Annotated in this window: 42 protein-coding genes and 1 pseudogene; 21 read left to right on the top strand and 22 right to left on the bottom strand. The window is 66.2% G+C overall.

Annotated features, from left to right (window positions below):
* The first annotated feature begins 188 nt into the window (after nucleotides 1–188).
* On the top strand, nucleotides 189–416 hold the full coding sequence (locus CXY81_RS02115) for an antibiotic biosynthesis monooxygenase (protein WP_104193816.1): 228 nt from the start codon (nucleotides 189–191) through the stop codon (nucleotides 414–416).
* A 208-nt stretch (nucleotides 417–624) separates the two neighbouring features.
* Here the strand turns inward: CXY81_RS02115 and arcC are convergent, their stop codons facing one another.
* The 6 genes from arcC to CXY81_RS15960 all read right to left on the bottom strand — a co-directional run bounded on the left by arcC (nucleotide 625) and on the right by CXY81_RS15960 (nucleotide 5818).
* Nucleotides 625–1557 carry a carbamate kinase gene (arcC, locus tag CXY81_RS02110; protein WP_104171448.1) on the bottom strand — a complete coding sequence of 311 codons (933 nt, stop codon included), beginning with the start codon at nucleotides 1555–1557 and terminating at the stop codon, nucleotides 625–627.
* A complete protein-coding gene (gene argF, locus CXY81_RS02105; protein ID WP_104193815.1) occupies nucleotides 1557–2558 on the bottom strand; it encodes an ornithine carbamoyltransferase in 1002 nt (333 codons plus the stop codon). Before argF ends, arcC begins: the two co-directional genes overlap by 1 nt.
* A complete protein-coding gene (locus CXY81_RS02100) occupies nucleotides 2555–3784 on the bottom strand; it encodes an arginine deiminase (RefSeq protein ID WP_104171450.1) in 1230 nt (409 codons plus the stop codon). Before CXY81_RS02100 ends, argF begins: the two co-directional genes overlap by 4 nt.
* A 33-nt stretch (nucleotides 3785–3817) precedes the next feature.
* A complete protein-coding gene (locus CXY81_RS02095) occupies nucleotides 3818–5236 on the bottom strand; it encodes an amino acid permease (protein WP_104171451.1) in 1419 nt (472 codons plus the stop codon).
* A gap of 252 nt (nucleotides 5237–5488) precedes the next feature.
* Nucleotides 5489–5626 carry a hypothetical protein gene (locus tag CXY81_RS16255; protein WP_158251977.1) on the bottom strand — a complete coding sequence of 46 codons (138 nt, stop codon included), beginning with the start codon at nucleotides 5624–5626 and terminating at the stop codon, nucleotides 5489–5491.
* 45 nt (nucleotides 5627–5671) lie between these two features.
* Nucleotides 5672–5818: a hypothetical protein gene (locus CXY81_RS15960; RefSeq protein WP_134544171.1), complete on the bottom strand. Its 147-nt coding sequence runs from the start codon at nucleotides 5816–5818 to the stop codon at nucleotides 5672–5674.
* A 138-nt stretch (nucleotides 5819–5956) separates the two neighbouring features.
* Between CXY81_RS15960 and CXY81_RS02090 the strand changes: the two genes are divergently transcribed.
* Nucleotides 5957–6388 carry an Lrp/AsnC family transcriptional regulator gene (locus CXY81_RS02090; RefSeq protein ID WP_104171452.1) on the top strand — a complete coding sequence of 144 codons (432 nt, stop codon included), beginning with the start codon at nucleotides 5957–5959 and terminating at the stop codon, nucleotides 6386–6388.
* 144 nt (nucleotides 6389–6532) lie between these two features.
* Here the strand turns inward: CXY81_RS02090 and CXY81_RS02085 are convergent.
* Nucleotides 6533–7927: pseudogene (locus CXY81_RS02085) on the bottom strand (IS1380 family transposase).
* Between the two features lie 181 nt (nucleotides 7928–8108).
* On the opposite strand from CXY81_RS02085, the gene CXY81_RS02080 reads away from it, so the two are divergent.
* Together CXY81_RS02080 and deoC (CXY81_RS02075) are read left to right on the top strand one after the other, a co-directional pair.
* Nucleotides 8109–8705 (top strand): hypothetical protein, encoded by a 597-nt coding sequence (locus CXY81_RS02080; RefSeq protein ID WP_146067586.1) that lies wholly within the window; start codon nucleotides 8109–8111, stop codon nucleotides 8703–8705.
* Between the two features lie 310 nt (nucleotides 8706–9015).
* Nucleotides 9016–9555 carry a deoxyribose-phosphate aldolase gene (gene deoC / locus CXY81_RS02075; protein ID WP_104193821.1) on the top strand — a complete coding sequence of 180 codons (540 nt, stop codon included), beginning with the start codon at nucleotides 9016–9018 and terminating at the stop codon, nucleotides 9553–9555.
* Nucleotides 9556–9719: 164 nt separating this feature from the next.
* On the opposite strand, the gene CXY81_RS02070 is transcribed toward deoC (CXY81_RS02075), so the two are convergent.
* Nucleotides 9720–10511 carry a GntR family transcriptional regulator gene (locus CXY81_RS02070; protein WP_104193813.1) on the bottom strand — a complete coding sequence of 264 codons (792 nt, stop codon included), beginning with the start codon at nucleotides 10509–10511 and terminating at the stop codon, nucleotides 9720–9722.
* A gap of 86 nt (nucleotides 10512–10597) precedes the next feature.
* Here CXY81_RS02070 and deoD point away from each other — a divergent pair, with 86 nt between their 5' ends.
* Genes deoD through deoC (CXY81_RS02055) form a run of 3 tightly spaced genes read left to right on the top strand, consistent with a single transcriptional unit; the run spans nucleotide 10598 to nucleotide 13482 of the window.
* The gene (deoD, locus tag CXY81_RS02065; RefSeq protein WP_369828327.1) at nucleotides 10598–11362 is read left to right on the top strand and encodes a purine-nucleoside phosphorylase; all 765 of its coding nucleotides are present in this window, start codon (nucleotides 10598–10600) and stop codon (nucleotides 11360–11362) included.
* Nucleotides 11362–12768 carry an MFS transporter gene (locus tag CXY81_RS02060; protein ID WP_104193811.1) on the top strand — a complete coding sequence of 469 codons (1407 nt, stop codon included), beginning with the start codon at nucleotides 11362–11364 and terminating at the stop codon, nucleotides 12766–12768. The genes deoD and CXY81_RS02060 overlap by 1 nt, the downstream gene beginning before the upstream one ends.
* A gap of 9 nt (nucleotides 12769–12777) precedes the next feature.
* Entirely contained in the window at nucleotides 12778–13482 is a 705-nt protein-coding gene (deoC, locus tag CXY81_RS02055; RefSeq protein WP_104193810.1) for a deoxyribose-phosphate aldolase, read from the top strand.
* Nucleotides 13483–13534: 52 nt separating this feature from the next.
* Here deoC (CXY81_RS02055) and CXY81_RS02050 read toward each other — a convergent pair whose 3' ends face one another.
* Nucleotides 13535–14569 carry an NADPH:quinone reductase gene (locus CXY81_RS02050; RefSeq protein WP_104193809.1) on the bottom strand — a complete coding sequence of 345 codons (1035 nt, stop codon included), beginning with the start codon at nucleotides 14567–14569 and terminating at the stop codon, nucleotides 13535–13537.
* A 177-nt stretch (nucleotides 14570–14746) separates the two neighbouring features.
* Nucleotides 14747–15634, bottom strand: a complete 888-nt coding sequence (locus CXY81_RS02045; protein WP_146067585.1) for a hypothetical protein — start codon at nucleotides 15632–15634, stop codon at nucleotides 14747–14749.
* Nucleotides 15635–15971: 337 nt separating this feature from the next.
* Here CXY81_RS02045 and CXY81_RS02040 point away from each other — a divergent pair, with 337 nt between their 5' ends.
* From CXY81_RS02040 to CXY81_RS02030, 3 genes are all read left to right on the top strand, one after another.
* Nucleotides 15972–17216 (top strand): IS256 family transposase, encoded by a 1245-nt coding sequence (locus CXY81_RS02040; RefSeq protein ID WP_104193807.1) that lies wholly within the window; start codon nucleotides 15972–15974, stop codon nucleotides 17214–17216.
* A 688-nt stretch (nucleotides 17217–17904) separates the two neighbouring features.
* Nucleotides 17905–18819 carry a YDG/SRA domain-containing protein gene (locus CXY81_RS02035; protein WP_104193806.1) on the top strand — a complete coding sequence of 305 codons (915 nt, stop codon included), beginning with the start codon at nucleotides 17905–17907 and terminating at the stop codon, nucleotides 18817–18819.
* Between the two features lie 77 nt (nucleotides 18820–18896).
* The gene (locus tag CXY81_RS02030) at nucleotides 18897–19787 is read left to right on the top strand and encodes a hypothetical protein (RefSeq protein WP_104193805.1); all 891 of its coding nucleotides are present in this window, start codon (nucleotides 18897–18899) and stop codon (nucleotides 19785–19787) included.
* Between the two features lie 191 nt (nucleotides 19788–19978).
* Here the strand turns inward: CXY81_RS02030 and CXY81_RS02025 are convergent, their stop codons facing one another.
* Nucleotides 19979–20797 (bottom strand): nuclease-related domain-containing protein, encoded by an 819-nt coding sequence (locus CXY81_RS02025; protein ID WP_104193804.1) that lies wholly within the window; start codon nucleotides 20795–20797, stop codon nucleotides 19979–19981.
* Between the two features lie 175 nt (nucleotides 20798–20972).
* Between CXY81_RS02025 and CXY81_RS02020 the strand changes: the two genes are divergently transcribed.
* Nucleotides 20973–21764 carry an N-formylglutamate amidohydrolase gene (locus CXY81_RS02020; protein WP_104193803.1) on the top strand — a complete coding sequence of 264 codons (792 nt, stop codon included), beginning with the start codon at nucleotides 20973–20975 and terminating at the stop codon, nucleotides 21762–21764.
* Nucleotides 21765–21960: 196 nt separating this feature from the next.
* Here the strand turns inward: CXY81_RS02020 and CXY81_RS02015 are convergent, their stop codons facing one another.
* The gene (locus tag CXY81_RS02015; protein WP_158251976.1) at nucleotides 21961–23262 is read right to left on the bottom strand and encodes an HNH endonuclease signature motif containing protein; all 1302 of its coding nucleotides are present in this window, start codon (nucleotides 23260–23262) and stop codon (nucleotides 21961–21963) included.
* A gap of 249 nt (nucleotides 23263–23511) precedes the next feature.
* Between CXY81_RS02015 and CXY81_RS02010 the strand changes: the two genes are divergently transcribed.
* Nucleotides 23512–24525: an NYN domain-containing protein gene (locus CXY81_RS02010; protein ID WP_104193801.1), complete on the top strand. Its 1014-nt coding sequence runs from the start codon at nucleotides 23512–23514 to the stop codon at nucleotides 24523–24525.
* Between the two features lie 79 nt (nucleotides 24526–24604).
* Here CXY81_RS02010 and CXY81_RS02005 read toward each other — a convergent pair whose 3' ends face one another.
* From CXY81_RS02005 to CXY81_RS17280, 5 genes are all read right to left on the bottom strand, one after another.
* The gene (locus CXY81_RS02005) at nucleotides 24605–24868 is read right to left on the bottom strand and encodes a hypothetical protein (RefSeq protein WP_104193800.1); all 264 of its coding nucleotides are present in this window, start codon (nucleotides 24866–24868) and stop codon (nucleotides 24605–24607) included.
* A 142-nt stretch (nucleotides 24869–25010) separates the two neighbouring features.
* Nucleotides 25011–26165, bottom strand: a complete 1155-nt coding sequence (gene nagA, locus CXY81_RS02000) for an N-acetylglucosamine-6-phosphate deacetylase (RefSeq protein ID WP_233193926.1) — start codon at nucleotides 26163–26165, stop codon at nucleotides 25011–25013.
* 66 nt (nucleotides 26166–26231) lie between these two features.
* Entirely contained in the window at nucleotides 26232–27017 is a 786-nt protein-coding gene (locus CXY81_RS01995) for a glucosamine-6-phosphate deaminase (protein WP_104171483.1), read from the bottom strand.
* A 31-nt stretch (nucleotides 27018–27048) separates the two neighbouring features.
* Nucleotides 27049–28293, bottom strand: coding sequence for a PTS transporter subunit EIIC (locus tag CXY81_RS01990; protein WP_104171484.1), 1245 nt, complete (start codon nucleotides 28291–28293; stop codon nucleotides 27049–27051).
* Nucleotides 28294–28350: 57 nt separating this feature from the next.
* A complete protein-coding gene (locus CXY81_RS17280; protein WP_104193819.1) occupies nucleotides 28351–29100 on the bottom strand; it encodes a GntR family transcriptional regulator in 750 nt (249 codons plus the stop codon).
* A gap of 171 nt (nucleotides 29101–29271) precedes the next feature.
* Here CXY81_RS17280 and CXY81_RS01980 point away from each other — a divergent pair, with 171 nt between their 5' ends.
* Nucleotides 29272–29544 (top strand): glucose PTS transporter subunit EIIB, encoded by a 273-nt coding sequence (locus tag CXY81_RS01980; RefSeq protein ID WP_255408595.1) that lies wholly within the window; start codon nucleotides 29272–29274, stop codon nucleotides 29542–29544.
* Nucleotides 29541–30041, top strand: a complete 501-nt coding sequence (locus CXY81_RS01975) for a PTS glucose transporter subunit IIA (RefSeq protein ID WP_104171486.1) — start codon at nucleotides 29541–29543, stop codon at nucleotides 30039–30041. The genes CXY81_RS01980 and CXY81_RS01975 overlap by 4 nt, the downstream gene beginning before the upstream one ends.
* A 188-nt stretch (nucleotides 30042–30229) precedes the next feature.
* Here CXY81_RS01975 and CXY81_RS01970 read toward each other — a convergent pair whose 3' ends face one another.
* Entirely contained in the window at nucleotides 30230–30880 is a 651-nt protein-coding gene (locus tag CXY81_RS01970) for a cob(I)yrinic acid a,c-diamide adenosyltransferase (protein ID WP_104171487.1), read from the bottom strand.
* A gap of 137 nt (nucleotides 30881–31017) precedes the next feature.
* On the opposite strand from CXY81_RS01970, the gene CXY81_RS01965 reads away from it, so the two are divergent.
* Complete coding sequence (locus tag CXY81_RS01965; protein WP_104193799.1) at nucleotides 31018–32727, top strand: BCCT family transporter; 1710 nt, start codon at nucleotides 31018–31020, stop codon at nucleotides 32725–32727.
* A 28-nt stretch (nucleotides 32728–32755) separates the two neighbouring features.
* Here the strand turns inward: CXY81_RS01965 and CXY81_RS16550 are convergent, their stop codons facing one another.
* Together CXY81_RS16550 and CXY81_RS01950 are read right to left on the bottom strand one after the other, a co-directional pair.
* Nucleotides 32756–34372, bottom strand: coding sequence for an ADP-ribosylglycohydrolase family protein (locus tag CXY81_RS16550; protein WP_199182909.1), 1617 nt, complete (start codon nucleotides 34370–34372; stop codon nucleotides 32756–32758).
* A 349-nt stretch (nucleotides 34373–34721) separates the two neighbouring features.
* Entirely contained in the window at nucleotides 34722–36254 is a 1533-nt protein-coding gene (locus CXY81_RS01950; protein WP_104193798.1) for a GGDEF domain-containing protein, read from the bottom strand.
* Nucleotides 36255–36616: 362 nt separating this feature from the next.
* On the opposite strand from CXY81_RS01950, the gene CXY81_RS01945 reads away from it, so the two are divergent.
* Nucleotides 36617–36901 carry a glutaredoxin family protein gene (locus CXY81_RS01945; protein WP_104193797.1) on the top strand — a complete coding sequence of 95 codons (285 nt, stop codon included), beginning with the start codon at nucleotides 36617–36619 and terminating at the stop codon, nucleotides 36899–36901.
* Nucleotides 36902–36963: 62 nt separating this feature from the next.
* Here the strand turns inward: CXY81_RS01945 and CXY81_RS01940 are convergent, their stop codons facing one another.
* Nucleotides 36964–37827, bottom strand: coding sequence for a hypothetical protein (locus tag CXY81_RS01940; RefSeq protein WP_104193796.1), 864 nt, complete (start codon nucleotides 37825–37827; stop codon nucleotides 36964–36966).
* A 185-nt stretch (nucleotides 37828–38012) separates the two neighbouring features.
* Between CXY81_RS01940 and CXY81_RS01935 the strand changes: the two genes are divergently transcribed.
* From CXY81_RS01935 to CXY81_RS01910, 5 genes are all read left to right on the top strand, one after another.
* A complete protein-coding gene (locus CXY81_RS01935) occupies nucleotides 38013–39059 on the top strand; it encodes a sigma-70 family RNA polymerase sigma factor (protein WP_104193795.1) in 1047 nt (348 codons plus the stop codon).
* Nucleotides 39060–39533: 474 nt separating this feature from the next.
* Entirely contained in the window at nucleotides 39534–40508 is a 975-nt protein-coding gene (locus CXY81_RS01925) for a ring-cleaving dioxygenase (protein ID WP_104099468.1), read from the top strand.
* A gap of 8 nt (nucleotides 40509–40516) precedes the next feature.
* Entirely contained in the window at nucleotides 40517–41221 is a 705-nt protein-coding gene (locus CXY81_RS01920; RefSeq protein WP_104193793.1) for an alpha/beta hydrolase, read from the top strand.
* Nucleotides 41222–41228: 7 nt separating this feature from the next.
* Nucleotides 41229–42515: a maleylacetate reductase gene (locus CXY81_RS01915; RefSeq protein WP_233193925.1), complete on the top strand. Its 1287-nt coding sequence runs from the start codon at nucleotides 41229–41231 to the stop codon at nucleotides 42513–42515.
* Between the two features lie 407 nt (nucleotides 42516–42922).
* Nucleotides 42923–43309: a hypothetical protein gene (locus CXY81_RS01910; RefSeq protein WP_104193792.1), complete on the top strand. Its 387-nt coding sequence runs from the start codon at nucleotides 42923–42925 to the stop codon at nucleotides 43307–43309.
* A gap of 54 nt (nucleotides 43310–43363) precedes the next feature.
* Here the strand turns inward: CXY81_RS01910 and ppsA are convergent, their stop codons facing one another.
* Entirely contained in the window at nucleotides 43364–45754 is a 2391-nt protein-coding gene (ppsA, locus tag CXY81_RS01905) for a phosphoenolpyruvate synthase (protein ID WP_104193791.1), read from the bottom strand.
* Nucleotides 45755–46187: the final 433 nt, after the last annotated feature.

The following is a 46187-nucleotide window of genomic DNA, read 5'->3' as shown; positions in this document are numbered from 1 at the left end:
CACCCGGGTCAACAAACCAACCGACACCAAATCCGACAACCGGCGATCAGAGACCGGCTTTACCCACCCTGTACGCGCCATAGCCACAACGTAACACGAGAACGCTTAACTGAACGGTATTGAGGCTGAGCGGGACCCACTGACCTCCCGCCGATTTGGCTCCGGAGCAGGTCTGAGAGGCCGAGGGCATGATCCTTGAGCATGCATTTTTTCCGGTGCTGGCCGGTTCCAAGGTCGAGTTCGAGGTCGCGTTCAAGCAAGCGCGTCCTCTGATTGGCGGCCAGCCCGGGTTTCGTTCCTTATCCTTGTCAAGATCAATGGGATCGCCGAACTTATATGTTCTTCTTGCGGATTGGGATTCCGTGAAAGCTCACACGCGAGGACTTCAGCGTCGGGCCACGCACGTTGCTGGTTGAGAAAATCGGCGAACTGATTCGCGTTTTGACTCCGATCGCCAACTTTATTGTCGAGGTCGTTCCTCCTGTCATGACCTGGTTGCGAGAGAAGGCCGCGCTGCCCAACCTGCCGTATACGCGCACCTGCCCGGACCGTTGAGTCGGCCCGGGCAGGTTTCTGTCGTCCCCGTCAGCCGCCGTGGACCGGCGTCGTGGGACCGCTGCGGGGTCAGCGGTAGGCCACGCCGTTGGCTGTCACGGAAACCCGGGTACCCGCGGTTCCGTCCAGGAGCGCCGGCAACTCTGTCAGGGATCCGATGAAGGCGTCGCGACCGGTGTTGCGGGCGAAGTCGATCGCCGCCTCAACCTTGGGTCCCATCGAGCCCGCCGGGAAGTCGAAGCCCGCGAGCGTGTCCGGGTGGACGAGCATGATGGCGCGCTGTTCTGGCGTCCCCCAGCCGGTGTAGACGGCGTCCGCGTCGGTGGCGATCACTAGGGAGTCGGCCTTGAGGTCCCGGGCCAGCACCGCGCTGGCCCGGTCCTTGTCGATCACGGCGTCGACGCCGATGAGTTTGCGGGAGCCGGGCTGGTACATGGTGGGTATGCCACCGCCGCCGGCGCAGATCACCACCGTGTCGGCCGCCACCAGCGTTTTGATCGTGCTCAGCTCGAAGATCCGCTGCGGCATGGGCGAGGGCACCACCCGACGCCAGTGGTCGCCGTCGGGTTTGATAACCCACCCCCGCAGCACCGCCAGGCGACGCGCCTCGTCGGCGTCGTACACCGGCCCGACAAACTTCGTCGGGTCCGTGAACGCCGGGTCTGCCGGGTCCACCTCGGTCATTGTCAGGATCGTCGCGATCGACTTTTCGAACGGGAGTCGGTTGCCGAGTTCTTGTTCGATCATGTACCCGATCATTCCCTCGGTCTGGGCGCCCAGGACGTCGAAAGGGTACTCGGACGTGTGGTCGTAGGCGGCCGCCTGGAGCGCGAGCAGCCCGACCTGCGGCCCGTTGCCGTGGGAGATCACCAGCTGATGCTCCTGGGCGATTGGCGCCAGCGCGGCGCACGCCTTGGCGACGTTGGCACGTTGGTTTTGCACCGTCATCGGGGCGCCGCGCTCCTGGAGCGCGTTGCCGCCGAGAGCGACCACGAGGCGCATCAGGAACCCAGGGTGGCGACCATGATCGCCTTGATCGAGTGCATCCGGTTCTCGGCCTGAGCGAACACGATGGAGCTGGACGACTCGAACACCTCGTCCGTGACCTCAAGCTCGCCGAGGCCGGTCTGCTTGAACAACTGTTCCCCGACGGCCGTGTTCCGGTCGTGGAACGCCGGCAGGCAGTGCATGAACTTGACGTCGGGGTTGCTGGTCTTAGTCAAGACGTCCGCGGTGACCTGGTAGGGAAGCAGGGCGGCGATGCGTTCGTCCCAAGTTTCCTTGGGCTCGCCCATGGAGACCCAGATGTCGGTGTAGATGAAGTCGACCCCGGCCACGCCCTCGGCGACGTCCTCAGTGTGGGTCAGCCGCGCGCCCGTGCTCTCGGCGATCGTCTGGGCGGCCGCGATCACATCGTCGGTGTTCCACAGCTGGCGGGGGGCCACGATGCGCACGTCCATGCCCATCAGCGCCCCTGCCACCAGCAGCGAGTTCGCGACGTTGTTGTGCGCGTCTCCGAGGTACGCGAAGGCGATCTCGTGGTCGTTCTTGGTGGAGTGCTCGCGCATCGTGAGCATGTCGCACAGCGCCTGGGTGGGATGCCACTCGTCCGTCAACCCGTTCCACACCGGCACACCCGACGACGCGGCCAGCGTCTCGACGTTGGTCTGCGCCGAGCCGCGATACTCGATGGCGTCGAACATCCCGCCCAGCACCCGCGCGGTGTCCTTAACGGACTCCTTGTGCCCCATCTGTGACCCGCTCGGATCGAGGTAGGTCACGTGGGCGCCCTGGTCGTGCGCGGCGACCTCCATGGCGCAGCGGGTCCGGGTGGAGGTCTTCTCGAAGATGAGGGCGATGTTCTTCCCGGTTAGCCGCGGCAGCTCAGTGCCGGCGTATTTGGCTGCCTTGAGGTCCGCGGCCAGCCCGAGGAGGAACTTCCACTCCTTCGGGGTGAAGTCGACTTCCTTAAGGAAACTCCGGTTGTGCAGGTTAAAGCTCACAGGATCACCGCATCTCTTTCGATTGGACAGGACAGACATCGCGGACCGCCGCGCCCGCGGCCGAGCTCGGATCCCACGACGGGTACGACTTCGATGCCCTCGTCGGCGAGGTATCGATTGGCGGTCGTGTTCCGCTCATAACCCAGCACGACGCCGGGGGAAACGGCGAGGAAGTTGTTCCCATCGTTCCACTGCTCTCGCTGCGCACCCGCGCGATCGATTGGGGTGCGCAGGACCCGGACCTTGTCGACGCCGAGGGCCTCGGCCACGAGAGGAAACAGGTCCGTGTGCTCCGTAATGTCGTAGTCGCCGCCGGACCCCACCGGGGTGAGCATGAACGCGCGCAGCGTCTCGGGCAGGTACGGATAAACGGAGAACGCGTCGCTGTCGACCATTGTCATGGCGGTGTCCAGGTGCATGAACGCCCGCTCCTTCGGCAGCTCGACGACGATCACCTGGCGGACATGGCCGCCTTGGAAGAGCAGTCGGGCAAGTGTCTCGACCCCCTGGGGCGAGGTCCGCTCGCCCATCCCGATCATCAGCACCCCATTACCGATCACGAGCACATCGCCGCCCTCGACGGTAGCGGGCTCGTGGGGCAGGAAATCGTCGCCGTAGACGATCTCCAGCCCGGCGTCGCGGAACATCGGGTGGAACTTGTAGATCAGGCGGGAGTTGATGGTCTCGCGTTTGCGGGCCTGCTTGGCCATCGGGTTGATGCTCAGGGCGCCGTAGATCCAGGACGAGTTATCGCGCTGGAACAGGTGGTTCGGCAGGGGCCGCAGCAGGAAGTCGTCGATGCCGAGGGACTCCATCAGAAGGCTGGGCGTGTGCAGCATCGGCATGACGTCACTCTTGAGCACGCCCCCGATCAGGAGCTCGGAAAGCACCTCCGACGACGTTTGGTCGACGATCCGCTCCAGCGGCTTGTCCAGCGCGGGCCCGAACCGGATGGCCGTGGTCAGACACTTCTGCAGGAACTCCCGGGCACCCGGCGCGTCCAGCGCCGCGGCGAGCAGTTCGCGGAAGTAGTGCACCGTCACGTTGCGCTCTCTGAGCTGGCCGACGAACGCGTCGTGCTCTTCCCTAGCCCGATCGGCCCACATGACGTCGTCGAAGAGCAGGTCGTCGACGTTGTCCGGGGTCAGCCGGCTGAGCTCGAGACCCGGCCGGTGGACGATCACCTGGCGCAGCACTCCTACCTCGGATTCAACACGAAATGGCATGGCTATTCCTTACTATATTGATGGTGTAAATGCTCAGCGGTACTCGGGCACGGGGGCCGGCTTAGTCATCCGGTGCCGCTGCGCAAGGTAGACCGGGATCCCGACGACGAACGCGCCGCCGGCCATCAGGAACGGGCCCCAGACGACGTACCACAAGTCGCTGGTGTTCCTGGAGTAGTAGATGAAGGCGACCGAGAAGATCAGCGCCACGACCGCCACCGACACATCGAAAGCGAACCTCGACGTGTGGACTGGGTGGCTGTCCCGCCAACGCCACTTGATCTGGACCAAGGCGGAGAATGCGTAGGGCACGGCCGCCGTGATCCCGGTCATCAGAACCAGGGTGGTAAACACCGTTGAGCCGCTGGTTCCCAGATAGCTGATCACCACGGCGACCGACGCCAGCGCGGTGGACGCGATGATCCCGAAGGCCGGAACCCGGCGCCGCGACAGGCTCCCGAACCGCGCCGGGAACAGCCCGTCCTTCGCGGCAGCCAACGGCATCTCCGCGCAGATCATTGTCCAGCCGTTCAGCGCGCCGATACCGGAGACGATGACGGCCAACGCCACCAAGTCCCCGGCCCAGGAACCGCCGCCGACGATCGAGTTGGCCGCGACGGAGTAGGACGCCTTGTTCACGTCCATAGCCAACTGCGAGGCGGGCACGATGCCGAACACGGCAACCATCGACAGCAGGTAGACGATGGCGCTAGCGAGCGTGCCGTAGATGGTCGCCTTCGGGACATTCCGTTCGGGATCGCGGACCTTCGCCGCGGCAACGGCCGCGGTCTCGACGCCCAAATAGCTAAACAGTGCGATCGCCATCGCTCCACCGATCGCCGACAGGCTGCTGTCACCGCTGAGGTTCCACGGCGTGAAGTTCCCCGCCTTGATGAAGAACAACCCGACGGTCGACATGATGGCCAGCGGGATGAACTTCAGCACCGTCGTCCAGACTTGGACCGAACCCATCACGCGCACGCCAGTCAGGTTGATCACGGCCGGGATCCACAACCCGACGAGGGCGATCAGGATGGACCAGCCGACCGCGCCGTCCTTGTTTAGGAAGTGCTCGACGTAGTACACCCAGCCGACGACGATCGCCGCATTGCCCGCCCATGCCGTGATCCAGTAGGACCAGGCGTTAACGAACCCGGCCGCGTTGCCGAACCCTGAGCGTGCATAGGCATACGGTCCGCCGGCAGCCGGCAGGCGTCGCGACATCACCGCGAACATCAGCGCAAGCGCGACCGCCCCGACGGTGGCGAGGCCCATGGCGACCAGGCTGATCGGGCCATACGACGCTAATGCGTAGGGCAGCGAGAAGATGCCGACACCGATGATACTGCCCATAATCAGTGCAGTCGACTGAGGCAGGGACAGGGCGCGCTCGGTTGTGCGCCCCTCGGGCTCGGTCGGGACAGACCCGACCTCGGACCTTGGTTGGACCATGATGACCTCCGGCGTTGATACGGATATTTGACATCCGATCGTCAGGTCGAAAGGTTTCCGGGCTTAGCGGCCGAGGGAACTAAGTGGCGAGTTCACGGATGTTCTTGAAACGGATTTTCTTGAAATCTGCCGTGCATTTCGGTGGAGCGTGTCAGAAACCGACGCAGGGCAATGCCTGATCAGGTTTTAAGAAACGCATTGGTTGAACTTAACATTGACGGCACGCCGATCACCGCCCCAAAGAGCCAGCGCTTACGGCCGAGCAGAAATCGAGACAATAACGTCAGCGACCAGACCGAAGAGATTCTTGGGATCGAAGGGACCGGCGATCAGATCGAGTTCGACGAAGAATGAGGCGCCGGCGGCCGAATCGCGCAGGTAGCGCAGCACCGAAAAGTCTTCGATGGCAAAATCGACCGAGTCGAAGATGGCGATCTAGTCGTAGTGCGTGCGCCCCGCCGCCTGGGTCTTATCAGTAGTGAAGGTCGTGATGATGTCGGCGCCCGCCACCGCGTCCCGCACGCTCGCTACCACGACGATGTCGAAGCCGAACGGCCGGGCGGTGATGTTCTTTACGTTCATAAAACGCACCACGACAACCTTCTTTTTGTTTTCTGTAATCAGCCTATGACCGGGCAATGTGCACGCGTAACGAGCAGAACGAGCCAATATGTTCCATTAATCTTTCAAGATGGTTACCCTGGCTGTACAGTGTGAATCATGCATACGCTCGATGACCTCGATCGCCGCCTAATCGGCGCGCTGCGGGCGGACGGGCGAACCCCCGTCACCACGCTCGCCCATGACCTCGGAGTCACGAGGGCAACGGTGAACATCCGGCTGCAGCGGCTGCTGGACACGGGCACCGTCCTCGGATTCTCCGTCCGGGTTCGCGAAGAGCGGGATCCCGACTCGATCCGGGCGATCGCGCTCATCGAGGTCGAGGGGCGCTCAACAGATCGGGCGATCAGCCAACTTCGCGGCTTTCCCGAAGTCCGGGCACTACACACCACGAACGGCGGCTGGGACCTGGTGGCCGAGATCCGGACCGACACGCTGAGCAACTTCGACCGGCTACTCGGCCAGATTCGCTCCGTCGAGGGCGTCGTTAACAGCGAGACGAGTCTGCTGCTCAGTTCGACGCTGTCCTAAGCCTCATTCCACCGACCGGCTGAGGTTGGGAGTCGTTTTCTGATTTGAGTTGCGGCGGCGTGCTGGGGCGTGGTTGTGCGCTGAGCCTCGCTGCTCGCGTTGTTCCACTTGGCTTCCAGGTCGTGCCGGGTCGGGGCGGGCGGGTCAGGTCGGGGTTGGGCTCGGTGGTGCGAAGGCGTGGTCGAAGAGGTGGGCCCAGCCGGTTTCCCAGGGCCAGTTCTCGGGCAGGTTCAGTGTGATGCGCCGGGCTGACGAGGCGATCCTCGCGGGGATGTTGATCAGTTTCCGGCGGATGGTCGCGGTCGTGGCCCGGGCCAGACCGGTGCCGGCGGTCACCGCGGTGGCGCGGGTGAGGTTGAAGGCGATGACGGCCAGGATTAGCCAGGCTGCGTTGGCGGCGAATACACCGGAGGGCATGTGGGCCAGGGCGCAGCTCTTCAGGTCGGAATTCACGAGCTCGATGGCCGCATGGGCGCGGTGGGTTTTATCCGCGGTGACCGTGTCCAGTGTGCTGGTGGTGAAGAACGCGTGGAAGCGGTGCAGGTCGAAGAGCGTGGCCTGGCCGGCGAGTTTGTGCTTGTTCAGCTCCGGGATGCGGCGCACGACGAGGCGGCCGCTGATGTGGTCCGACTTCTTCCGTGAGGTGAATGCAGTGTAGGGAATCTCGGCGACTTCAGCGTCGGAGATCCAGGTTCGGGTGTCCTCGTCAAAGATCGCATGGGTTTACTTGATCGGCGTCCACCCGGTCGCCGGGATGGCCGCGATGCGCTTCCTGACGGCGGAATCGAGGCAGGCAGTGACAGAGACGTCCGCGCCGCCAGCCATAGCGGCGTGGATGGCCACGAAAGTGTAGAACGCGGAATCGGCGCGGAACAGGATCCGGGCGGCGGTCATCCCAGGCAGGCGGCGGAGAGTGGCGAGGGCGTCCCGGATCAGCCGGGTCGCGCCGTGCGGGGACGAGCAGGCACCCCGGCGCAGACGCTGGGCGAGAAGGATCGGCGCGCCGGTGACCGATTTCAGTGTGGCGAGGATCGCGTTGAGCCCGCGGACCCCGGAGTAGCCGAAGCTGGCGCCTTGTTTCTGGTGCCCGTGGACCTCGATGATGGTGTCGTCCACGTCCAGGAACACATAGTCGTCAGGTTCCGGGCTGATCAGCGGGCTCAGGGCAGCGAGGTTGATCAGGAACCGGGACGCGACGGCATCAAGCTGGCGCACATGGCCGAACGTGAACGCGCGCAGGAACGACCCGAGCGTCGACGGTGCGTAGAGGTGGGCGAAGAGCTTGCGCATTCCGCCGTGACGCAACACGGCCATGTCGTCAATGGCATCCGCACCGGCCACCATCCCGGCAACCAGGGACGCGATCTTCAGGCCGGCGTTCGCGCCCTTGTCCGTGGGGACGCTCAACCATTTGTCGGCCAGCCGTCGCAGGCCCGCTCTCTCGGCCAGTTTCATCGCCGGGACCAAACCCGCAGAAGACACGAGGTTGGAGTCATCGAAGACGTGCGACACGGCGCGGGTGGTGTGCAAAACTTGCATCTACGAGATGTCCTTCTGGATCAGTTGAATTGTTCTGTGGTAAGTACAATTTTCCCTGATAAGAAGGGCATTCTCTGTTTAACGCGCCGCTAGATCCCAAGTCCGATCGGTGGATTCAGGCTTAGACGACCCCAACTTCCGAAGCGCATTCGGCGCAGCCGGCATGGTCCACCGGCCAGGTATGGCCAATGACCTTCTTCAGGAGATGGCACCGCTCTTGGCGGAAGATGGCATAGATGTCAATGATCCGTCGAGTTTCGACATGGCTGCCTTGAACGCGGCACTCGCACGCGCGGTTGAGCGAACAAACCTGGAACGATTCACGCCGATCGGCGTGACCAGGTCGAATACGTTGACCGTGCTCCTGTCGGCGTCGGAAGCAATCAGCTCGGGCGACGTGCAGAGTACTGAGGCCGTGATTCGTGGCATCGCCCCGGAGCCGAAGGAGACTGGCGAACCATCGGTCGCTCATGTCATCGGGGTGAGCCTCGGCCTGCTCGATTCGTGGCATCGTGATGCCAGCCTCACCAAGCTGCTTGCTCGTACGCGGATCCCTGACTGGTCGAGCCGTTCCCGTGCCACGGGGACAGACATAGTCGCGCTGGCGCGAAAAGGGCGAGCATTGGAAGCGGTTGCCGCACTGCACGGCCGGTACGACGGATTGACGATCTTGGAGGGCAGCATCCTCGCGATCGCTGGAACGCTCCAGTCCTGGGCCGCCGCGACGGACCAGAGCGTTCATGACCTCGGCGTGGCCGTTCTGAAGGACCAGAAGTAACAAGGACCGGCACCGACCCTTTCCGCGTTGGCGAGGCTCGTCGCGACTCTCGACGTCGTCGAGGTAGAACGGAACCCGACGCGGCACAGCGCGGTTCAGCATCCAGAATCGGCAATCGATAAGTTTGGTGGTCCTATCCTGCCACCGGGCGATCGCAGCTAACACTCGGCTTCCAGCGATCGCGTGGCCGTCGAGGCGGGCCGCGGCATCGACCTCACGCGGTCATCAACGCTGCGCACGCCACCCTCGCCGGCCACCCCGGCACGCCGCCGGGCACCTCCAAACCCCTCACCAACGAAAGATGCACCTCATGACCATTCTCGCCCCCGACGCCAGAAGCGTCGCCCGCCAGATCGACCACACCCTGCTCACGCCCGAGGCCACCGCCAAAGCCGCCGAGGCCGCGCTCGCCATCGAGCAGGGCGCCGACGAGATCGACATGGTCATCGACATCGGTTCGGCCGAGGCCGGCCGCTTCGACGACGTGCAGGCCGACATCGCCGCCGTGCGCGCGAGCATCCCGGCGCCGAAGGTGCTCAAGGTCATCATCGAATCTGCAGCGTTGACGGATGCCGAGATCGTCGCCGTGTGCCAGGCCGCCGTAGCCGTGGGCGCCGACTTCGTGAAGACCTCCACCGGCGTCCACCCCGCCGGCGGGGCGACCGAGCACGCCGTGCGCCTGATGAAGCAGACCGTGGGCGACCGAGCCCAGGTGAAGGCATCGGGCGGCGTGCGCAGCTTCGACGATGCCCGCACCATGATCGCCGCGGGCGCGAGTCGCCTCGGCGTCTCCGGCAGCGCCGCACTGCTCAGCGGCAGCACGCGCGCCGTCCCGACCAGCACCTACTAGGCGTCCGTGCCGGCCTCGCCGAACTCAATTGGGCGGACAGGTCTGCTCGCCTAGAACCGTCGCATCGTTCCGCGCGCGTTCGCACTGCATGCGCTCGACAACGGGCCGACGTGGCCGCCGACCGGGTCGCCCACATTCAGCCTGACCCCAGCCGAAAAGCACCCCTAGTTCGGGTTATGTTGCCTTACCGACAGTGACCCGTGGCCGGGCGCGACGACACATTTTGCGGCGTAGATCGGAACTCCGCCGTGCTCCGCTGTCTGGGTGAGGATGAGGACCGCCGCTGACGGCCCTATGTTCAGCAGTTTCGCTCGCGTGGGGCCAGCGTCGGTTGCGACGATCTGGCACACGCTGTTTGTGAAGACGTGGCCGTTGGCCTGCATGGATGCGAGGAGTGTCCGTGGTTCGGCGGCGATCTCCGAGAGTTCGGATGCGATTCGCGCGCTCACATCACTGAGGTAGCGCCCAGCGGGGAGATGCTCTTGAACAGTGGCAACGGGAACGCCATCCTGCAGCAAGACGCTCTCGCGGATCCAGGCGTTGGCAGCCGGGTCGAGCGAGAGTCGGTGGGACACGAAGTCTGTAACCCCTTCCAACTCGAAGCGCACCGGCTGGACAGTCAACGTCATGTTCGGGTCGGCTAGGGCGATCTCAAATGGCCGAAGCTGCTCCAGTCCGCCGTGCGGGATGAAGTCCGTTACGAATCGTCCAACTCCGCGACGGGTGACCAGTAACCCGTCTTCTTCGAGGAGCATCAGCGCCTCGCGTACGGGTGTGCGGCTGACGCCGAGCATTGCCGAGAGCTCTGTTTCCCTCGGCAGCATTTCGCCGAGCCGGAACACGCCAGAGCGGATTCCATCTGCGAGCCGCGTGTAGACGGCGACTCGAATCGGCTGGCCGACGGCGAGGTGGAGCTGCTGGTGAAAGAACGGGTGCGGTTCCAAACGGGTCGTCACGAGACCTCCTTGTCACCCCGAACGTATCACATTTGATATGCTACCTGAGAGGTATAACTTCATACTATTCAGACGAAGGGGTCAACATGAGTTCAACCACCACGAGAGTCGGATCACCGTCAACGATGAAGGGTCTGTATCCCCCCACGAGCAGCACGCCGCACATTGATCCGAAAGGGGTGGACATCGCCGAGACGATCCTCCTTCCGGGGGACCCGCTGCGAGCGAAATTCATCGCCGAGACCTACTTCGACGACATCCGGTGCTTCAACGAGGTTCGTAACATGTTGGGCTTTACGGGCACTTACCGGGGGCGTCCCGTGTCCGTAATGGGCACGGGTATGGGTATCCCTTCCATCTCGCTCTATAGCTATGAGCTGATCCACTTTTTTGGGGTCAAGAACCTGATCCGGGTGGGCAGCTGCGGCGCCATGCAGGAGAACATGGAGCTCTACGACGTGGTCATCGCCCAGGGCGCGTCTACCGACTCCAACTACCTGCACCAGTTCAACCTGCCCGGTTCATGGGCGCCGCTGTCGTCGTACCGGCTGCTCGAGCACGCCAAACGGATCGCCGACGAGCGCGGTCAACGCACCCACGTGGGCAATGTGCTCTCGTCCGATCTGTTCTACGGCGCCGATCCTGACGCCATGGGGAAGTGGATGAAGATGGGAATCCTGGCCGCCGAGATGGAGTCGGCAGGGCTGTACGCCAACGCCGCGGCCGGGGGCGTCGATGCGCTGGGCATCTTCACCGTCAGCGACCAGCTCGTCACCAACGCCAAGACCACCCCCGAGGAACGGCAGACCGCCTTCACCGGAATGATCGAGATCGCGCTGGAACTGATCTGATGAGCACCGCGACTCGCGCCACGCGTCCAACTCCGGTTTTCAACCCGACCCGGGCCGTCCCCATCCTGCTGTTCCTCTTCGTGTTTTCGCTGGTGCTGGACAATGGCTTCAAGTTCATGTCGCCGGCGCTGGCGCTGGATCTCAACCTGCCCGTCAACACTGTCAGCCTGCAAGCCACGCTGACCGGCATCCTGATCGGTATCGGTGCCGTGGTGTACGCCGCGCTGGCCGACTCGATCAGCATCCGGAAACTCATCATTTTCGCGATCCTCGTGATGACGATCGGGTCGATCGTCGGCTTCATCTTCCAGACCAACTTCTGGCTGATCCTGGTCGGCCGGCTGATCCAGACCGCTGGCTTGGCGGCCGCCGAGACCCTCTACGTGATCTACGTCACCAAGCATTTCAGAGGCGACGAGCAGAAGAAGTACCTGGGCTTCAGCACCGCAGCCTTCCAGCTGTCGCTACTGATCGGCACCGTCGGCAGCGGCTTCATCGCCACCTACATCGGCTGGGCGGCCTTCTTCCTGGTCACCGTACTTTCCCTGCTGACCATCCCGGTCGTGCTCCGTACGGTTGCTGCGGAGGCAACGAATGAGGGCCACGTGGACGTGTTCGGGCTTTTCCTGATCGCGGTGTTCGCCACCGGCATCATCCTGTTCATGCAGAACTTCAACTTGTGGTACCTGCTGCCAGTCGTCGCGGGGCTGATCCTGTTCATCTGGCACATCCGAACCCACGAAAACGCCGTGATCACCATCGCGTTCTTCGCCAACGCTCAATACTCGCTGATGATCATCGTGGTGTTCGTCATCTACTCGGTCCAGCTGGGCTACACCTTCCTCTTCCCGTTCCTGGTATCCGACATCTACGGCTACAACCTCGGAGAGGTCTCCCTGCTGCTGATCCCCGGCTATATCGCCGCCGTGATAGTCGGCTCGGCCACCGGCAAAATCGCCCGGGTCCTCACATCCAAGCAGGCCATCACCACGGCGTTGATCGTGATCATCGCCTCGATGCTGATCCCGGCTCTGGTGGTGGACAAGTGGATCGGGATCTTCGTGATCTCGATGATCTTGTTCGGAATGGGCTTTGCGTTGATGTACGGTCCACTCGTCTCGACCGCCATTATGCGGGTGCCGGTCGAGAATTCGGGTATCGCCATCGGCTTCTACAACCTCACCATCAACATCGCCGTGCCGATCGGCATCGCCTACACCGCAGCACTGATGAACCTGAAGCCCAACCTGCTTGGGGGGATCGTCGGCACCGACCAGGCGGCCTCTTACGGAACGGTGTTGTTGATTCTCGCGGCGGTCGCTGCCCTCGGCCTGGTGCTCTACCGCGCCTTCGTCGTGGTTCTGGAGCGCCAAGGCGAACCCGCACCCGCACCCGTCACCAACTAAGGACAAACCATGATTTCCGCCCCCACCTCTACCCTCAGCACGGCCATCGTCGCCAACCACATCGACCACACCCTCCTCAAGCCCGAGGCCACCGCAGCAGACGTGACCGCACTCATCGCCGAGGCCATCAGGCTCGGCACCTACTCGATCTGTGTCTCCCCGTCGATGCTGCCACTCACGATCCCCGCCGGCTCCGAGCTCAAGGTCGCGGTTGTCTGTGGTTTCCCCAGCGGCAAGCACCACAGCCGCATCAAGGCCGCCGAGGCCGCGCTCGCCATCGAGCAAGGAGCCGACGAGATCGACATGGTCATCGACATCGGTGCCGTCAAGGCCGGCCGGTTCACGGATGTGCAGGCCGACATCGCGGCCGTGCGGGCCTGCGTTCCCGCGCCGAAGGTGCTCAAGGTGATCATCGAATCCGCTGCGCTGACCGATGCCGAGATCGTTGGCGCCTGCCAGGCATCCGTCGCTGTGGGTGCCGACTTCGTGAAGACCTCCACCGGCTTCCACCCCGCTGGCGGGGCGACCGTGCACGCGGTGCGCCTGATGAAGCAGACCGTGGGCGACCGAGCCGAAGTGAAGGCGTCGGGCGGGGTGCGAACCTTTGACGACGCCCTGGCCATGATCGAAGCCGGAGCCACCCGCCTCGGAGTCTCCGGTAGCGCGGCACTGCTCTCCGGTGCGACCACGGCCGAAGCGGTCGGCAGCTACTGAGCATCGGCTGGGCTCGCACATTGCATCGTGTGCGAGCCTGGCGCGCGAGTTCCTACCGGTCGGCCGACACGTCGATCAGCACCTTCCCGACCGCGCCGCTCTCGACCAGGGCGTGGGCATCCGCGGTGTGCGCGAGGTCGAAGCGGTGCAGGGTCAGCCCGGCCTCCTCCCCCACGGCCAGGGCGCCGTCGGCGAGCGCGGCGTTGATGTCCTCGGCCGCCGCCCGGATCACGTCGGCGCCCACCGTGTAGAGCAGCACGAACTGGTAGCGCACGTTGAGGCTGAAGTGCTGGCGCACGTCGAGCGTCACCTGGTCGCCACCGTTGTTGGCATAGACCGCGATCGACCCGCGATTGCGGATGACGGCCAGGTCGAGCCGCGAATTCTGGGCCGGTGCGACCTCGACGATCTGGTCGACGCCGTCGGGCGCGATCGCCCGGATCTGGTCGACGACATCCGGGTCGGTGTAGGTGAGCACGTGCTGCGCGCCGGCAGCCGTGGCGAGCGCCGCTTTCGACGGCCCGCTCACGGTCGTGATGACGGATGCCCCCGCCCACCGGGCGAGCTGGATCGCCGCGTGCCCGACCGCACCTGCTCCGCCGGCCACGAGCACGACCTTGCCGGCGAGCGCCCCCGGGTGCAGCCGCCGCGGACCGTCTTCGGCCACCGTCAGCGCGCGGTACGCCGTGATCGCCGGCACTCCGAGGCTCGCGCCCTGGTCGAAGCTCGCATTGGCGGGCAGCGCGAAGACTCGCTCCGCGGGCAGCACGGCGTGTTCCTGGGCCGTGCCGCTGTTCGCGCGCTGATACGCAGCCAGTGCCAGCCACACCCGGTGCCCCACGCTGACGTGCTGCACGCCGTCTCCGACCGCTTCGACGATTCCGGCGCCGTCCTGCCCGGGCACGACGTCGTCGAACGCGAGCGCCTGGCCCGGTGCCGAGCCGCGGCGCGACTTCCAGTCGGTGGGGTTGACGGCGCTGACCACGATCCGCACCCGCACCTCGCCGGCTTCGGGTTCGGTCACCGGCCGATCGACGAGGTGGAGCACGGACGGGTCACCGGTCTGGTTGTACACAATGGACTTCATGTCAGGGGTAACGCGGGTGGGGGTGGAATGTTTCCCTCTCCTGAGTGGACTCCGACCACTGATCCGATCGTCAAGCGCAATTGCCCTGCCCACCTGCAGCCGTCGAAAGGCCAGCACAAGTGGGCGTGAACCCAAGATGATGACAAGTCATCGTCCTGAGCCCCGGACAGCCTGGTTCTACTCGTTGATGCTTGCCATGTCTCCCCTGACCGGAGAAAAGACGACTCGGTGGGATGCAAGCTCCGTGACCTCAAAACCGGGTGCGAATTCACCGCAGCGGCCATGAAGGTCCGAAAGCTGTCCCATGGTGCGGCTGGCTCCGAACGGGATCGGCGAGATGACGATGGAACCCGGCTCCGCACCCCACGAGACGGAGCCGTCCTCCAAGGGACTGCCAAACACCATCGAGATCTGGTGGAGTAGACCATCCACATACTGCTCTTCACCGATGAGGCGTGCCTTCTCAGCCCGCCCGACTACTGCTCCAACTACCACTGCGGATATCACGGTCAGGGCTGACAAGAGACTCGACGTTGCTCCTGCGCTGAAGACCGAAGTTGTTGCAGCCACGAGGAGCAGTGCGATGGGGGACAGAATGAAGCCCTTGCCGATGGTCCCGTAAGCCGCAAATGCGCCCCACCAAAGTGCCACCGTTTTAGTGATTTTTGCCCCGCCGGAGAAAACTTTCACGGAGGCAACCCCTGCGAAGAGGGTGCACAGCCCTCCGAAAACGATGATCCCAAATGCAGCCGTAGCGCCGGCCCGCCCGTTGGCTGCCCCGAAGAGCGCGGCCCACATCGGTAAAAAGACGATGCAGAGAATGTTCCAGATCTTACGGAACGTGCCTCGTGGCGCGTTCAGCGCAACTGAACTGATCAGGCCGCCAGCAGCCCCTGCCAGGAACGAATTTGTTCTTTCCCCCATTTGAAATTTCCTCTTTCGTGTTCGAAACCGCCTCGATTCTGGCGCTTTGCTCAACGTATCCTGTTTGATCACCGTGAAATTGCTGATCAGACACCCCATAACTGGGCTCATTACCTCGAGCAATCTGCGTTCAAGAATCAATTTCGCGCCCCTGCCAACCAGAGCACTTCCTCTCTGAGCTCGCGGCACAAGGTCCGCTTCGGTGACTCGTGCTGGCTAATCTTGGCTCCTGGCAGACTCACACAAGTCGGGCAACGACACCGTCGAACAAACGTTGGGAGCCGCAAGAACTGTGTGCCCGTCATGTCAGGTCTGGGCGAGAACAGTGAGGAAGTCCGATGTCCGATATTCCCAGCGCGGGTTACGTCCCTGTGAGTGGTGTGGTTTCCGGCTTCTGAGTGTTGCTTCGTCAACGTGAAGAGCCACCGTGGGATGGTCAGTGAGCACCGATCAAAGAACTCACAAAGGACACCACACGATGGCTCTAGACCAGTCTGCCCTGCTCACCCTGCTGGGAGAACTCAAACTCACCGATGTCACCGACCGCATCCGCGTCGCGACCGAAACTCTCTATCAAGAACTGATCGATGCGGAGGCGACCGCGTTCATCGGTGCCGCCCCGTTCGAACGCAACGGAGACCTCACCACCCACCGCAACGGGACTCGATCCCGGACGTTGTCGACCACGGCCGGGGATCTTGATTTGAAGATCCCGAAGCTGCGCGTCGGGTCGTTCTTCCCCGCGCTGCTGGAGCGCCGCCGCCGGGTGGACCAGGCCCTGTTCGCGGTCGTGATGGAGGCCTACGTCCACGGCGTCTCGACCCGCAAAGTCGACGACCTGGTCAAGGCCCTCGGCGCTGACACCGGGATCTCCAAGTCCGAAGTGTCCCGGATCTGCGCCGGCCTCGATGCGGAAGTGGCGGAGTTTCGGGATCGGACCCTCGCCGCACAAGACTTCCCCTACGTGTTCCTCGACGCCACCTACTGCAAAGCGCGCGTCGGGCACCGGATCGTCTCCCAAGCAGTCGTCGTCGCGATCGGCGTGGCCGCCGACGGGCGCCGGGAAGTTCTTGGGTTCGACGTTGGCGACAGTGAAAACGAAGGCTTCTGGACCAGCTTCCTGCGGTCGTTGAAGACTCGAGGTCTGGATGGGGTGAAGCTGGTCATGTCTGACGCTCACACCGGGCTGAAGAAAGCCATCGGGACCGTCTTTCAAGGCGCTGGCTGGCAGAGATGCCGGGTGCACTTCATGCGCAACGTCCTCGCGGTCGTGCCGAAGGGATCGCAGGAGATGGTCGCCTCGATCATCCGCACCATCTTCGCCCAGCCCGACCGCGAACACATCGAGAAGCAGTTCCGCGAGGTCACCACCATGCTCGGCCGCTCGCACCCCAAAGTTGCGGCGATGCTCACCGACGCGCAACCCGACATGCTCGCGTTCGCTGCTTTTCCGCGGCGCCACTGGCGACAGATCTGGTCCACGAATCCGTTGGAACGGGTCAACAAGGAGATCAAACGCCGCACCGACGTCGTCGGCGTCTTCCCCAACGCTGCCGCCCTGCTGCGCCTGGCCGGGTCAGTCCTGATCGAGCAACACGATGAATGGGAAGCTGGCGAACGCCGCTACTTCTCCGAAGCCTCCATGCTCGAGCTGACCACAATGAACAACCCCATCGAAGTCATCGACGAGGCGGTGATTCTCCCCGAACTCGCTGCCGCCTAAACTAAACCAACTGACCCGCACGGTGACGAGGAATTACACCACCCAGCGGGACGTGACCCCAGCGCGCCAATAGTCTTATGGTGCGCGCAGTTGTCACTAGGAGGTGCGCTGCGGGGTTCGAGCTCGAGCTACAGACCGTGGTGATCGACCGATGGCACTGCTGCTCTTGTGCGCCCAACTAGCTCATCCCGATCTATCTAAGAGCGCAACCGACGCTGAGTGTGAGAATCTGAGTTCCTGGCAGGCTCATACCCTGACCAATGAGCGGCGAGACCCCGACAAGGTCCACCCTCCGGCGCGATTACTGAAAAGTGGCGACGTCTCACTCGGTGCGGAGGGGAACCTGCTGAGAGTGGTGGCCCTGGCGTTTTCGCGGGACCGCTCACGGTCGTGATGAAGGATGCCCTCGCCAAACGGGAGAGCTGGATCGCTGAGTGCCCCGCCTGCCAGTGGCACTGGCCGTGCCGTGCCACCCAGGGCACCCTGCGCCCATTGACACGCGATGCGCGTGATGCATCGCGCAAATTTTATTGCGCCGCTGCGCACAAGTCTCTCGCGATACCGACGGGCAGCCCATGATCGCGTCCGCCCATCCCGAGCAACGTGTGGACATTTTGCAAAGCAAACAGCCCCCAGCCTGCACAATTTGTTGTAGCCCCTCGATAGGGTGACTGGTGGGGGCTTCACGATGAGTAGATTTTTTGGAACACCGGCAGGGGTCAGAGTCGGCCAATTCTTCATTGACCGTCGCGAGCTTCACGAAGCATTCGTCCATCGCCCAACTCAGGCCGGCATCAGCGGCACGAAGTTGGAGGGCTCCGACTCGATCGTCATTTCTGGCGGCTACGTCGACGACGAGGACAATGGCGATTACATCATCTACTCCGGTCACGGCGGCAAAGACCCCAACAGCCCGCGTCAATTCGCGGATCAGTCTCCGGATGCCTCAGGCAATGCTGGTCTCATCACGAGCCATGCCAAAGCTCTGCCCGTTCGTGTCGTGCGAGGAAAACACAAGGGTTCTCCGTTTGCACCCCCGGCGGGCTACGTCTATTCGGGGCTCTACTTGGTCACCCAATGGTGGATGGAGTCGGGTCGGGATGGTTTCCAAATCATTCGCTTCCGACTTGAGCGAATCGATGAACAAACCCCGCTGGAGCCGCAGGCGTTGAACCTGCCCGACCCGGAATTTGCCACGACTGTCGTGTCCCGCCGGATTCGAGACTCGCAGCTGGCGCGTGAGGTGAAGAAGCTCTACGACTATGAGTGTCAGGTGTGTGAACAGGCAATCCCGACCTCGAACAGTACGTTCTATGCCGAGGGAGCTCACGTTAGACCGTTGGGGCGACCCCATCTTGGCCATGATGCTCTGAGCAATATCCTGTGTCTCTGCCCGAACCACCACACCCAGTTCGATCTGGGTGGACTCTTTTTAACAGACGAGATGGAGGCCGTTGAAACTCGGACGATGACGCCGATTGCCACCCTTTCCTTCCGCAAACACCACATCGTCGCAGCTTCGAATGCCGTCTACCACCGAACCCTCTGGTTGGGCGCACGTGGTTTGTCGAGCGACATACGTCTGTTGCAGCCGTCAACGTAGGCCACGGATACCGCTGGGACTCCTTCTGGGGGTGGAGTGCCCGCAGCGCTTCGACTGCTGTCGTCTACATTTGGCCTATGGATGTCGTCGAAGACCTTTGTCACCCCCTCTCTCAGCAGATGTGGTCTGTTCACGGCGATCTGGACAATGGGCCAAGCCTGATTTTTCCGTTCAAACGCACCGGCACAGTGCGCGTGAGCGAACAGGAATCCAGAGTCCTGCTCTGCCAGGTTCTCGAGAGTAGCCCGTGGTTCTATTCGGTCGAAACGCCGACTCTCGAGACGTATTCTCAGACCGGTGCCAGCGCGCTAAGCGGGAGAATCGACGTCACGGTTCACGGCACCCGGTCCGCTGTTGATCGCGTTCTTAACGTCGAGTTGAAGGCAGGTCTACCCTCGCTCGAGAGCCTTCATATTGATTTCGAGAAGCTCGTCCCTGAGGCGGTTGATGGCTTGTGGTTCCACACTCTGGAGCGCACGAACAGCGCCAATCTGCAGGTCTTGCTTGGACGCATGCGACAGGCAATCGACTCGGTCGGCGAGGAAGGCCTCGCGGCTGGACACACGCTCAGCCTGGCTCTCTGTCTTCTCGACAAGAGAGTCTTACTCTCCGCCAACATCCTGCTGGGTGTTGATCTGGAATCCCAATTGGGCGCGCTTTTCGGTGTTGATGGTGCTGCATGGCGCGTCTTCGGGCCGGGAACGGACGCCTACACGGCCGTCGCTGTTCCTGTCCGCGCGCCTCTACGCCAAAAATTGAGCACCGACGGTTTACCGATCGAGACGAAGGTACGGGAAAAGTTCCTCTTCTATTGCCCTCAGATCACCTCGACTGCCAGCAGCTTTCTACATATCTACTCTCCGACCGAGACCATTGACGTGCGCAATGAACGCATCTCTGTCCAAGAGACAGAAGCCTGGGCCGGGGTGATCGCTGCTCACAATCGCCGCCTAGGAATCGGGAGCTAGCCGTCGCACATCGAGCCTGGAGACTTCAGACCGTCCACCACATTCCATCTCCGTCGGCTCTGACCGGGAGGCCGAACGTCGTTGAGTACAGGCTAGGGCTCTCGGTGTGAATGGGAACGACCCAGTCCGGGGCGATGTCAACAGCTTCGGGGGAATCGGTTGCGCCCTTGTCGCGCTCAGCAGAGACCCACTCACGGTAGACCACCGGTGAGGAAGGCGACCAGCGCGGCAGACACCGGCTGCCACGCCGTGAGGAACACGGCAGACAGTGTCACGAAGCCGAGCATTTTCCACAGCGCTCTCCGCGTCCGCGCGGAGCGCACCTCTGAGCGAAGCACCATGAAACGCTGCATCGGGTTCTTGGTTGGAGGGAACAGTGCCGGCGGCCACGTTGCAGGGTCGTCAATGATCGCGGAAAGCCGCTCCAGTTCGACCGCCGCGAGGACCTCAGGACGCTTCAGCAGCCAGCGTCGCAGGCCGGTATCAACGACGACCTTCAGCTGCTCCGGTTTGGTCTTGATCGTCAGCGTCTGAGGGCTCACCAGGGCCAGCACCGGTTGCGCGGCCGGGAGCAGGGGCATCCGTTCTCGCAGCAGCTTCGTGACCCGGCCGGCCTCGTATTCGGAGTTGCGAACGTAGGGCTGTTTCTGTCCGGAAACCATGATGGTGCGCCCGCCGACCCAGACGCGTTTACCTGCGTGGTGCTTGGTGTTGATCGTGAAGACTCCACCGGGGCCGATGACGATGTGGTCGATGTCCGCGCCCTTCTTCCCGATTGGGAGAGCGTGGAAGGATGTCCACTCGGCGGGCAGGGTCGCGAGGACCTGACCGACGGCGATCTCGCCCAGGGCGCCCAGGTACCAACTGACGCTCTCTTCGCTGAGCGGCGAATGCCCGAAGAACCGACCGAAGGCCGACCGGGCCGGCGTGTCGGCGTGCTGCCGCAGCAGTTCCTCGATGGCCGACTGGGCCGCGAACTGCTGCCTCATCGATGGCGCCTCAATAGTCATGAATCCCCCCGTTTCCCCAGGTCGAATCTATCGGGCGGGGCTCGCTGACTACAGCCCCAGAACGGGCACGCCGCTCTTGCCCGTTGTGTCGTCGAGGACCGCGATCCCGAATGTCGGTGGCCCCTGAGTCCCTGAACTGCTTCCGACCGGGAGCGTCACGGCCTGGAGGCACCCGATGACCACCCACACCGAAACCGCGCTATTCCGCCCGATCGACAACTCGGCGACGTCACCCGTGATCCTGCACGCACCGCACGGCGGGCGTGCCATTCCGGCGGAGCACCTGCACTCCTATGTCATCTCACCGGCCGAGTTGGAGGCCGAGAAAGACGTCATGACCGACCACTTCACCGACGAACTCGTCGCCGCCATCACGGGCGCGAGCGCGGTCATCAACGGGCTCTCCCGGTTCGCGGTCGACGTGGAGCGGTTCCCCGACGAAACCGAGGAGATGAACGCGGTCGGCATGGGCGTGCTCTACACCCACGGCTCCCGGAGCCAGGAGATCCGGCGGGTGCCCGTCGACGACGAGAAGCTCCTGATGGACTACTTCGCCACCTACTCGGCCCGGTTCACCGAGCTCACGGACGCAACGCCGGCCGTGCACGGGCGAGCCGTGATCTTCGACGTTCATTCCTACCCGGAGGCCCTGCTGTCGGATGAGCTGCACGGCGGCGGCTACCGGGCGCCGCTCTGCGTCGGGTCGGAGCCGTTCCACGCATCCGTCGACCTTCTGGCCACGGTTGACGGATGCTTCCCTGACCTCGACGCGCACGCCAATGCGCCGTTCGCGGGCTCGTACGTGCCGCTCAAGCACTACCGCAGTGATGCACGCGTGAGTTCGGTGATGCTCGAGATTCGCCGGGACGTCTACCTGGACGAGGCCACGGTGACTCGGAAACCGGAGGGGTTCGCGTCACTTCAGAGGTCATTGCAGCGGCTGATTGATCAGGTTCGTTACGGCTAAAACGACGCGGACGGTCACTACCGGAACGTACGCGCTCTCCCACGGTCGCGCGCAAACCATCGAGTTGCCACGACGCGCCTTCGTCAATCCCGGGCAAGCCCTGTGGCGAGTAGCGCTTGATAGCGCTTGATGGTAGCGGTAGTCCAGACACCTGGTAGCGGCGGTCGGGCATCCGTTTGCATCGAAACGGCGCTGGTTAGAACGGGGCCTCATCGGGCAGCGGCGGCCGGGCGGGTCTCGGCGGCCCGGCGCCGGCCCGAGACGCACCCGAGGGTGCACCCGGAGTGGCGATCGGGGTGGCCGGTTCCGTCACGAATGGGCGTCCGGTCGGTGAGTGCCAGGTGAGGATGCCGCCTGGCTCTTGTTTCACCGTCCACCCGGTTTCCGTCTTCAACGCATGGCAGCCCGGACAGAGATGGGCAAGGTTGTCGTGGGCGGTGTGGCCGAGGTCTTGCCATTCATGGGTATGGTCGAGGTCGGCGCCGCGCGCGGGCTGGTTGCAACCGGCGAAGCGGCAGGTTTCGTCGCGCAGGCGGAGGAACCGCCGGAGCTCTTTCGTCACCTTGTAGCGTGTGCGGCCGACCGAAAGCACGACCCCGGTTTCGGGATGAACCAGGATGCGCGTGAAGCTCGGTGCTCGCGAGGCCAGGTCGCGGGCGGTGTCGGGGTCAATCGGCCCGTAGCCCTCGAGGTAGCCGGGTTCTTCGCTGTGGCCGAGGAGGGTCATCACCGGGACCGTGATCTGGACCGTGGCACGGATGCCCGTGCCGATTCCCGACGGAGTCACCCCGTCGATCAGCAGGTCGGTCATCACGTCGGTGCGCACCTGGGTTAGGGAACGCGGCTCCCCCGGCCCCTGCAGGCTGCGCGCGGCGTCGTTCGCCCGGGCGAAGATGGCGTGCACGACGTCGGCGCTCGTGGTCAGGCTCAGCGTCGCCATTCCGTCGGGTTCCGCCTGCACCCAGGAGGTGCGTTCCGCGAAGGACTTCTCCCGCCGGGCGGTGATGGACTCCGGGTGCAGGCGCTCGCGGAGCACGCGGGCCTTGTGCTTGAGCTTGGCCGCCGTCAGAGCGCGCGCGGCCGGCAGCAGCGCCTCCTCGAAATCGGGCAGCGCCGCGGCGGGCACCGAGAGGGCCTGCCCGATGATCACCTGGGCGTGTCGGTAGCTGATCTCGCCGGCTTGCAGCGCCGCCCGGGTGCCGGGGAGGTTTTCGGCCAGGGCCCGGGACTCGGCGATCAGACCCTCGGCAGTGGGTGCGGGAATACGCAGGGTGCAGGCCAGTTCGCTCGAGAATTCGCGCCGGGCGATCTCGTCGGGGTCCCACCGGGAGCTCGTGTTGCGGGAAGCGCTCGCGGCCGTGGCTTCGCTGAACCTGCGGGCGTCATCGATCAGGTCGGCCCGCTGTGCGAAGCCCCGCGCGAGGCTGCGGTCGACGGCGGCTATCGCGTCGAAACGCGAGCCGAGCTGGGCCTGCGAGGTGCTGACTGAGGTGGTCATAGCAGTCACGTTACGGGGTGCCACTGACATTCGACGGCCGTGGCACGGGAGTGTGAATAAGCTGGTCAAAGTGGTTTTGTGGAGGAGTAGTCGGGGGTGTGCGGTGAGGGCCGAGGGGCAGCCCGACCTCCCGTACTGGGGGTCCTGTGCGGCACCGGAAGTCACTGGCCCGCTCCCCCATCCGCGATGCTGTAACCGGGGGACTTGCACGACGCTCGTCTTGGAGATCAACCCTGGAGGAGCATCCGCATGTCTGAGCAGTCGCATCCGCGAGTCGGCGTCTATCTCGACTTCGACAACATCGTCATCTCGCGGTACAACCAGTTGCACGGCGACGGCGCCTTCGGCCGGGACAAGGTGCGCGGCCGCGTGTCGATTCAGCCCGCGACCGAGGTCGCCACGCGCATCCAGCAGGCCCTGGTCGACGTCGGGGCGATCCTGGACTATGCGGCGATCATCGGGCCGATCGCGGTCAGTCGCGCCTACGCCGATTGGTCGGCGCCGGTCAATGCGCGCTACCGGAGGCAACTGGTCGATCGTGCCGTCAACCTCACCCAACTGTTCCCGGCCGTGTCGACGCTGAAGAACGGTGCCGACATCGCTCTGACCATCGACGTGATGGAACACCTGTTCCGCCTGGACGATCTCACCCACATCGTGATCGTCGCCGGCGACTCCGACTACATCCCGCTCGTGCAGCGCTGCAAGCAGCTGGGCCGGGTCGTGATCGGCATCGGGGTGTCCGGCTCAACGAGCAGCGCGCTGGCCGCGGCCTGCGACACGTTCGCGGACTACGATTCGCTGCCCGGGGTCATGCGCGTGATGCCCGTCACTCCGGTGCCGTCGGTGGTGACGGCATCCGTCGCCCAATCCCAACCCGCAACCCAGAAAACGGCGCCGAAGAAGCCCCCGGTCGCCAAGATCGTCGCCACGAGCAAGGCTCAGACGCTGACGGATGCGACGCCTCGGCAGACCGCGCCATCCGCCGGCCCCGCTGTGCCGCCAGTCGATCTCGATCTCAGCCCCAGGGCCAAGAAAGCGGCGACGGCGCTGCTGCTGCGGGCGATGGAACACCTCGCCGCGAACCACCTGGAGTGGCAGCATGCCGCCACGCTGAAGAGCACGATGCGACGGTTGGACCCGACGTTTCAGGAACGCGCGCTGGGCTTCAATCAGTTCTCGGACTTCCTCAAGTCCAGGCATCAGACGGTCGAGTTCCAGCAGGCGAGCCCCACCGCCCCGATCCTGCTGAAGGTGCGGTAGCGGCCGGCTGATCTAGGGTGGCCCGCCGGTCGAGCAGGCTGAAACGGATGCCTACCCGCCCAGCCCACAGCATCCGTCGCTACACGGGGGCGAACGTTGCCGCCAGCTCGGCCGGGGCAGCGAGCCGCACGATGACGGGCGTTGCGTTGCCCAGGTTGTCCGAGACCGGGCAGCGAAGTCCGGCCAGGCGGAGCACCTCGTCGCGTTCCGCCGTGCTGGAGTCCCAGTCGAACGCGGCGATGAGCTCGATGCCCTCGAATCCCGCTCGGTTCTCGGACAGCTTGCGCGAACCAATTCGACGGAGATTTTGCCTGAAACGCCCGAAAATGGGCCTCCCAGGCACTTTTTCATGAGAATCTCCGTCGAATTCGTTCCGGGCTTGGCGAAGGAACGGCAGCGGGAGCGGACGGGGGCGGGCGGGACCGGACGGGAGCGGACGGGAGGGAGCGGGCGGGAGCGGGCGGGGCACTAGCGGGGAGCGGGTGCTACTCCGCGCACCACACCCCGGCCTGCATCGTCGCCGTGACGCATAGGCCCGCGTCGAGAACGATCAGGTCGGCGCGGAGGCCGGCGGCGAGCCGACCGCGGTCCGGGAGGCCGATCATGTCGGCCGGGTTCTGGGTGGCCGCCCGCACCGCGACGGCCAACGGCACTCCGGCGGTGTGCACGGCGTAGCCCACGGCTTCGCTCAGGGTGAGCACGCTGCCGGCGATCGTGCCGTCGGCCAGGCGCGCCACGCCGTCAGCGACGCTCACGTCGAGGCCGCCGAGCTTGTAGGCGCCTTCGTCCGCGCCGGCGGCGGCCATGGCATCCGTGACGAAGACGGGCCGCGACGGGCTTTCGATGATGAACCGCACGACGGCCGGGTGCAGGTGCACGCCGTCGGCGATGAGCTCGGCGAAGACGTTCGGGTCTTCAAGCAAGGCGAGAGCCGGGCCGGGCTCACGCTGGTGAATCTGCCGCATCGCGTTGAATACGTGCGTGCCGGCCGTGGCCCCCGCCGCGATCGCCTGCCGCGTCAGGTCGTAGTTCGCGTCGGTGTGCCCGATCGCGGCCACGGCCCCGTGGCCCGCGATCTGCGTCACGGCCGCTAGCCCTCCCTCCAGTTCAGGCGCGATGGTGACCATGCGCACGGTGCCCCGCCCCACCCGCATCAACCGGTCGACGGTCTCAGTATCAGGCTCGCGCAACAAGCTCTCGTCGTGGGCCCCGCGGTGAGCCGGACTCAGCCACGGGCCCTCCAGGTGGATGCCGGCCAGCATTCCCCGTTCGACCAGCCCGGCCAGGGCTGCCACGGTGCGCTCGACTTCGTCGAGGGGACCGGTGACGAGACTGGCCATCATCGTGGTCGTGCCGTGGGCCCGGTGGGTCGCGGTGATCCGCGCCACGGCTGCGTCGGTGTCGGCGTCGTTGAAGCTGCTGCCGCCGCCGCCGTGCGTGTGGATGTCGACGTAGCCGGGCGCCAGGGTGCTCTGCTCGAAGACGTGGTCAGGAGGGCGGGGCGGCTCCCCCGCGCCGCAGGCCACGATCAGCCCCGCACGGATGTCCACCCACCCCGGCGTGTGCACCGCATCGGGTGCGATCACGGCCCGGGCAGCGAGGAGCATCGAGTCGACCGGGATGGGTGCGGGCGGGGTCATGAGGGTGTCTCCAGGAGTCAGCGAGTTGCAGGAACGGGGGTCAGGGTCGAGTCAGGGAGTGCTGCGTCAGATCCCCTGCCAGGCGTGCTTATTGGCCCAGGCGTACTTGTAGTAGGCGAGGTTCTCGAGCCGGGAGGCGGCGGCCTCGTCGACGATGACCGTCACATGCGGGTGCAGCTGGATGACGGATCCCGGCTTGCTCGACGTGATCGGTCCCTCGACGGCGGCGGCGATGGCATCCGCTTTCTCCTCGCCGAAGGCCAGCAGAATGAGGTGCCGGGCCCGCAGAATGGTGCCCAGACCCTGCGTCATGCAGTGGATCGGCACGTCGTCGGGGGATGCGAAGAACCGCGCGTTGTCGACGCGGGTCTTCTCGGCGAGGGTCTTGATGCGCGTGATCGACGCGAACGACGACCCCGGCTCGTTGAACCCGACGTGCCCGGTGCGGCCGATGCCGAGAATCTGCACGTCGATGCCGCCGGCGGCGCGAATGGCTGCCTCGTAGTCGACGCCCGCGGTCTCGATCGTGGCCAGGTCGCCGTTCGGCACCTGGATGTTCCCGGGCGTGAGGCCGATCGGCACGACGGCGTCGCGGGTGATCACGGAGCGGTAGCTTTCCGGGTGGTCGGCGGGCAGGCCGACGTATTCGTCCAGTGCGAAGCCGCGCACCCGGGAGACGTCCATCGGGTTCTCCGCCAGGGAGGCGGCGAGCGCCGCATAGACCGAGAGCGGGGTCGAGCCGGTGGCCAGACCCAGCACCGCGTCGGGCTTCTGGGTGATCAGTGCGCGAATGGATGCCGCCGCGAGCGTTCCCGCCGCGGCCTTACTGTCAACAAAAACTACTTCAGCCATTTTTCGTACTCCAGATTCTGGATTGTGTGGACTAGACCGACGTCGAGGAGGCGGAGTCCGGCGCACTGGCGTCGGGCACCTCGTCGTCGCCGCGGCCGGGGGTCTTCAGATTCCACTTGCGGATCACGAAGCGGAACAGGAAGTAATAGATCGCGCCATATGCCAGCCCGATCGGGATGAGCAGGAGCGGTTTCTCGGCGAGGCCGAAGTTGAGCACGTAATCGAACAGACCCGCGCTGAAGCTGAAACCGTCGCGGATGCCCAGTGCGTTCACCAGGGCCATCGACGTTCCGGTGAGGAACGCGTGGATGACGAAGAGGGGGAACGCCACGAACATGAACGAGAACTCGAGGGGCTCGGTGACGCCGGTGAGCATGGCGGTGAGGGCGCCGGAGAGCATGATGCCGCCGACGATCTTCTTTTGGGACGGCTTCGCCTCATGCCAGATGGCCAGGGCGCCAGCGGGCAGGGCGAACATCATGATCGGGAAGAACCCGGTCATGAAGGTTCCGGCGGTGGGGTCGCCGGCGAAGAACCGCGCGATGTCGCCGCTGGCGCCGTTGTAGTCGCCGATCACAAACCACACCACGGAGTTGAGGATGTGGTGCAGCCCCACGGGGATGAGCAGCCGGTTGGTGGTGCCGTACAGGAAGCCGCCCCAGATGTCGTTGGAGGTGACGACATCGCCGAAGGCAGTCAATCCGCCGGCGAAGGCCGGGTAGACGAAGCTGAGTAGAACACCGAGTGCGAGCGCCACCACGGCGGTGATGATCGGGACGAAGCGTCGGCCACCGAAGAAGGCGAGGTAGCTGGGCAAGGAGATGCGGTGATATTTCTGCCAGAGCACCGCAGAGACGATACCCATCAGGATGCCGCCGAGCACGCTGTAATCGACGAGCACCTGGGGGTCACCCTTGGCCGGCAGCCCCAGTACCAGAGGCGACATCGCCTCACCGACCTTGGAGAAGACGAGATAGCCGACCACGGCCGCGAGGGCGGTCGAGCCGTCGGACTTCTTCGCGAAGCCGATCGCGACGCCGACCGCGAAGAGCAACGGGAGGGCCCCGAACAGCGCCCCGCCCGCCGACGCGATGACGGCTCCGCCCGTTTCGAAGCCCGGAATGGCGCCGAGCAGGTCAGGCTGACCGATGCGGAGAAGCAGCCCGGCGGCAGGCAACGCCGCGATGGGCAACATAAGGCTGCGGCCGACTCGCTGAGCCTGGCCCAGGCCCGGTATTTTTCGTCGCGTCCCGGCGTCTTCGGTGATGCTGGACATGAATTCCTCCTGTGATGGGTGTGGTGTGTGGGGCCCGGCCTCATGCCGGGTCGGAGATCAGAGCTGGTGCCGGAGATTCAGGGTCATGTGAATCTGGTAGCGATCACCGCGGTACCAGGACGTGACGTACTCGATGGCGGCTGACCCCGCCGATGAGGTGCGACGGAAGACGATGAGCGGCGCCCCCGCGGTGACGCCCAGCGTCTCCGCGAGTTGGGGACCGGCGGCATCCGCCCAGACCGCCTGCTCGGCGTTGTCGATGCGCAGGCCGTATTTGGTCGCGAACGTCGCGTACAGGGAGCGGGTGAGGTCTTGCTCGCCAAGATTCGGCAGCAGCTCCGCCGGATAGTAGCCGCGTTCGAGGGCCATCGGGGTGCCGCCGGCCAGCCGGAGCCGTTCGACGACCTGCACCCGGGCGCCCGCGCCCAGACCGAGTGCCGCCCGCACATCGAGCGGTGCCTCGATCAGCGCGGTGGCCAGCAGGAGTGTTGCCGGAACAAGGCCGCGGCGGCGCATGTCCTCGGTGAAGGAGGCCAGGTGCAGATCGCTCTGCACGCGCTCGCCCGCCACGAAGGTGCCCTTGCCCTGGATGCGGTAGAGCAGACCGTCCTCGACCAGCTGACGGATGGCCTCCCGCACGGTCGACCGGCTGACGCCGTATTTCGCCATCAGCTTGCGCTCGGGCGGAATCGCGGCGTGTGGAGCCAGGGTCTCCTCGACCAGATCCTGCAGGATCGAGCGCAGCTGCGTTTGCTTGGACACCGGCCCGGCTGCGAGCATTGAGCTCTCCTCCTGGGTCTGGCTCATGGCGTTGCCTTTCACTTGTTGATCGGTTCGGTCGGCGTCGAGCCCGAGTGGTGTAGTACCACTTCCGCTGAGTGGTCCGTACTGGTACGATCCAATAGTTAGATCATGAAGGCAGGGCACCCCACTTGTCAACACCGAGTGCGGCCCGGGCCTTCGATCGAATCGCAGTCGATGAGCCCGTCGCAGTGCCCACCACAGAAGGAACAGAAGATGACTAGCAAAGCCGCGCAGATCCTGGCCGCCCTCGGCGGAAAAACCAACATTGTCGAAATCGAGGCGTGCATCACTCGCCTGCGCACCGAGGTGACCGACCCCGCGGCCGTGAACGAGGCGGCGCTCAAGGCCGCCGGAGCGCACGGTGTCTTCCGTTCCGGCACCATTGTGCAGGTCGTCGTGGGCCCCGAAGCCGACAACCTGGCCGAGGACATCGAGGATCTGCTATGAGCCCGGCCGCACCCGTGAGCGCCTCCGTGGTCGCCCCCGTGATCGTCCTTTCCCCTGTGCCCGGCCGCGCTGTGGCGCTCGCCGAGGTGCCCGACCCCACCTTCGCCCAGGCCATCGTGGGCCCGGGCGCCGCGATCGACCCGCCCCGCGGCGTGGTCGACGCCATCGCCCCGATCAGCGGCACGCTGCTCAAGGTATTCCCGCACGCCTACGTGATCGTCTCCCCCGACGGTCTGGGTGTGCTTGTGCATTTGGGGATCGACACCGTCGAACTGCACGGCGAGGGCTTCACCCTGCGCGCACAGCAGGGCGACCACGTCTCTGCCGGCGACATCATCGTCACCTGGGACGTGTCGGCCATCGAGGCCACCGGACGCAACCCGATCGTGCCCGTGATCATCCTCGAACAGAAGGCGGAGAACATCACGCTGGCGGATGCCGTCACGGCCGGCGCCCAGCTCGAGTCGGGCGACACCTTCCTGACCGTCACGCGCTGAGCGCCCACCGCTGACCGTCGACCGCGGACGCATCCGCCGGGGGATTCATGGCGCTGGTGCTGGTGCTGGTACTGGTGCTGGTGCTGGTGCTGGTACTCGTGCTCATCGTGCTGCCGCTTGCGGCTCGCCTGCGGCCAGGTCGGAGGTTACGCGGGAGGCCGCGTCGCCGATCTCGGAGAGCAGCACCGTCAGGCGCCGCCGGCACCCGTTTCCGGACGGTCGTCGCCGACCTCTTCCTGCGCCATCGCCCGAGCCGAAGCCTCGGGCACCCACATCACGTCGCCGTGCTCGGCGTTGGCTCCCCGGGCCAGCACGAACATCAGGGACGACAGCCGGTTCAGGTACCGCGCGGTGAGCGGGTCGACGGAGGTCGGGTGCAGGTCGATGGCAACCCACACCGCTCGCTCGGCACGGCGCACGACGCCACGCGCCTGGTAGAGCAGTGCGGCTGCGACCGTTCCGCCGGGGAGCACGAAGCCGCTCAGGTCGGCGGCCTGCTGCGCAAAGTGATCGACGGCACGCTCGAGCCGGGCAAGGTGCGACTCGCGGATGCGTGCCGGCGCCGGCTCGGGGTCGTCGAGGGGCACGGACAGGTCGGCCACCAAATCGTACAGGTCGTTCTGCACGCTGGCGAGCGTACTGGTCACCTCGATGGGCAGGCCACCGGCAGCCATGGCAAAGCTGACGGCCGCGTTGGCCTCGTCGCAGGCTTCGTAGGCGGCGACACGCACGTCGGTCTTGGCCACGTCGCCGTGCCGGCCGAAGGTGGTGCGGCCGGAATCGCCCTTGCCGGTGTAGAGGGCCGGTTGGGCCGGTTCGAATTCTCCGAGGTCAGCCATAGCGGCCACTATAGTAATCGCCGCGCCATCCGCGTAGCGTTTAGGCGAGCCGCAAGCAGTTTTCTTCTCGCACCTTTGGCGGCAGTGACGTGACGGGAACTGTCCGATCGACGGGTGTTCGATCACCGAGGAGCGATATGTCCAAGGAATCAGCAGATGGCATCGAGTCGGAACTCGGGGACGCGGTCAGTGAACCGCACCGAGAGGGCCTGGGCACCATCGACAAAACGGTTTTCGGCGTTTCCGCCGGCATCATCGTGGTGATCTGTCTGGTCGGGGTGCTGTTCACCGAGGCCGTGGGTGACGTTTCGGCATCCGTTCTCAGCTGGGTAACCGGCAACCTCGGCTGGTTGTTCATTCTCGGGGCGTCGGGCTTCGTCATCTTCTCGTTGGTGCTGGCCTTCGGGAGGTACGGCAGCATTCCGCTCTCCCGCGACGGGCAGAGCACCGAGTTCTCGACGGTCTCCTGGGTGTCCATGATGTTCAGTGCAGGCATGGGGATCGGGCTGATGTTCTTCGGCGTGTACGAGCCGGTCACCCACCTGGCGACGCCGCCGCCGTTCGTCGACGCGGCGGCGAACAGCCCGGAGGCTGCCAACGCGGCCATGGCGTACACCTTCTTCCACTGGGGTCTGCATCCGTGGGCGATCTATTCGGTGGTCGGCTTGGCCCTGGCCTACTCCACCTACCGGATGGGCCGCGGCAACCTGATGAGCGCTCCGTTTCAGGCCCTGTTCGGCAAGGAACGGATCGAGGGCAAGGGCTGGGGCAAGCCGATCGACATCCTGGCGATCATCTGCACCCAGTTCGGTTCGGCGACGTCGCTCGGGCTGGGCGCACTGCAGATCGCGGCCGGTGTCTCACTGCTTCGTTCCGGGCAATTCGAGGAGGAACCCGGAACGGTCGTGCCGATCATCATTATCTGCGTGCTGACCGTGGGGGTCGTGTTCTCCGCGGCGAGCGGGGTGGCGAAAGGCATCAAGTGGTTGAGCAACACCAATATGGTGCTGTCGGCCCTACTCGTCGTGTTCGTCTTTGTGGTCGGCCCGACCGTCTTCATCCTGAACCTGTTGCCGTCGTCGATCGGCGTCTATCTGGCCGATCTCGTACCGATGAGCTTCCACTCGGCGGTGTTCGGCGGCGAGGAGTGGCTGGCGAGCTGGACGATCTTCTACTGGGCGTGGTGGATCTCCTGGACCCCGTTCGTAGGCACCTTCATCGCCCGGATCTCCCGCGGCCGCACCATACGTGAGTTCATTCTCGGCGTGCTTCTGGTGCCGACGGGGGTCAGCATCCTGTGGTTCGTCGTCTTTGGCGGCATGGGGTTGAACCTGCAGCTGAACGGTGTCGACATCGCCGGCACCGGCAGTGCGGCGGCCGGCTTCTTCGCGGCGTTGCAGCAGTATCCGTTCTTCATCGGCTCGGCTCTCGTAGTGATGGTGCTCACCGCCGTGTTCTTCGTCAGCGGGGCGGATGCGGGCGCTCTCGTGCTCGGGACGCTGTCGAGTCGCGGTCGTAAGGAGCCCTGGAAGCCGCTGGTGATCCTCTGGGCGATCCTCACCGGCGCCGTCGCTGCGGTTCTGCTGTTCGTGGGCGGGCTGGGTGCCCTGCAGACGTTCACCATCCTGGCGGCGACCCCGTTCGTTCTGATCATCATCGGGCTGTGCGTGTCGCTCTATGTGGATCTGCGTCGTGACCCGTTGCGCAAGCGCACCGTCGGGCCGGTGCGCACCTCCTCGGAGGCGCTCAGCGCGGTCCCGTTCACGAATGCGACCGCGGAGAGCATCGACCTGGGCGTGCAGCCGGATGCCGCGTCTCCCCTCGACCCGGATGGCCATCGACCCTGAGACCGGCTTGTTTTTGCAGGCCGATCGCTCACGCCTCAGACTTGAGCGCCTGCAGGAATGCGGTGTTCGGATGCGCGTGCGGCAGGACATCCGTCACCTCGCGCAGCGCCTGCTCGATCGGGATCCCCCGGTGTCTCGCAGCGTAGAGCGCACCGACCGCGGGCGTGCGACTGACCGCTTGCACGCAGTGCACGAGCACGGTGCGTCCCTCGGCGCGCAGGGCCGCGATGACATCGACGGTGTCCGTGAGCACGAAGTCGAGGTTGGGGTTTGCCTTCTCTGCGGGCTCGTCGATCAGCCAGACCGCAACCTTGTTCTCGGCACGGATGCGGCCGGGCACCTGGGTGCGGCCGACCCGGCAGAGCGACACGACGGCGTCGATTTCCGCTGGCAGGTCACCCAGGATGCCGATCGCACCGAGCCAGACGCCATCGTCGTGCGGGTGCCGCACGAAGGTGGAAATGTCGCCGGAGGTGGAGTAGGGCAGGTGATCGGCGGTAGGCCAAGTGGTGGCGGCACGGTCTTTGCGGGACCGACGGTCGAGCACGGCCACGTCGCGGCGCTTGGCTGCACCAGGCTCGTTCCGGTCGGGGCTGGCCCGGTCGCGGCGCTCGGCCAGCCCCGGGGACCTCGACACGCCCGACCACCGGGACCGCCCACCGTCGGCGCGGGCGGCCAGCACACCGCGGCGCACCAGTTCGTCGGCGCGCAGTCCCTCCGGCCAGCCGTGCACGATGCGGCGCCAGGCGGCCGGCACCGCGGATGCGCCATAGCGCGCCCCGAGCAGCCCACCGGCGATCGCGGCGACCGTGTCGGTGTCGCGGCCGCCGCGCACGGCGATCTCGAGGGCGTCCTGCAGGTGCCCGGCAGGGGTGGCGGAGACGGTTTCCGCACCGGAAGCGCCACCCGGCGCGCTCCGCGGCTGGCTGATCGCCGACCAGGCCGCCTGCAGCGCCTCCACGACCCAGCCGTTCCGGCTGAAGTCGGAGGGAACGCCGGCCTCGGCCACGATGAAGCGCGCCTCCCAGAGCGCGCGGCGGTCGGCGGGCAGGGCGTCGAGGCCCACCCGAACGTCGAGGGTGCCCTCGAGCACCGCGTGCCGAATGGCCAGGCACCAGAGCACGCAGGCGTCGCCGGCATCCGTTTCATAATGGGTAAGCGTGCTGATCGTGCGGGCAACGCCGGCGAGCGCCACCGGGTCGTCGAGGTAGGCGAGCGCCACGGGCGCCGTGCGCATGAGCGAACCGTTGCCGCCGCTGCGGCCGTGCCGGTCGTGATGGGCGCGGGCGACGACGCGCACCGCGGATGCCGTGGGCTCGGTTCGGGAGAGCACCGCGCGCAGCTGGTTGCCCACGTCCGGTGCCGTGCGGGCCCACTCGACCCAGGCAGCCACGATCTCGTCGAGCACGGCCTCGTCGCGGAGGTCCTGACCGGCCGCGATCGCGTTGACGATCGGCACGGCCATGGAGGTGTCATCGGTCCACTCTCCGGGAGCCCAGTCGAACCCGCCGCCGCCCCTCATCGTGACCACGGCGTCGCCCGCGAGCGGCGGGCCGAACTCGTAGCCGGCGCCGAGGGCGTCGCCACAGGCCATGCCCAGCAGAACGCCGGCGGCGCGGTCCAGTTGTGCGGACGTTAGTTTCAAGCGTTTCCCCCGTGCAATCGTGCGGTCGTGCAGCCAATGAAGTCGGGCTCCGGCAGGCCCGTTTTCCGGGCCCCCCGAGGCACAAACCCCCGCGTCGAGCCTACGGGCGAAACGCCGCGTCCGTCGCCGCCGCATTCGAGGGTCAGTGCCGGCCGTGAATCGGGGGTCGTTCGTTTCCCCGCCCGCGGCCCTGCAGCACCTCCGCCCCTAACGAATTCGACGGAGATTTTGCCCATAAGCCCTGTTTTCGGCCTCAAACCGGCTCTTTTCGGCAAAATCTCCGTCGAATTGGTTCAAGGCCGGGCACGGGGCTCCGGATGCGGGGCTCCGGATGGGGGCTCCTCGGGTTCTACGCCGCCGACAGCACCACGGCGGTAACCATCTGGTCCCGGCCGGAATCCTTGGCCTGGTAGAGGGCCGCGTCGGCGCGCGCGAGCCAGTCCGCCACGGTCTCGTCCGGGGAGAGTTCGGCCAGGCCGACGCTCACGGTGCAGGCCAGCTCGGGCGCCAGGGCACCCCAGTGGTAGCCGCGAACGGAGGCCAGCAGGCGCTCGCACGCCTGCTCGGCACACTCCAGGGTGGTGTCCGCGAAAACGAGCAAGAACTCCTCGCCGCCCACGCGCACGGCCATATCACTGTCCCGGGTGACGGCGCGCAACAGGGTGGCCATGGCGTTCAGCACCTGGTCGCCGGTGGCGTGCCCGTGCTCGTCGTTGACCCGCTTGAAGTGGTCCATGTCGATCATGGCCACGCAGATCGGTTGCCGGGTGTCACGGGAGCGGCCCATCAGGGGCGGCAGCTGGCGGTCGAGCGCCCGGCGATTGGGCAGTCGGGTCAGCGGGTCGGTGTTCGCCTGGTGGTCCAGATCGTCGGCACGGATGCGCAGCCGCGCCGCATCGAGCTGCGACCGCTCCGCCTCGTGGCGGGCCTGCTCGATCCCCAGGGTGTTGATCAGCATCTGGGACTGGATGCCGGCCGTCTCGGTCGTGCGTTTCAGGATCAGGGCGTGCAGCTTCTCGAAGTGCCCGAGCGCCTGCTCGAACCGGCCGGACTCCTTGTGCATTTCGAACAAGGCCTGCTGCAGCTTGATGTGCAGAGCCGGATCGTCGTCGAGGGCGGCGACCAGCAGCTGGGCGTTCATCATCGCGGTGGCCCCATCGAGGTCACCCTCGGCCCTGGCCACCTCGGCCAGCTGCGCGTCGTTGTTCTCCTCGAGACTGCGGAACCCGTGCGCCTTCGCCAGAGCGCGGGCCCGGCCGGCCTGCTCGCGGGCCTCTTCGTGCTCGCCGAGTTCGATCAGGATGCTGACCAGGTTGGTGCGGGCGATGCTCTCGTAGAAGTTGTGCCGTTGGGCGTGGGCCACGGCCACGGCCTCCCGCACGAGCAGGAGGGCCTGCTTCAGGCCCATCTCCACGTTCATGCCCTGTGCGCTCTGCCGCTGAGCCTGGATCAGGCAGGTGTCACCGAGGTTGTTGAGACCCACGAACCGCGCCTCGGGGTCGTCGATCGTGCGCGTGAGGCCCAGCGCCTGCCGCCCCAGTTCGAGCGCCCGTTCGGACTCGCCCATGCCCTCGTGCACCATCGACGAACGGCTGAGCGCCCAGAATTCGGCCAGGGCGCTGCCACTGCCGCGGGCCGTCTCCACTGCCGCGAGCACGTGGCGCAGCGCCGGTTCGTAGAGCCCCGTGTCGCTGTAGGCCAGCACCAGGGTGCAGTGCACCTTGGACTGCCGCAGCAGATCGCCGGTGCCGTCCAGGAACTCCAGCGCCAACAGTCCCTGCTGAACGGATGCCTCATAGTCGCCCAGTCGCAGCCGATGCAGCGCCAGCAGTTCACGGGCCCGCGCCTGCTGCAGCAGCGTCGCCCCGGCCCGGGCCAGCACCGCCTCGGCCTGCCCGACACCGTCGAGATGGCTCCCACTCGCGCTCGATCGCTCGCAGTCGGCGAGGAGGTCGTCGATCGAGGATTCTGGCGCCGGTTCTGGCGCTGATTCTGGCGCCGGCGCTGCGTGAGGCGCTGCTGGTCGTGGCAGGTCGATGGCCGGTTGTCCCCCTGAGTCGTGTGCGGCATCCTGGTCTGAATGCATGTTCAGTCCCCCAACTGTTCGTGCTCAGACTGAACCTAGCAGTCGGCCTGCCTCAAAAAACCGGTTCTCGAGGGCATCGACGATGGCCCTCTGCCCCAAAACGAGGCGCACGCACGCCGACCCGCGGGGCACTCAGGGTGCCGACCTAGGATGAGATTATGACCGACCTCGCCGCTCCCCCTGCTTCCGACGCCCAGCGCCTGACCATGTTCGGGGCGGAGTGGTGCGGCGACTGCCGCCGGTCGAAGAAACTGCTCGACGCGCGGAACGTCGACTACGACTACGTCGACCTCCTGCTCGTGGGGGACGGCGCCGACCGTGCCCACGCGATCAGCGGCCGCACCCAGATCCCGGTGATCCTGTTCCCGGACGGCACCCATCTGGTGGAGCCCAGCGATTCGACTCTGCATGCGAAGCTGACCCAGCTCGGCAGCATCCGCTAACCGGCTCGCTTGCCCTCTCCGCGGCGGGGGCCGGCTCGCCTGCCCGAGTGCCTGCGCCCGGTTCAGGGGAAGTAGTCGGCGAGCACGTGCGCGGTCACGAGCGCGAGCTTGCGGTCGAGCCGCTCATACAGGGGCATCAGTGCCGTGGCGCCCGAGGTCGTGTGTACCACCCCGGCAGAGTCGAAGATCGCGATCGGCTCGAGGTCGCGCAGCAGCGCCCAAAACGGCTGGAAGAAGTACACGCTGCGACCGCCCGCCTCGAACTCATCGAGGGTCATCGCGACATACTCGGCCCGCGCCCGAACGGTGGAGGGGAAGTCGCGGAAGAACTCGCATCCGGGGTTCTCCGGATCTTCGTCGTGCAGCATGGGCGCCGGAACCGCGTACCACTCGTACCGGTCGTTGGTCGCGGTGGCCAGCGCGCTGGCGATCACCCGGTAGGTCAGCGCCCGGGCGGACGTGGCCGGTGTGGTCTTCGGGATGCCGAGTCCGGTCGCCACCTCGATACGCTTGACGATCGTGTGCGGGTTGAGCGCAGCCAGCATCTGGATCCAGCTGATTTTTTGCACGACCCCGTTGACCAGGAATTTGCAGCCGCCCTCGAGGTCCCACTGCACGCTCATGCCGTCCTGCTCGTCATGCACGATCAGGAGGCGGTCGGCCTCGTCGACCTCCACCCCGGAGATGCGGAGATGCGGATGCCGCCGCACCAGTTCGCTCGCTATCCACCACATCTGGGCGGTGAGGAAGCGGTCCGCCGGCGGGTTGTAGACCTCGTAGCCGTCGACCTCGCTCTCGCTGACGCCGCCGCTAACGCCGCCGCTGTCGCCGCTGTCGCCGCTGTCGCCACCGCTGTCGCCGCCACTGTCGCCGTCGCGGCCGGGCAGAAAGTTCTCGCCGGAATCGTTTGACTCTGCATCACTCATAGTCGCGTCCCTCCACTCGATACGGCTCTGCCCGCTCATCATCGTCGATCCGGGCCCCGAGCGAAACTCCCCGTTCGAGGTCGGTCGGCGCACGGGGTTCCTGCACAGCCGGACCCGTGCGGTGATTCTGCACACGCTGCGTCGGACCCGAGGTCCCGACCCCGGCCCGCGTCTACGGTACCGGCATGACCATCGCCGAGAGCCGTTCCCGTTCCCGTCACCGCTTCTCCGCCGATTCCGTGGGCGCCTACCTGCACGAGATCGGCCGTGTGCCGCTCCTGACCAAGACGGATGAGATCGAGCTCGCCCAGCGCATCGAGGTCGGGCTGCTCGCAGCGGAGAGACTCTCACGGCTGCGGCCGGGTGCTTCCGGCGAGGGGGCCGCCGACCTCGGGGAGGAGCTCCGCTGGCTCGCGGCCGACGGCGGGCGGGCCATGAATCACCTGATCTGCGCGAATCTCCGGCTGGTGGTGTCCGTGGCCCGGCACTTTACCGGCCGCGGGCTCGACCTCCTCGACCTGATCCAGGAAGGCAATCTCGGCCTGATCCGGGCGGCCCCACGTTTCGACCACACCCGCGGTTTCAAGTTCTCGACCTATGCCACCTGGTGGATCCGCCAGAGCATTCAACGCGCGCTGGCCGACCAGGCCCGAACCATCCGTCTCCCGGCCTACCAGGTCGAGGCGCTCACCGCCCTCAACCAGGTGCAGCACCGGCTGCGGCAGCGGTTCGGCCGCGACGGCACCATCGCGGAACTCGGCCAGGCCAGCGGGCTCACCACGCAACAGATCCTGACGCTGCGGAACCGCACCGGCCAGCCGCGGTCGATCGACGCCCCGGTCTGGGCCGACCTCGGCAGCGGCCTCGAGAACGTGCCCTTCGGCGACACCATTTCGGATGTCGCGGCGCTCGACCCGTGCGACGCCGCCGGCCGCACCCTCCTGCTGGAGCGCCTGGCCTGCCACCTCTCCCTCCTGCCCGACCGCGAAGCCAGCGTCCTGAGCATGCGGTACGGCCTCGGCGGCGACATCCCGAAGCCCCGGCGGGAGATCGGAGCGCACTTCGGTGTGTCCTACGACCGGGTGCGGCAGATCGAGCTTCAGGCCCTGGCCCGGCTGCGGCCTCCGTTAGCCTCTGGACGGGTTCCCGGGGCGCGGGTCAGCGCCAGCGCGGAGACTGCGGAACGGGGCGACGGCAGGTTCGCGGCAGCATCCGTTTCTCGAAGTGCTTGACGGCGAATCCTCCGCGAGCGTACCTTCAAACTGTTGCCCCGGACCCCGGCGACCGCACTGGAAAAGCCGACTGAGGGGGTTCGATGTTTGGGAACGCGGGTGCACAACCGCCGAAGGACGCCGAAGGCCGGGATTTGATCTCCGAGGCGTCGTGCTCGGTGCCGCCGGGGCTGGCGTGTCCCGCAGAGAGCAGCATCTCCCTGGTGAACGACGATTCGGTCGGGAACTGGCTCGAGGACTTGCCGGAGCGTTCCTGGGATGTCGGCCCGGGAGAGTAGTCCCGTCGGCCCGGCCCGAGGCGGCCCGAGCGGCGCATTCGCCCTCGCGCGGGAGCTGCACGAGCCTGGGAATGAATCCACAGAAACATGTGTTTGCATAGAAGTCGGCATCACGCCGGACTGCGCAGCTCAGAACGCGCATGCCAGACCCGACGCCAACAGCACACCGACCAGCTTCCCGCCAGAAAGGGACCCCGTGACTCCGCACACCTCCGGACTGCACCACGTCACCGCGATTGCCGGTGCACCGCAGCGCAACATCGACTTCTACGTGACCGGCCTCGGCCTGCGGCTCGTGAAGAAAACGGTCAACTTCGACGACCCCGGCACCTACCACCTCTATTACGGGGATGACGCGGGCCGCCCGGGTTCGCTGCTCACCTTCTTCCCCTGGACGGGCATCTCCAGCGGGCGCCCCGGCTCGGGCCAGTCCACGTCCACCGCGTTCTCGGTGCCGGCCGGCAGCCTCGGCTGGTGGGCCGGCCACTTCAGGCAACTCGGCGTCGAATCCGAATTCGTGCGCCGCTCCGCCGACGAGGAACGCCTCTCCCTGCGTGACCCCGACGGCCTGCAGCTGGACCTCGTGGCCTCGTCGACGGTTGATCCGCGCAATCCGTGGGACTCGGCATCCGTGCCCGCCGAGTACGCGGTGCGCGGCCAGCATTCCTCGGTGCTCACCGTCGCCGACCCGACCGGCACCGTCGAGGTGCTCACCCGCGACCTCGGCATGCACGTGATCGAGGAGACAACCGACCGCATCCGGGTGGGTGCCGGCGACGGAGCCCCCGGCAACATCGTGGACATCCTCGCCGACCCGAACGGACAGGTCGGCCTGACCGCCGGCGGCAGCGTGCACCACATCGCGTTCCGGGTGCCGGACAAGACCACGCAGGAGCAGTGGCGCCAGGAACTCGTCGCGCGCGGCTACGGCGTGACGGCGATCCTCGACCGGCAGTACTTCACGTCGATCTATTTTCGCGAGCCCGGCGGCGTCTTGTTCGAGATCGCGACGGACACCCCCGGCTTCGACATCGACGAGCCACTGCTGGAACTGGGCCGCTCGCTCAAGCTGCCGCCGTGGCTCGAGCCCAGCCGGGACCAGATCGAGCGCGCCGTCGTTCCGATCACCCTGCCGAGCGAGAACAACCCGGCCCTCGTCGCGGAGAAGTAGGACCGTCGATGACCGAGCAACGCGACTCCCCACAGACCGATCTCGACTGGGTGCACGTTTTCCGGGCGGGTTCGCCGACGGCATCCGGCGACTCGGGCCCGCCCGGCTCAGACCCCACGGATGTCTCCGCCCCCGTGCTGTTGATGCTGCACGGCACCGGCGGCGATGAGCGGGAGATCCTCACCCTTGCCGACGCGCTCGACCCCGGCGCGACCGTGCTCGCCCCGCGCGGTCGCGTCACCGAGGGCGGCATGCTGCGCTGGTTCCGCCGCCTCTCCGAGGGCGTGTTCGATGTCGAGGACGTGGTGCTGCGGGCCGGCGAACTGGCCGGTTTCATCGCCCGGGCCCGGCAGCACTACGACCTCGGCGGGCGCCGCATTATCGCCGTGGGCTTCTCCAACGGGGCCAACATCGCCCTGGCCACGGCCCTGCTGCACCCCGACGTTCTCGACCGGGTCGTCGCGTTCTCCGGCATGTTCCCGCTCGACGATCGCGCGCTCGCCACGGACCTCGCCGACACGACGGTGCTGATTCTCAACGGACGCTCCGACTTGATGGCCCCGCTCGCGAGCGCCGACCTGGCCGTCGCCACCCTCATCGGGCGCGGCGCCCAGGTCGACCGCGAGCTGCGCGACGGCGGTCACGGCATCGCCGCCACGGATGTCGCCGCCGCCCGAGCCTGGCTGGCCCGCCCCATGCAGACCCGCGCGTAGGCGTGCCGTGAGGGAGCAGCCCGTCGGGCCGGGCCTCGATTTCGAGTATCGAACGCAGCGACAGCGCGTGCTCTTCGGCACCGGGCGGGCCGGCGAGGTGCTCGGCGAGGTGCTCGGCGAGCAGCCGGCCACGGTGCAGGCCGGCGGCACGGTGCAGGCCGGTGGCACCGGCACCAGCACGGCGAGCGTGATCGCTACGGCGGGCACCTTGGGCGCCAGCGGCACCCCCGGCGCCCCGCGCGTGATGGTGATCGCGACCCGGCGGGAACTGGAGCGGTCCGCGGCGGTGCTCGCCGGCATCCGTTCGGTGCTGGTGTTCGATGAGGTCGTGCAGCACGTTCCGGCGGAGTCGGCCGAGCGCGCCCATCGGGCGGCCCAGGCGGCTCGCGTCGACGTGGTCGTTGCCCTCGGCGGCGGGTCGGCGATCGGGCTGGCCAAGATTCTCGCGTTGCGCAGCGAGCGGACCGGCGGACTGCCGATCGTGGCGGTGCCCACCACCTATTCCGGTTCGGAGGCCACCGCGGTCTGGGGGCTGGTCGAAAACGGGGTGAAGACCACCGGGTTCGATCCGAGGGTCCTGCCCGGAACCGTGATCTACGACGCCGACCTCACGCTGTCCCTCCCCCGCGAGCTGAGCGTGTCCAGCGCGCTGAACGCCCTCGCCCACGGCGTCGACGCCCTCTGGGCCCCGGGCGCGAACCCGGTCAGCGCGCTGCTCGCCACTGAGGGAATCCGGATGCTGGCCCACGCCCTGCCGCGAATCGCCGTGGCTCCCGGGGCCGGCCCGCACACCGCGGAGGCGGCCGGCTCGGACACATCGGGGAGCGATCCGGTTCTGGGGGGCGGCGGCATCCACGGAGCCCTGGCCGCCCGGAAGGATGCCCTCTATGGCGCGTATCTGTCGGCGAGCGCGTTCTCCAGCACCGGTTCGGGCCTGCATCACACGATCTGTCACGTGCTGGGCGGGGCTTTCGGGCTGCCGCACGCGCAGACGCACGCGATCGTGCTGCCGCATGTGGTCGCCCTCAACGCGCCCGCCGCCACCGAGGCCGAGGCGCGGATAGCCGCCGCCCTGGGCTCGCGCACCGCCGTCGAAGGGTTACTCGCCCTGCGGGACAGCCTGCACGCACCGACTGCGCTGCGGGACTTCGGGTTTCAGGAGTCGGACATCGCCCGGGCCGTGGCACTGATCCTGCCGGCCGTTCCCGCGTCGAACCCGCGCGCGGTCACCCCCGACGACCTGACTCTGCTGCTGCGGAATGCCTGGTCCGGCGCCGCCCCGGGCGGGCGCTAGCCGCTGGGTGGGCGGCGCGGGCGGGCGGCCCGGCGGTCTGCTCAGGCCGTCTCGGCGGGCCGTCTCCTCGGGCCGTCTCCTCGGGCCGTCTCCTCGGGCCGCGTTCCGATCAATCGGCGGGCCGTCTCCTCGGGCCGCGTTCCGATCAATCGGCGGGCCGTCTCGTCCGCGAACCGCCCAGTGTCGCCGTTTCTGCCCAATGACGCCGCTCTACCGGCGACGCTGGGCAGCAACGGCGACTCTCAGCGCAGCAGCGGGCCTACACCGCCGAAACCGACACGAGCGGTCGAGTGTCACGAGGGAGTGGCCCCGCCGACGCCAACACGCACCCCGCAGGCCCCGCCCGCCGGTTCCATTTGCCGCAGACACCTGCCGCGCTAGGCTGCCAGCGGAAAAAGGGAGACACGATGAGCTACACGGAAAGCGGCGACGGGGCCGAGCGGTACAACACCAAGCAGAACGGGTCCGAGCAGAGCATGGTTCCCGTCGAACGGACCCCCGCGGAGGCCACCGACCGCCTCTCGCGGAAGTTCGCGCAGGAATCGAGGCTGCGCATCCTCCGGAGCAAGGCCGCCGTCGCCCGGTCCGAAGTCGACGCGCTGACTGCCGTGCACCTCGACCCCGACACCCTCGAGGACCTGCTCGACACGGCCAGCCCGCGGGCGGCCGAACGATTGCGCACATCCGAGCACGAGATCAGCGTGCGCGTCGCCGACGCCCGTGAGAAGGCGGAAGCCGCCGAGGCCGCATACGAGCAGGCCGTGCTCGACGACTTCGACGAGGCCGAGCGCTAACCACACCGAACACGTCACACGAAGACGGCGTGTCCCTTGTACGGCGTGTCCCTCCTACGCCGTGTCGTGGTCCCGCTCCGCCTGCGCGATTCGGCCCACCGTTTTGAGGAAGCTGTCCGGGTTGAGCGAGATGGAGTCGATGCCCTCCTCCACCAGAAAGGCCGCGAAGTCGGGGTAGTTGCTCGGCGCCTGCCCGCAAATGCCGATCTTGATCCCGGCGGCGTGGGCCTTTTGAATGGCCTCGCGGATCATCTGTTTCACGGCGTCATCGCGTTCGTCGAAGAGGGCGGCGAGGTCCTCGGCGTCGCGGTCGACGCCCAGCACCAGCTGGGTAAGGTCGTTGGAGCCGATCGAGAAGCCGTCGAACCGGGTGGCGAAACGCTCCGCCAGGATCACATTGGCCGGAATCTCACACATCATGTAGATCTGTAGCCCGGACTCGCCGCGCACCAGCCCGTTCTCCGCCATCACCGCGAGCACACGGTCGGCCTCGGTCACGGTGCGGCAGAACGGCACCATCACGATCACGTTGTCGAAGCCGATCTTCTCCCGCACCTGCTTGATCGCCCGGCACTCGAGGGCGAAGCCCTCCCGGTAGCGCTCGTCATAGTAGCGGGAGGCGCCACGGAAGCCGAGCATCGGGTTCTCCTCCGAGTGCTCGAAGACCGACCCGCCGATCAGGTGCGCATATTCGTTGGTCTTGAAGTCGCTCATCCGCACGATCACGGGGTCAGGATGATACGGCGCGGTCAGCTTCGCGATACCGAGTGCGAGCGTTTGCACGAAGTATTCCTTCGGGTCCATATATCCCCGGGTGAGCTCCTCGATCTGACGGATGGCGGCCCGGTCGGTGACCCGCTCCGGGTGCACGAGCGCCATCGGGTGGATCTTGATCAGATTGTTGATGATGAATTCCATCCGGGCCAGCCCCACGCCGTCGGCCGGCAACCGCCACCACTCGAAGGCGGCGGCCGGGCTGGCGATATTGACCATGACCTTGGTGCGGGTTTTCGGCACGGTGCCAAGGTCGATCTCCTCGGTTTCGAAAGCCAGCTTGCCCTCGAAAACGTAGCCCTCGTCGCCCTCGGCGCAGGAGATCGTGATCATCTGGCCATCCGTGAGCGTGTCGGTTGCGATCCCGGTGCCGACGACGGCCGGCACGCCCAGCTCGCGGCTGACGATCGCGGCGTGGCTGGTGGGACCGCCGTGGTCGGTGACGATGCCGGCCGCGCGGGTCATGATCGGCACCCAGTCCGGATCGGTCATCTCGGTGACCAGGATGGCGCCGTCGACGAACTTCTCGATGTCGGCGGGGTCCTTGATCACGCAGGCCACGCCGCTCGCGATGCTGTCGCCGATCGCGACCCCGGTCACCAGCAGCGGTCCCGTCTCGGTCCGGGTGCTCACCGTGAACCGGGTGCCGCTCGCCTGCGAGTGCACGGTCTCCGGGCGCGCCTGCACCAGAAACAGTTCGCGGGTCAGGCCGTCTTTGGCCCATTCCATGTCCATCGGCCGGCCGTAGTGGTTCTCCACGATCACGGCCCAACGGCCCAGCTTCACGATCTCCGCGTCGGTCAGCACGAACGCCTGTCGCTCGCGATCGGGGGTGTCGATGGTGCGGGTGCGGGCGCTGCCGCCCTTGGCGTAGACCATCTTGCGGGCCTTCTCGCCGAGAGTTTTCTCAATGATGGGCGTGCAGTCGGGCTGGTCGAGCAGCGCCTTGAACACCAGGTATTTGTCGGGATTGACCGTGCCCTGCACCACCGTTTCGCCGAGCCCCCAGGCGGCGCTGATCACGGCCACGCCCGGAAAGCCGGTGTCGGTGTCGATGGAGAACATCACCCCGGAGCCGCCGACGTCGGCTTGGATCATCCGTTGCACGCCGATCGAGAGCGCCACCTCGAGGTGGTCGAATTTCTTGACCTCGCGGTAACTGATCGCCCGGTCGGTGAAGAGCGAGGCGTAGCAGCGGCGGCAGGCGTCGAGCAGATCGCGCTCGCCCGTCACGTTGAGGAACGTCTCCTGCTGGCCGGCGAAGCTGGCGTCGGGCAGGTCTTCGGCGGTGGCGCTGCTGCGCACGGCCACGGGCAGGTTCGGGTGCCCGGCCTTCTCCGACAGTTCCCGATACGAGGCACGGATGCCGTCGGCAATGACCGCGGGAAACTCACCCCCCAGGAACAGTTCGCGCAGGGCCTCGCCCGTGACGCGCAGCGAGGCGCGGCCGTCGTGGAACAGGTCGAGCTGGCGCCGCAGTGCCGGCTCGATCCCGTTCGCCGCGATGAACGCGCGATAGGCGTTCGCGGTCGTCGCGAATCCGTCGGGCACCTTCACGCCATCATCGCTGAGGGCACGCACCATCTCGCCCAGCGACGCGTTCTTGCCGCCGACCTGCGGAATGTCACCCAGTCCGATCTCGTTGAACCACACCACACTGCTCTCGAGCATTGTTCTTCCACCCCTCAGTGAGTTCTGCGACCCGGTGATCTACGGCCCTACGGCCCTGCGGCCGCGTGGCCGCGGATTGTGCCACGTGGTGGCAACCTACTCCCCCCGAAAGTGTCTCCGGCTCGTTGAACCGCGCCCCGAACGAATTCGACGGAGATTGTGCCAAAATCCATCCCAAACACACCGGAAAGCCGCTTTTTCGCCAGAATCTCCGTCGAATTGGTTCGACGTCGAGCATCCGTGCTTGCCAGGCTGCGCAGGCCTGCGGGCTCGCGGAGAACGACAGTTCCGGTCGAGTTCGGCCCGCAGACCTGTCGCACTCGACCGAAGGTGTCGAACTCGGCAGCGGATGGCCAGAGCCGCACCACACCACCGCCGCACCACACCACCGCCGCACCACACCACCGCCGCACCACTGCCGCACCACACCACC

This window comes from Cryobacterium sp. M25, assembly GCF_002929635.1.
GTDB classification, from domain to species: Bacteria; Actinomycetota; Actinomycetes; order Actinomycetales; family Microbacteriaceae; genus Cryobacterium; species Cryobacterium sandaracinum.
This window is presented reverse-complemented; position numbering and strand designations above follow the sequence as displayed.

Bases quoted from the DNA above. Each gene is read 5' to 3' on its own strand.
- CXY81_RS02050 (WP_104193809.1), bottom strand. From the start codon at position 14,569: ATGAAGTCCATTGTGTACAACCAGACCGGTGACCCGTCCGTGCTCCAC.
- CXY81_RS02035 (WP_104193806.1), top strand. From the start codon at position 17,905: ATGAGTAGATTTTTTGGAACACCGGCAGGGGTCAGAGTCGGCCAATTC.
- ppsA (WP_104193791.1), bottom strand. From the start codon at position 45,754: ATGCTCGAGAGCAGTGTGGTGTGGTTCAACGAGATCGGACTGGGTGAC.
- CXY81_RS02080 (WP_146067586.1), top strand. From the start codon at position 8,109: ATGGCCAATGACCTTCTTCAGGAGATGGCACCGCTCTTGGCGGAAGAT.
- CXY81_RS02100 (WP_104171450.1), bottom strand. From the start codon at position 3,784: ATGCCATTTCGTGTTGAATCCGAGGTAGGAGTGCTGCGCCAGGTGATC.
- CXY81_RS02015 (WP_158251976.1), bottom strand. From the start codon at position 23,262: ATGACCACCTCAGTCAGCACCTCGCAGGCCCAGCTCGGCTCGCGTTTC.
- CXY81_RS02040 (WP_104193807.1), top strand. From the start codon at position 15,972: ATGGCTCTAGACCAGTCTGCCCTGCTCACCCTGCTGGGAGAACTCAAA.
- CXY81_RS01910 (WP_104193792.1), top strand. From the start codon at position 42,923: ATGAGCTACACGGAAAGCGGCGACGGGGCCGAGCGGTACAACACCAAG.
- deoD (WP_369828327.1), top strand. From the start codon at position 10,598: ATGAGTTCAACCACCACGAGAGTCGGATCACCGTCAACGATGAAGGGT.
- CXY81_RS01970 (WP_104171487.1), bottom strand. From the start codon at position 30,880: ATGGCTGACCTCGGAGAATTCGAACCGGCCCAACCGGCCCTCTACACC.
- CXY81_RS01975 (WP_104171486.1), top strand. From the start codon at position 29,541: ATGAGCCCGGCCGCACCCGTGAGCGCCTCCGTGGTCGCCCCCGTGATC.
- CXY81_RS01995 (WP_104171483.1), bottom strand. From the start codon at position 27,017: ATGGCTGAAGTAGTTTTTGTTGACAGTAAGGCCGCGGCGGGAACGCTC.
- CXY81_RS01920 (WP_104193793.1), top strand. From the start codon at position 40,517: ATGACCGAGCAACGCGACTCCCCACAGACCGATCTCGACTGGGTGCAC.
- nagA (WP_233193926.1), bottom strand. From the start codon at position 26,165: ATGACCCCGCCCGCACCCATCCCGGTCGACTCGATGCTCCTCGCTGCC.
- CXY81_RS01945 (WP_104193797.1), top strand. From the start codon at position 36,617: ATGACCGACCTCGCCGCTCCCCCTGCTTCCGACGCCCAGCGCCTGACC.
- CXY81_RS02010 (WP_104193801.1), top strand. From the start codon at position 23,512: ATGTCTGAGCAGTCGCATCCGCGAGTCGGCGTCTATCTCGACTTCGAC.
- CXY81_RS02025 (WP_104193804.1), bottom strand. From the start codon at position 20,797: ATGACTATTGAGGCGCCATCGATGAGGCAGCAGTTCGCGGCCCAGTCG.
- arcC (WP_104171448.1), bottom strand. From the start codon at position 1,557: ATGCGCCTCGTGGTCGCTCTCGGCGGCAACGCGCTCCAGGAGCGCGGC.
- CXY81_RS01965 (WP_104193799.1), top strand. From the start codon at position 31,018: ATGTCCAAGGAATCAGCAGATGGCATCGAGTCGGAACTCGGGGACGCG.
- deoC (WP_104193821.1), top strand. From the start codon at position 9,016: ATGACCATTCTCGCCCCCGACGCCAGAAGCGTCGCCCGCCAGATCGAC.
- CXY81_RS15960 (WP_134544171.1), bottom strand. From the start codon at position 5,818: ATGAACGTAAAGAACATCACCGCCCGGCCGTTCGGCTTCGACATCGTC.
- CXY81_RS01935 (WP_104193795.1), top strand. From the start codon at position 38,013: ATGACCATCGCCGAGAGCCGTTCCCGTTCCCGTCACCGCTTCTCCGCC.
- deoC (WP_104193810.1), top strand. From the start codon at position 12,778: ATGATTTCCGCCCCCACCTCTACCCTCAGCACGGCCATCGTCGCCAAC.
- CXY81_RS02020 (WP_104193803.1), top strand. From the start codon at position 20,973: ATGACCACCCACACCGAAACCGCGCTATTCCGCCCGATCGACAACTCG.
- CXY81_RS02030 (WP_104193805.1), top strand. From the start codon at position 18,897: ATGGATGTCGTCGAAGACCTTTGTCACCCCCTCTCTCAGCAGATGTGG.
- CXY81_RS02095 (WP_104171451.1), bottom strand. From the start codon at position 5,236: ATGGTCCAACCAAGGTCCGAGGTCGGGTCTGTCCCGACCGAGCCCGAG.
- CXY81_RS01990 (WP_104171484.1), bottom strand. From the start codon at position 28,293: ATGTCCAGCATCACCGAAGACGCCGGGACGCGACGAAAAATACCGGGC.
- CXY81_RS17280 (WP_104193819.1), bottom strand. From the start codon at position 29,100: ATGAGCCAGACCCAGGAGGAGAGCTCAATGCTCGCAGCCGGGCCGGTG.
- CXY81_RS01980 (WP_255408595.1), top strand. From the start codon at position 29,272: ATGAGCCCGTCGCAGTGCCCACCACAGAAGGAACAGAAGATGACTAGC.
- CXY81_RS02090 (WP_104171452.1), top strand. From the start codon at position 5,957: ATGCATACGCTCGATGACCTCGATCGCCGCCTAATCGGCGCGCTGCGG.
- CXY81_RS02115 (WP_104193816.1), top strand. From the start codon at position 189: ATGATCCTTGAGCATGCATTTTTTCCGGTGCTGGCCGGTTCCAAGGTC.
- CXY81_RS02060 (WP_104193811.1), top strand. From the start codon at position 11,362: ATGAGCACCGCGACTCGCGCCACGCGTCCAACTCCGGTTTTCAACCCG.
- CXY81_RS01940 (WP_104193796.1), bottom strand. From the start codon at position 37,827: ATGAGTGATGCAGAGTCAAACGATTCCGGCGAGAACTTTCTGCCCGGC.